This window comes from Mizugakiibacter sp., from assembly GCF_039680435.1.
GTDB lineage: Bacteria > Pseudomonadota > Gammaproteobacteria > Xanthomonadales > Rhodanobacteraceae > Mizugakiibacter.
In genome coordinates this window covers 1-56010 of record NZ_JBDKSX010000025.1, presented here as the reverse complement: position 1 = coordinate 56010, position 56010 = coordinate 1, and the positions used below count along the sequence as shown (strand labels likewise).

Here is a 56010-nt window from a genome sequence, read left to right as displayed (position 1 = left end):
GGACGTGCTGGTCGTGCCGACCGACGAGGAGGCGGTGATCGCGCAGGCCGCGCGGGCGTGGGGCTCCGGCTGAGGGACAGGACGCGGCCTTCAGCGCCAGCCGCGCTCGTGCAGATAGCGCGCGCAGTCGGCCAGGCTTTGCAGCCGCGGGTAGTCGCGCTCGGGGATGTCGATGCCGGTCGCCTTGGCGAGCCCGGCCACGAAGTGCATGAAGTCCATGGAGTCGAAGTCGAACTGGTCGCGGAACGGCGCATCGGGGGCGATGCGCTCGCCAGCCAGGTCGGGCGCGACCGCGAGCAGCGCGGTCCTCGCCACTTCGATGGCGTCGCGCGCGCTCACAGCGCCTCCGGCGTTTTCAGCAGCGCCTCGACGCGGGCGAGGAACTTCGCCGCGCTGCGCCCGTCGCTGACGCGGTGATCGCCGCCGACGGTGATCGTCATGGTGGGCCGGACCACCAGCCCGCCGTCGCTCACCCACGGACGCGGCACAATCTGGCCGCAGCCGACGATGGCGACCTGCGGCGGGTAGATCACCGGCAGGATGGCGTCGGCGGTGTGCTCGCCGAGGTTGGACACGGTGACGGTCGGGTCGGCCAGCTCCGAGCTGCGCAGGCGCCCGCCGCGCACGCGCAGCACCAGGTCGTCGAGCTTCGCCATCAGCGTGTCGAGATCGAGGCGGTCGACGTCGTGGATCGCGGGCGCGATCAGGCCGCCGCCGCGCATGGCGATGGCGACGCCCATGTGCACCGCGGCGGACGGCGTGAAGACGTCCGCCTCGTAGTGGCCGTTGAGTTCCGGCGCCGACGCCATCGCGCGCGCCACCGCCTTGAGCAGCGGCACCAGGTACAGCAGTCGCCCAGGCGGCGCGCGCGTCGCGTTGGTGCGCTCCAGCCACGCGAGCAGCGGCGCGAGGTCGAGCGTCGAGCTGACGAAGTAGTGCGGTATCTCGCGGTGCGAGCGCGCCATCGCAGCGGCGATCGCCCTGCGCATGGCGGCGAGGTCGAGCCCGCGTTCGCCGGCTGCTCGCGCCGCGGGTGCGCCCGCCGGCGCGAGGGCGGCGCGTGCGGCCTCGACCTCGGCCAGGCCGATGGTGCCGTCCGCGCCGGGTTGCAGCGTCGCGACGTCGATGCCGCGCTCCTCGGCGAGACGGCGTGCGAGCGGAGATATCGGTACGCGCCGCTGGCCGGACAGTACGACCGGTTCCGGCTCCGGCTCCGCCGCTGCGCCGGGGCGGGGCGGCGGCGCGGCGGCGATGGCGCGTGCCGGCGCTTCCGCGGTTGCGTGGACGGGTGCTGCCGCGGCGGCCCCGGCCTCGCCGTCAATCAACGCGAGCACCTCGCCGACCGGAACGCGCGCGCCGGTCTCGACGCGGATTTCGCGCAGCACGCCCGGCTGGAACGACTCGATTTCGATGGCACCTTTCTGCGTCTCCACCACGGCGACCGCGTCGCCGCGCGCGATGCGCTCGCCCGGCCGCTTCAGCCACTCGACCAGCGTGCCGGCCTCCATGTCGGCGCCGAGCGCGGGCATGCGGAACTCGATCATCGGCGCACCAGGCCGCGCGCCGCGGCGACGATGCCATCGACCTGCGGCGTGGCGGCCTCCTCGAGATGGCGCGGGTAGGGGATCGGCACCTCGGCGCTGCACACGCGCCGCACCGGCGCGTCGAGGTCGAAGAACGCCTCCTCGGCGATCCGTGCGGCGATTTCGCCGGCGAGGCTGCCGCTGCGCCAGCCTTCGTCGACGATCAGCGCGCGATGCGTCCTGCGCACCGAGGCGAGGATCGTTTCCTCGTCCAGCGGCCGCAGCGTGCGCAGGTCGATCACCTCGCAGCCGATGCGCTCGCCGGCCAGCGCGTCCGCCGCGGCCAGCGCCTTCTTCAGGCTGCCGCCGTAGGTGATCAGGCTGAGGTCGTCGCCGGCGCGGCGCACCGCCGCGCGGTCGATGTCGACGGCCAGCTCGCCTTCGCCTGGTACTTCGCCCTCGTCGTTGTACAGCGTGGCGTGCTCGAAGATCACCACCGGATTCGGTTCCTGCAGCGCCGTCCACAGCATGCCGCGCGCATCGGCGACGGTGGCCGGCGCCACGGCGCGGATCCCCGGCACGTGCGCGTACCAGCATTCCAGGCTGTGCGAATGCTGCGCGGCGAGCTGGCGCCCGGCGCCTGTGGCCATGCGGATCACCACCGGCACGGCGATTTGCCCGCCGGACATGTGCCGCACGGTGGCCGCGTTGTTGACGATCTGGTCCAGCGCCAGCAGGCTGAAGTTGACCGTCATCACCTCGACGATCGGGCGCATGCCGCCGATCGCCGCGCCGATGCCGGCGCCGACGAAGCCGGACTCGCTGAGCGGCGTGTCGCGGATGCGTTCCTCGCCGAATTCCGCCAGCAGCCCGCTGGAGCACGCATAGGAGCCGCCGTAGCGGCCGACGTCCTCGCCCATCAGGAACACGCGCGGATCGCGCAGCAGGGCCTCGCGCAGCGCTTCGCGCACCGCCTCGCGATAGGTGATGCGGCGTGTCGCGCTCATGACGCGGGCGCCCCCGGCGCGGCGGGGCGGGGCGCATAGACGTCGCGCAGCAGGTCCTCGACCGGCTCCAGCGGCGACGCCTCGGCGAAGGCGACCGCGTCCGCGATCGTCTGCGCCACTTCCGTTTCGATGGCGTCGATGTCGGCCCGATGCAGCGTGTTCGTGTCGAGCACCCATTGCGTGAAGCGCACCACCGGGCCGCGCTGCTTCCATGCCTCCACTTCGGCCTTGTCGCGGTACAGGTCGGGATCGAACATCGAGTGCGCGCGGAACCGGTAGGTGTGGTTTTCCAGGAAACGCGGGCCGTCGCCTGCGCGCACCGCTTCCGCGGCGCGGCGGGCAGCGACCTCGACGTCGACCACGTTCATGCCGTCGACCTCTTCGGCGACGATGCCGTAGGCCTCGGCGTGGCGGCGGATGTCCGGCACCGATTCCGAGCGCTCGATCGCGGTGCCCATCGCGTAACGGTTGTTCTCGCAGACGAACAGCACCGGCAGCTTCCACAGCGCCGCCAGGTTCAGCGATTCGTGGAACTCGCCCTCGGCGGCGGCGCCTTCGCCGAAGATGCAGCAGGTCACGCGCGCGAGCCCGCGCAGCTTGTCGGCCAGCGCCAGCCCGACCGCCAGCGGCAGGCCGCCGCCGACAATGGCATTGCCGCCGTAGAAGCGTCTGGACACGTCGAACAGGTGCATCGAGCCGCCGCGGCCGCGGCTGCAGCCGGTGGCCTTGCCGAACATTTCGGCCATCACGGCGGTCGGCGGAATGCCGCGGATCAGCGCGTGGCCGTGCTCGCGGTAGGTGGCGACGATGGCGTCGTCGGGCGTCAGCGCCTGCATCACCCCGACCGCGTTCGCCTCCTCGCCGATGTAGAGGTGCAGGAAGCCGCGGATCTTCTGCGCGCCGTACAGCTCGATGCAGGCTTCCTCGAAGCGCCGCACCAGGATCATCTGCCGCAGCAGCTCGCGCGCGTGTTCGCGCGTCACCCGCACCTTGTGCGGCTCGGGCGCGGTCACGCGCTTTCCTCCAGCGTGGACAGGTCGCCTTCGGGCAGGCCGAGTTCGCGCGCCTTCAGCAGGCGGCGCATGATCTTGCCGGAGCGCGTGCGGGGCAGGGACGGGCGGAAGTCGATCGCGCGCGGCGCCACCGCCGGGCCCAGCCGTTTGCGCGCATGTGCCAGCAGCTCGCTGCGCAGCGCTTCGCTGGGCTCGAATCCGGGATTCAGCGCGACGAACGCCTTGACCGTTTCCAGCGCCACCGCGTCGGGCACGCCGATCACCCCGGCCTCGGCGACTGCCGGGTGCTCCATCAGCACGCTCTCGACCTCGAACGGCCCGATCAGGTGGCCGGCCGACTTGATCACGTCGTCCGCGCGGCCGACGAACCAGTAGTAACCGTCGGCATCGCGGCGGGCTAGGTCGCCGCTGAGATACCAGCCGTCGACGAAGCACTTGGCGTAACGCGCGTCTTCCTTGAGGTAGCCGCGGAACATCGCCGGCCAGCCGGGGCGCAGCGCCAGTTCGCCCTGCGTGTCCGGCGCGTCGACCGGTTCGACGCCGCGCTCGGTGCGACGCACGACCGCGGCCTCGATGCCCGGCAGCGGGCGGCCCATGGAACCGGGCTTGATGTCCATCGCCGCGTAGTTGGCGATCATGATGCCGCCGGTCTCGGTCTGCCACCAGTTGTCGTGGATCGGCAGTCCGAGCGTGCGTTCGCCCCACAGCACCGCTTCCGGATTGAGCGGCTCGCCGACGCTGGCGATGAAGCGCAGCGCGGAGAGGTCGTGGCGCGCGGGCAGGTCGGTGCCTGCCCTCATCAGCATGCGGATCGCGGTCGGCGCGGTGTACCACACGCTCACGCGCTGCTCTTCGAGGATGCGGTACCAGCGTTCGGCGTCGAACTCTTCCTCGTCCACGATCAGCGTGCAGCCGATCGACAGCGGCCCGACGATGCCGTAGGAGGTGCCGGTCACCCAGCCCGGATCGGCGGTGCACCAGAACAGGTCGTCCTCGTGCAGGTCGAGCGCATAGCGCGCGGTGATGCGGTGCGCGACCACCGCCTCGTGCACGTGCATCGCGCCCTTCGGCCGCCCGGTGGTGCCGCTGGTGAAGTGCAGGGTGGCGAGGTCGCCGGCGGCGGTGCGCGCCGTTTCGTACCGGTCAGGTGCCGCGTCGAGCAACGTCTTCCAGTCGAGGCCGCCTTCGCCGCCGTCGACCAGGATCACCGTGCGCAGGTACGGCAGTTGATCGCGGATCGGCGCCACCTTGCGTCGGTACAGTTGCGCGGTCGTCACCAGTACGGCCGGTTCGGCGATCGCCATGCGCGCGCGGATCGGCTCCGGACCGAACACCGAGAACAGCGGGCACAGCACCGCGCCGCGCTTCCAGGTACCCAACGCGGCCACGTACAGTTCGGGGACGCGGCCGAGCAGGGTGAACACGCGTTCGCCGCGGCCGACGCCGAGCGTTTCCAGCGCATGCGCAAAACGGCTGCCGAGCGTGGCGAGCTCCGCATAGCGGATGTCGCGCACCCGCCAGTCGCGCGCGATCAGGCGCAACGCGACGCGATCGCCGCGACCTTCCGCGACGTGCCGGTCGACCGCCTCGTGGGCGATGTTGATGCCGCCGCCGGGCAGGCCGGCCAGCTCCGCGCGCGCCGCATCCCAGCGGAACGCATGGCAGGCCTCGGCGTAATTCGCCAGGTTCGGCGCGCCTTCATCGCCCACGGGGCGTTTGTGGATGATCGACCTTCCCATCGCGACGCCCGCCAGCCTTGCACGCGCCCAGCCTCGCCGATGGCCCGGCGGGCGTGTTGACGCCGATCAACGGCCGGCAGCGGTCGCGCGCAGGCGTGCATGCCGCCCAGAGCATGCAAAAATACGCATCTCCCCAACCAACGGTGATTGCCCCATGGCGGTACCGCACGACGCCTATCGTCGCTTCCAGGAAGAACTTGCCGTTCTCGATCGCACGGCGGCAGCGGCGACCGGCGAGGATCGACTCACCAGGGCCAAGGCCGACTTCCTCGCGCTCCGTAAGCGCTACGGCCTGTCTGTCGCCGACGTGGTCGGGTTCTTCCCGGAGAACGAAGGCATCGAATACCTCCAGCAACTGATCGCCGAGGCATCGGCTCAGCCGGCAAAGAAGCGCCGGAAATCGCAGTCGTGAGCGCACGGCCCGACACCCTGGGCCTCGCGGTCGTAGCGCTCCCGGAAGGCGCGGGCCTGCGCCACCAGCAGGCCCCACCAGCCGACCTCGCCGACGCGGAAGGCGAAGCCCTCCGGCGACCAGATCGCGTCGCGGTCGATGCGCCAGCCGTCCCATGCCGGCGCCAGCGCGCCCAGGTCGCCGAGGCGCTGGAGCCGCAGCAGGCGCACCACGGCCCACGGCACGCGCTGACGTCCCCGGTCCCAGCGGCGCACCGTATCCGGGCTGACGCCGAGGAACGCCGCCGCCGTGCGCCGGCTCAGCAGGCAGGACAGCCGCAGTTCGCGGAAGCCTTCCGCGCTGACCAGCCACGCACGCCGGCGCCGACGCTTCCGGGAGGGGGTGGGCATTCCGCCGCCTGTGGGCGCAGCAACAGCCGACGCCTCAGGCGCTTGGCCATCCTTCGTTTCGCATAATGCATATTATGTCAAATATAATACGGCGCCTGCGGTGAGCGCAGTAGTCAAGCTTCAGAAGTTCGTGACCAAACGCAGATGTTCGCGCCACCTATTGATTTCTTTGGACTTCTTGTCCGAGCGATCGGCTATGCATGTCCCCCTGCATCCGGCGGGTTGCCGCGTGGGAACCAGTCCTGGAGAAAAACCTCCTGATCCCGCGTCTCAATGGCCCCAGGTCGCACGAGACGAACCTGCTGAATGGCCTCGTCCGCACTCGACGCACTCCCCGTGTCCAAAAGGAACAGGCATGCAACCGTGCCGGCCCGGCCGAGACCGCCTTTGCAGTGAACGACGATGCGTTGGCCCCTCTGCAGGCGTTCCATCCATTGGGGAGCCAGCATGGACCAACGGCTGAGGAACCTGTCGTCGGGCGCGTGCCCATCGGTGATGGGGAGACCGTGCCATGCCAGGCCGTGGGCCTGGGCTCGTTCTGGCAAATCCAGAATGCCGAGCTCCTCGAATTCGTGCGGCTCGAGGAGCGTGATGAGGTCGTTCGCTCCCCATTGGCGGATGGCCTCGAGATCAGCGCACATATCCGCGTGCCGCCGATCCGAAGAAGTCACCCGGCTGATCCGCTTCCGTTGGCTGCGAGCGGTGAGCTCCTGTCCAACCCGTACCCCCGATAACACCGACTAATCGCCCTACCCTTATCCATCACACGGATCGGGGGTTGCTCTACAGCTCAGGGAACTACCGGTGATTGATGGCCGCACATGGGCTTCGGCCAAGCATGAGCGGGCACGGCGACTGCTACGACAACGCCTGTGCGGAGAGCTTCTTCTCGACCTTGAAGAACGAGCTCACCCACGGCCAGGTCTTCGCCACACGCGAAGCGGCCGGGATGGCCATCCTCAGCTACATCGAGGGCTTCTACAACCGCAAGCGGCTGCATCAAACACTCGCCTACCGAACGCCGGCCAGCGTCGATGACGAGGCCATGAGTGCTTAACTAATGTGTCCGAGAAAGCCGGGCCACCTCAGGCGTATGATCTCAGATTGGAGTGAGGTATGGGACCCAGAAGGAACAGGGGGGGTTCAGATGGCGAAACGTTCGACGGGGGGCGGCCTGTGGCTGGTCGTCGGGGTACTGGTGCTAGTCGCCATGGTGCCCAAGGAGGTCTGGATTGGGCTTGGAGTGATCGGCGGGATTGCCCTTGTCGCTTACTTGGCTATCAGGCATGTGGGCCAGAAGGCGAGTGCTCACAAGGCTTCCCCAAGTGGCGACGCCCACCGGCCCGAACCCACCCTAGCCGAGCTGATCGCTGCGGACCAGTCTCAACGCTCTGCCCACAGGCCTGCGCAGCAACTCAAGGGTATCCCCTCGCCTCAATCGGCGCGCCAGGCTCCGTCGCGGCCGGCGATGCCCAGCCATGCGCCGTCGTCGATTCCCATGAGGACTGCCCCTGGTCGGACGGACTTTCCCGCCGAGGCAGACAAGTTCTATTCCCCGTCAGCCGCGTCCGAAAGTCTCGTCGCCTCGCACGCCATTCCGAAGGCGCCTGGCGGCTTCGGCGATGGGCGCTGGGTACCCCCTGGAGAAAGCATCGAAGTCGCCGGCGTGAGCTTGCCGGGCGGCATGTTTTATGTCGGCGGGAGGCTGAAGGCACTCACTGGTGGCACCGACCCATGCCTGATCAGTGGCCAATACCCCGTGGCGCGTGTGGGCAACTACCGCGCACGTCAGATGGGGTATTGGCCCAGCTATGCCGAAGCTTCCCCAGAGGAACGACGCGCATATCTGAACTGGTTGTCGGAAGGCCGCTCGAACCCCGACTGCGACATCGGATACGTGTTCTTGTTCTTCTACGGACTCGAACGTCGAGTCATCGTGGACTCGCGCGACGACCCCGCCGCGCGAAATGACTGGCCAGCCATAGTCGTCGAGCTCCGGCGACTACTTGCGATCTATGGCGAGAAATCCGGATCGTTCAACCGCTACGCCGGCGAACTTCTGAGTTGCATCGAGCTGGACGGAAAGTCTAGTCAGCTTTACAAGCAGCCCGTCCCGGATTTCCCGAGAACTTATGAGCTGCCACCGTATCTTCGACTGGCTCTCGGCCAGACCGCCGTCGACCGCGCCCCGCTTCCCGCGCATCTCGCGTTGGCGTGGATCCGTTCGAGCCCGCAATGCTACCTGCGCACCGCCGCCTCTCGTTGCCCCAACGAGTTCGAGCGCCTGTTCGCTCAGCGCTATCACGAAATCCTCGGGCCTGGACTGGTGCTTCCGCAAAACCGCACCAAGCTCAAGTTCGTCTACCAAGCCGCCTCGGCGGGGCTCCGCGGCGCGAATATCACGATGACCTTCGGGGATGTTCCGGATGTCACGGCCTTGACCGCCCCCATCAGGAAACTGATGGAGGTTGCGAATCAGTGCACGGACGAGCTTGGTTCTTATAGTCGCCTCGTCGGAAAGGATCCTGCGGCGGCCGGAGTGTTGGAGGGGCTTTTGCTGTTGCCCGCCACCCTCTGGCCCGCAGCCACCCAAGCAAAGTTGCGAGCATTGACCGCACAGATGCGCGACGGCCGACTGTCGTTGCCGCTGAAGGAACTTCTTGCGGCGCTGGGAGGTGCTAACCAAACGGTCAATCGCGATCGTGCACGGAGCCTGGCACGGGCGCTTGAAGGCGTGGAGATTGGGATGGAGCCGCATGTCCTTGCGGGTGCAAAGGCGCCAGGCGAGCAGGACACGGTCGTGTTGTTCGCTCAACAACTCGTGGATTCGGACGTGGGATCGCGTGCCGAGTATCAAACGGCTGCATTGACGCTGCAGTTGGCCTCGGCCGTAGCCCAAGCCGACGGAGTCTTCCATGATCGAGAGGTCGCACATCTGCGGGCGGAGATCGAAGGATGGACGCACCTTACCCTCGCGGAGCGCCGCAGACTGCACGCACATCTCCAATGGTTGACCGCATCGCCCATGAACCTGGCGGCACTGAAGAAGAAGTTGGAGCTCTTGCCCAACGCGGCGCGCGAGACGCTCGCTGCCTTTATGGCGACGCTGGCCCAGGCCGACGGCTTCGTTTCGCCCGATGAAGTGAAGTTCCTGGAAAAGGTCTATAGAGCTCTCGGCGTAGAGCCGAAGAGCGTCTTCAGCGCAATCCACGCCGCTGCTTCCGGTGGCACGCCTGTGTCCACTTCTCAGGCCGAGAGGCAGGGCTTCCGCCTGGATGCCGAACGTATCGCGGCATTGCAGGAAGACACGGTACGAGTCTCGGCGCTGCTGTCGGAGATCTTTGCCGAGGAGGCCGACAGCACGCCCGCGCCTGCGGTAGCCGCTCCGGAACCGGAACTTGAAGACGGAGCCAATGCGCTGTTGGGCTTGGACGAGGACCATGCCGCTCTGCTGCGCTTGCTGCTGTCGCGGCCCGAGTGGACGCGTGCCGAACTCGTGGACGCTGCCGCTGACTTGGACCTGATGCTCGACGGCGCGATGGAACAGATCAACGAGGCAGCTTTCGACGCGTTCGACGAGCCACTGTTCGAAGGCGAGGATCCGGTTTCAGTGAACACCAAACTGCTTGAGAAGATCGAAGCATGAATGCTCCCATTCGCCCCAAGGATCGCGACGCCGTTCTCCAATCTCTGCGCGCCGGCGTCGTGCCCCGCGCGGGCCAACACCTGATCCAGGTCGGCCGAGGGCGGGAGATCGAAGCGTTAGTCGCGGACATCGACCGCGTTGCTGACGGTGGCTCATCGTTCCGCTTCGTCATCGGCGAGTATGGTGCAGGCAAGACCTTTTTTCTCAACCTGATTCGCGCTATCGGTATGGAGCGCAAGCTCGTCGTGGCCAACGCCGACCTCAATCCCGATCGACGCCTGCACGCGTCTGGCGGGCAGGCACGGTCGCTGTACGCCGAGCTCATGCGCAACTTGGCCACGCGAACTAAATCAGAGGGTGGCGCCTTGTCCGGCGTGGTCGAGAAGTTCATCGCCACGGCCAAGTCCGAAGCGAAAGCACAGAACCTGTCCACCGATCAGGTCATTCGGTCGAAGCTGGAACAGTTGACCGAACTCGTTAACGGTTACGACTTTGCCGATGTCATCGCGACCTACTGCCGTGGTGTCGAGGAAGGAAACGAACAGCGGAAGTCAGACGCCGTCCGGTGGTTGCGAGGCGAGTTCGCAACTCGAACCGACGCACGCGCGGCACTGGGCGTACGCACGATCGTCGATGATGCATCGATCTACGATCAGCTGAAACTCATGGCCAGGTTCGTGCGCTTGGCCGGTTACGCGGGACTGTTCGTGTGTCTGGATGAGATGGTCAACCTTTACAAGCTTTCCAACTCGCAAGCACGCAGCTCTAACTACGAACAGATCCTGCGCATGCTGAACGACTCCCTGCAGGGAACAGCCATGGGTCTCGGGTTCGTACTTGGCGGCACGCCGGAGTTCCTGATGGATACGCGTCGCGGGATTTACAGCTATTCGGCACTCCAAAGTCGGCTTGCCCAGAACGCTTTCGCGACCAACGAGCTTGTCGACTTCTCGGGCCCTGTGCTGCGCCTTTCAAGCTTGACGGTGGAAGACTTCTACCTGCTTCTGGGGAAGATCCGCCACGTATACGCTGCCGGTGACCCCACCCGGTACCTGCTTCCCGATCCGGCGATCGCAAGCTTCATGGAGCATTGCGCCAATCGTATCGGCGACAGCTTCTTCCGTACGCCGCGTACCACGATCACTTCCTTCATCAACCTCTTGGCCATCCTGGAACAGAACCCCGGCACCGACTGGAAAAGCCTGATCGGCGAGCTCCGGGTGGAAGCTGATGAGGGCGGTAAGAGTGATCTGGCCGTGGATCCGGAAGACGAGTTGGCTTCCTTCAGACTCTGATGGCAGCTTCCCAGGCCTTCCTACAACTAGATCCACGGATCCAGCACTACCTGTGGGCCGAGGGGTGGGGTGAACTGCGCGATGTGCAGGAACAGGCCATTCCACTGATCCTGCCAGGCAACCAAGATGTGATCGTCGCTGCCAGCACGGCCTCGGGGAAAACCGAGGCCGCTTTCCTTCCCGCCTTGACCCATCTGCTCAAGCAGCCAGACGAGGGATTGATTGTTTACATCAGCCCGCTGAAAGCGCTAATCAACGATCAGTTTGGACGCTTGGATCGCCTCTGCGAGAACCTGGACGTGCCTGTCTGGCCATGGCACGGAGATATCACGTCAACTGCCAAGCGGAAATTCGTGCAGAAGCCGACAGGCGTGCTCTTGATCACGCCGGAGTCCTTGGAGGCCACGTTGTGCAACCGCGGCGGCAGCATTGCCGCCCTGTTCAAGCAGGTGACCTTCTTCATCATCGATGAACTTCACGCGTTCATCGGCACCGAACGCGGGAAGCAACTGCAGGCGCTGATGCACCGCATCGAAGTCGCACTGGGGCACATGGTGCCTCGCATCGGTCTTTCCGCCACGCTGGGCGACATGGGCTTGGCGGCCCAGTTCCTTCGGCCCGACCGTCCCGTGGCGATGGTCAATGCATCATCGACTGGGGGCCAGTTGCTAATCCTGGTCAAAGGCTTTGAAGAGCCCATGGCCGCGGACGGAACGGGCAACAAGAACGATCCGGAGACGGAGCGCGCACCACTTGCGATCGCCCAGCACATGTTCAAAGCCTTGCGCGGCTCCAACAACCTCGTCTTCCCGAACAGCCGCCGGGAGGTTGAGCGCTATACCCATCTTTTGAACGGGCTTTGTGAGCAGGCACGAGTCCCCAACGAGTTCTGGCCACATCACGGCAATCTGTCAAAGGAGATCCGCTACGAGACGGAGGCGGCGCTAAAACAGCGTGAGCGTGCGGCAACCGCCATTTGCACCAGCACGTTGGAGCTGGGCATCGATATCGGTGCGGTCAAGAGCGTGGCGCAGATCGGCACGCCGCCGTCCGTTGCAAGCCTTCGGCAACGACTCGGTCGTTCCGGTCGACGCGACGGCGAACCTGCCATCCTGCGCGGCTACGTCATCGAGGACGCCTTGGACGAGAAGAGCGATTTGGAAACTCGGCTTCGATTGGACACGGTGCAGACGTCAGCCGTCATCTCGCTCTTGCTGGAGAACTGGTTCGAACCGCCTGCTGTCCACGGGACGCACTACTCCACGCTTGTGCAGCAACTCCTGTCTTCCATCGCCCAGTATGGCGGCCTCCAGGCAACTCAGGCGTTCCGTCTTCTCTGCGGCCCAGCCGGTCCGTTCCAGCGAGTGTCCAAGGACGCCTTTGCCGAACTGCTGCACACCCTGGGACAGAAGGAGATCCTGACGCAGGATCACTCAGGTTTGCTGCTCCATGGCCCTATTGGCGACAAGATCGTCAATCATTATTCCTTCTACGCCGCATTCTCCAGCGACGAGGAGTTCCGCATCGTTTCCGGTGGCAAGGCACTGGGAACGCTACCAGTATCCCAAATGATGACGCCCGGCCAGCGAATACTCTTTGGAGGACGTACCTGGCTCATTGAAGCCATCGACGAAGAGCACAAGACGATCCATGTCGCGCCCGCCAAGGGCGGCGCTCCCCCGCTATTCAATGGTGGCGGCGGACGCGTGCATACCAACGTTCGGCAGCGAATGCGCAACATATTTGTCGCACAGGACGCACTACCCTTCTTGGACTCCACGGCACAACGCTTCCTGCGAGAAGGCCGTGAGGCATTCGCCACGTTGGCGTTGGCTGATCGTTTGCTGCTGGATCAGGGAAGCCAAGCAATCCTGTTGACTTGGCTGGGCGACGCAGCTAACGAGGCCATCGCCTGCCTACTGATGTCGCGCGGTGTGCAGGCATTCACAGGCCGGTTGGGCGTCGAGATCCATCGTGCTGGCCGTAGCCTCGAAGAGATCGAGAACTTGCTGGCGGACATCGGTTCGGAGCCCGCCGCACCTGTGGACGAGCTGCTCGCAAAGGCAAGTAATCTCGTCCGCCAAAAATGGGACGGACTCCTTTCACCGCACCTGTTGCGGCAGAGCTATGCCAGCTCCAACCTGGATCTTGATGAAGCACTGGACTGGATTCGCTCGACGCTTGAGTCGCGGCCGCATCAAGTCAGTAGCGCCCCCTGAACTCAATTGAAAGGGGCCTTCCCTACCCCCGATAACCGGCCCTTATCGCCCTGCCCCAGCGTCTGCTCTCAGCCGAAAATTGCCTTCGTGGAGGCGTTGGTAAGCGGCAAGGACCTTTCCTCTGGTGCCTTCACTGTTTTTCCGCAGTCATAGACTCCTTGGTGCCATCCAGGAAGCGGTAGCCCACGCCTGACTCGGTCTTGATCCATCGTGGCGCAGCGGAATCATCGTTGAGCTTCAGGCGTAGCTTTCCAATCACGATCCGGAGGTAGTGCGTGTCTTCCACGTGCGTCCCTCCCCAAATTTCACGAAGTAGCTGTTGCTGGGTCACAACCCGACCAATGTGACGTAGCAACATGGCAAGGACTGCATACTCCTTACGCGTCAGCGAGATCGACTTTCCATCCAAACTAACTTCCCGCCGCGCCAGGTCTATGGTCAGATGACCATCGTCGTAGCGAGGCTGATCTTCTCCGGCGACCGAGGCACGGTTACGCAAGAGCGCTCGCAACCGCGCCGTCAGTTCCTGGATGCCGAACGGCTTGGTCATGTAGTCGTTGGCTCCGCTATCGAGTGCGCGCACCTTCTCACTCTCCTCCTGGCGCACGGACAACATCAAGATCGGCGCCTTGCTCCATTGGCGCAGCTCGCTGAGAACCTCATGGCCCTCTCGGTCGGGCAGACCGATATCGAGTATGACCACATCCGGCGGGCGCATTTGCGCTAGAGCGAGACCCTCGGCCGCCGTGCCGGCCTGCATGACCTGATAGCCCTCGGCGCGCAGACCGATATCGAGGAAACGGCGAATCTGCACTTCGTCATCGATGATCAGTACACGGGGCGCATTCATGGGGCCGTATCCGGAGGCGCCGGGAGGGGCAATGTGACGCGGATGGTGGTGCCGGTTCGTGGACCGGGCAAGGCCTCCACACTGCCGCCGTGAGCACCGATCATTCCCCGGCAGATCGCAAGCCCCAGGCCGGTACTCGGCGGTGCGCGGTCGCCGCGTGCTACCGAATAGAACATGTCGAAGACGCGGGTCCGCTCCTCGTCGGGAATGCCAGGTCCTTGGTCGGTCACATCGATCACCAAGCGGTCCTCGGCCGTGTGTGCATAAACGCGTACGGGCGCTGCAGGAGGCGAAAAGCGGGCCGCGTTTTCCAGGATGTTGAAGAGTGCCTGTTCGACCAAAGCCGGGTGAACGAACAGCAGTACGGTGTCTTGCGGTACGGACACCTCGACGCGCTGTTCGGGTGACAACTTGCGCAGGCGTGCGACCGCGGCCGCAATGATTTCTGCCGCATCCACCCAATCGCGATTTAGCTTCAGCGTGCCGTGGCCCAGGCGGGTCATATCCAGCAGGTTCTGAATGTATCGATCCAGCCGCTGGCCTTCGCCGAGGATCGCCTCGAGCAGTTCCCGCCTTTCGTCACGCGCGAGCTTGTCCTCGTAGTTGGCCAGCGTACCGGCAGCGCCGATCATCGAGGCAAGGGGCGAGCGCAGGTCGTGCGACACCGAGGAAAGCAGCGCGCTTCGTAGCCGCTCGGTTTCACCGATCACGCGCGCGCTTTGCAGTTCGTCGGCCAGGCGCGCGCGCTCGAGCGCGAAGCCGATGTCCTGCGCCATGGCGAATGCCAGGCCTCGGCGATCCGGATCAGGCTCGACAGCTTCCGCCCCAAACCGCACGGCAGCGACGCCGACGCGGTTGTCCTCGCTGCCCAATGGAAGCGTCCAGCAGCTTGCCGCGTTGATGGTATCCGTGAAGCGACCTGCCGGTTCGGCATGTTGCTCACTCCACTCGGCCGCACCGAGGTCCTGCTGCGACAACGTCATGCCTGAGGGCATGGAAGCTGCGACCCGGAGCTGCATGTCCGCGTCACGCGCAAGAATGGCCACCTGCGAACCAAGCGCCTGTGCCATCGCCTCAGCGCCAACCTGCCGTACCGCCTGCGCATCAGTGCTCGCCGCGAGCTTCTGGCCAAGGGCCAGCATGGCTCGCGAGCGTACCTGAGCGGCACGCAGGGATTGCACCTGGCTTGCCAGTCGTGTGGCAAGTCGGCTGCAGACCAACGCCGCCACCAGGAATAGGGTCACCGCGAGCAGATCGTCCGCGTTGGCGATCATCAGCGTGTAGCGCGGAGGTGCAAAGAAGAAGTTGTAGCCCAGAAAGCACAGCGCGGCCGTGTAAATGGCCACCAGCATGCGTGCGCGGACGGCCACTACGAGCACGGCTGTCAGGAAGATCAATGAAAGATTGGCCGCCGAAAGAAAGCGGTCGCCGATGAAGGCAAGCGCGAAGGCCACCAGCGTAGCCACCGTCGCGAAGAGGTACTCGCGCGGGGCACCGGGCGCATGGGCCAGCCGGCGCCGGGCGCGAGCCCGCTCCACCGGTGTCGCGATGATCGTCAATTCCAGATGTGCGCCGCGTCGCAGCAGCTGTTGCGTCAAGGAGCGTCCCAGCATACGTGCGAGAAGGCGCTCTCGTGTCCTTCCGAGGATGATCTGGCCGACTCCCTCATGCTCGGCGTGCGCAAGCAGCTCGTCGACCACGGAATGACCGCGCAGGATTACCGTCTCACCGCCGAGACGCCGCGCCATCCGCATCGCGGCCTCGATGCGCTCGCGTCGCACGGCGTCCGTCGGATCTCCCGTATCCACGTAAACGACGCTCCAGGGCGCCCCCCTCCGCTCGGCGATGCGACGCGCCACGCGCACCAGGTACTCGCTCTGCGCATGCCCGTCGATCGCGGCCAGAACGCGCCGGCGTACCGGCATGGCGCCACCGCGCGCCAGCATGTGTTCGCGCAGGTCGCTTTCCACATGGCTGGCGACCATGTCCACGGCCAGCTCGCGCAGCGCGGCGAGGTTGGTCGGCGAGAAGAACGCATCCAGCGCCGCGGCCGCGGTTTCGGGTACGTAGACCTTGCCCTGCTTGAGTCGGGCGATCAGCTCGCGCGGCGGCAGGTCCACCAGCATGATGTCGCGCGCGCGATCGAGGAGGCTGTCCGGTACCGTCTCGCGTACGGTCACGCCGGTGATGCGCCGCACCTGGTCGTTGAGGCTTTCCAGGTGCTGCACGTTGAGCGTCGTGTAGACCTCGATGCCTGCGTCCAGAAGCTCGGCCACATCCTGCCAGCGCCGCTCATGGCGACCGCCGGGAAGATTGGTGTGCGCTAGTTCGTCGATCAGCAGTATGTCGGGCTTGCGCTCCAGCGCCGCGTCCAGATCGAATTCGGAAAAGTCCCGGTCGCGGTAACGCACGGCCCGCCGCGTCAGCACCTCCATGCCCTCCAGCAGCGCCGCGGTCTCCGCGCGGCCGTGCGTTTCGGCGATGCCGATCACGACGTCCACGCCCTGGCGCTTTAGCTCGCGAGCCGCCGAAAGCATGGCGTAGGTCTTGCCTACGCCGGGCGCGGCGCCGAGAAACACCTTGAGTCGGCGCTGCTGCTCTTCCTGCACGGTGTTGAGCAGGGCGTCAGCGCGCGCCTGGCGGGTGTCGTTCATGCCGCTACGTTAGCGCTTCTGCAGGGCGTCGAGCGCAAGATTGAGTTCCAGCACGTTGACCCTGGGCTCGCCCAGCACGCCCAGTTGGCGCCCCGAGGTGTGTGTCGCCACCAGCGCCTTTACCGTCGCTTGAGGCAGACCGCGCACCCGTGCCACACGAGCGACCTGGTACTGCGCCGCCGCGGGGCTGATGTGCGGGTCCAGACCGCTCCCTGAAGCGGTCACCAGGTCGACCGGCACAGGCGCGGTATTGCCGGGGTCGGCGGCACGAAGCGCCTCGATGCGTTGCTTGACCGCCGCAGTGAGCGCGGGGTTGGTCGGCCCTTGGTTGGAGCCCCCGGAGGCCGCCCCGTTGTAGGGCATCGGCGAGGTTGCCGACGGCCGGCCCCAGAAGTACCGGGGGTCGGTGAAGGATTGGCCGATCAGGCGGGAGCCCACCGCTTTGTCGTGCTCCATCACGAGGCTGCCATTGGCCTGCGCGGGAAATAGCCCCTGCGCCACACCCGTCACGAGCAGTGGATAGACCACACCGGTCACGATGGTCAGCAAGAGGAGCATCACCAGGGATTGTCGAAGCAGCTTGGCCATGAGAGGTCTCCGATCAGAACGCGCCCTGCAGCATCACGAACGCCCGGGTGCCACCGACGTTGCGCACGTCACTGGCGTTCGTGAAGCTGACAGTGTGGTCGTAGAAGCGCTCGTTGTTGGCGTAAGTGAGGCCAAGGCTCGCCGACCAGTGGCCGGCGAACTGATACTTCAGGGTGGCCCCGACGTCGGCGTAATCCGGATTGCGCGCGCCCTCGCCATTGGGGCTGACTAAGACGGTTGCGTAATCGGTGTGGCCGGCATGCAGCGCCAGGCTCCAGGCGTCATCGAGCGGGAAGCTTGCATCGAGCTGCAGGTAGCGGGTGCCCTTGGAATCGCGCCGGTAACCCTGCTCTACATCGGCACCGAAGTAGTCGGTGAGCGCGTAGTTGTATTTCAGCGTGAACTGCTTCCAGATGAGCGCGACGTTGGCCTCGCCGGTATTCAGCGAACGCGAGGGGAGTCCCGCCTCGTCCAGGTTGGCGCCAGGGTAAACGTAGCTGTAGAGGCCGGCTCGCCAGGACCAATCGTGGCCGAGCGCGGTGCCGTAGCTGGCGTAGAGGTCCAGCTCCACGGAGCCGCCCGGATAGCTGTTGCCGCTGATCGAAGACGCCCAGATACCCGCGGCGAGGCCGTTGGCGAGCGCGAGGTCGGCGCCGCCCTGGATGGCCGGCTGGCCCCAGGTCTGGGTCAAGCCTCGAAACATGTAGTCGGACGTCAGCGCGGCATTGCCGGTCACGGTGGCGGACGGCGCGTCGTCGGCGTGAACTGGCGCGACGAGAGCCAGCGCGACGGCCGCGCCCGGCAGGACGATCGAAAGGATCTTCATAGAGGATCTCCAGCGAGACTCTGGCTCGCGGATGAGAGATGAGGGCGATCTCAGATGCCGGCGTAGCCGCCGAGCACGTAGTCGTCGGCGGCGGATTCCTGCGCAGCAGGTGCGACAGGCCCCGCCTTACGCGTGTCTTGCCGGCGGACAGGCAGTGCGATCACGACTTCGCGAGTCGAGTCGTTCGCCGAAAATCGCAGTTCCAGATCGGGATGTTCTGCGTCGGGCAAGGAGACAGAAAGCTTGGGAACTTGCATGGTCATGACTTCAGATCAGGCCAGGCCGAGCAACACCAGCAGCATGTCGATCAGCTTGATGCCGAGGAACGGCACGACGACGCCACCCAGGCCGTAGACCAGCAGGTTGCGCCGCAGCAGCGCGCCGGCACCCAAGGCACGGTAGGCAACGCCCTTCAGGGCGAGCGGAATGAGGACCACGATGATCAGTGCGTTGAAGATCACCGCTGACAGGATCGCGCTGCGCGCCGTGGCCAGGTGCATCACGTTGAGCGCGTTCAACGCCGGATAGGTGCCGGCGAATGCGGCCGGGATGATCGCGAAGTACTTGGCGATGTCGTTGGCGATCGAGAACGTCGTCAGTGCGCCGCGGGTGATCAGCATCTGCTTGCCGATCTCCACAACCTCGATCAGCTTGGTCGGGTTGGAATCCAGGTCGACCATGTTGCCGGCTTCCTTGGCCGCCTGCGTGCCGCTGTTCATCGCCACTGCCACGTCCGCCTGAGCCAGCGCCGGCGCGTCATTGGTGCCGTCGCCGCACATCGCGACCAGGCGGTTCTCGGCCTGGATGTCGCGGATCAGCTTGAGCTTGGTCTCCGGCGTGGCCTCTGCGAGGAAATCGTCCACGCCGGCCTCGGCAGCGATCGCCGCGGCAGTGAGTGGGTTGTCGCCGGTGATCATGATGGTCTTGATGCCCATCGCGCGCATCTCGGCGAAACGCTCCTTGATGCCGCCCTTGATCACGTCCTTCAGTTCGATGACACCCAGCGGCGTGTGGCCATCGACCACCATCAGCGGAGTCGCGCCGCGCCGGGCGATGTCTTCGGCGGTGTGCTTCAAGGCCGCAGGAAGATGCCCGCCACAGGCATCCAGGTAACGCTCGATGGCATCCACCGCACCCTTGCGGATGCGCTTATCGCCCAGGTCCACGCCGCTCATGCGGGTCTGCGCCGAGAACGGGAGGAACTGGGCGTGCAGTTGCTCCAGGTCGTGCTCGCGCAGGCCGAAGCGTTCCTTGGCCAACACCACGATGCTGCGGCCTTCCGGTGTCTCGTCCGCCAGCGAGGCGAGCTGCGCGGCTTCGGCGAGCGCGCGCTCGTCCACGCCGGGCGCCGGATGGAACGCATCCGCCTGGCGGTTGCCGAGCGTGATGGTGCCGGTCTTATCGAGCAGCAGCACATCCACGTCACCCGCGGCTTCGACTGCCCGGCCGGACGTCGCGATCACGTTGGCACGGATCATCCGGTCCATGCCGGCGATGCCTATCGCCGACAGCAGCGCGCCGATGGTGGTGGGAATCAGGCAGACCAGCAGGGCGGTCAGCACGGTGAGCGTGATCGGCTGGCCGCTGCCCGTCGCCTGCACGCTGTAGATCGAGTACGGCAGCAGCGTGGCGCAGGCCAGCAGGAAGATCAGCGTGAACTTCGCCAGCATGATCGTCAGCGCGATTTCGTTGGGGGTCTTGCGCCTCGCAGCGCCTTCCACCATGGCGATCATGCGGTCCAGGAAGCTTTCGCCCGGATTGCGGGTGATGCGCACGACCAGCCAGTCGGAGAGCACGCGCGTGCCGCCGGTCACCGCGCTGCGGTCGCCCCCCGACTCTCGGATGACCGGGGCGGACTCCCCCGTGATCGCGCTCTCGTCCACGCTGGCCGCGCCCTCGATGACCTCGCCATCGCCCGGGATGATGTCTCCCGCGTCGACCAGCACGTGCTGACCGGTACGAAGTTCGCTGGACGGGACGTAGGTGATGAATGCATCGCGCTCGGGTGCCGCCAGTTTCTTGGCCACCACATCCTTTCTCGTACTGCGTAGCGCCGCCGCCTGTGCCTTGCCCCGCCCTTCGGCGATGGCCTCGGCGAAGTTGGCGAACAGCAGCGTGAACCAGAGCCACAGGGTCACGGCGAAGATGAAGCCAGTGGGCGCCTCGCCGTGGCCGGCGAGCGCCTGGATCCAGAGCAGCGTGGTGAGCACGCTGCACACGTACACCACGAACATCACCGGATTGCGGAACTGCCGGCGTGGGGCCATCTTGCGGAACGCGTCCGATGCCGCCGCGAGCAGCAGGGGGCGGTCGAAACCGCGCGCGGCATGGGAATGGGTCGTCATGGAAGCGGTATCCCGGTAGTTCATTGCAGCGACATCAGGTACTCGGCGATCGGACCGAGCGCCAGCGCGGGAAGGAAGGTGAGCGCGCCGACCACGATCACCACGCAAGCGAGCAGCGTCACGAACAGCGGCGTATGGGTGGGCAACGTGCCGGCCGAGGCCGGGACATGGCGCTTGGCGGCCAGCGAGCCGGCCATTGCCAGCATCGCGATGGCCAGCGGGAAGCGCGCCAGGAACATGCATACGCCGAGCAGCACGTTCCAGAACGGCGTGTTGGCCGATAGACCGCCGAAGGCGCTGCCGTTGTTGTTGGAGGCCGAGCTCAATGCGTAGAGCACCTCGCTGAAGCCATGCGCACCGGGGTTGGCAATGCCTGCCACGCCGGCCGGGGCCATCACCGCGATCGCGGTCCCCACGACCACCAGCACGCACGGAAGCAGCACAGCCAGGCTGGCCATCTTCATTTCATAGGCTTCGATCTTCTTGCCGAGGTACTCGGGCGTGCGCCCGACCATCAGCCCGGCGATGAATACCGCGACCACGGCGAAGGCGAGCATGCCGTACAGGCCGGACCCGACCCCGCCGAAGATCACCTCGCCCAGTTGCATCAGCCACATCGGCACCAAGCCGCCCAATGGCGTCAGCGAGTCATGCATCGCGTTCACCGCGCCACAGGATGCGGCCGTGGTTACCGCAGCGAACAGGCCGGAGGAAGCGATGCCGAAGCGCGTCTCCTTGCCCTCCATGTTGCCGCCGGCCTGCAATGCGGAAGCATGGGCATCCACCGCCAAATCGCGCAGCGCCGGGTTCCCCGCCTGCTCCGCGGCAATGACGCCGATCGCGAGAGGCGCGAAGATCACCAGCATGGTGGCGAGGATCGCCCAACCTTGCCGCCGATCGCCCACCATGCGGCCGAACGTCACGCACAGTCCGCCGGGAATCAGGAAGATCGCCAGCATCTCGATGAAGTTGGAGAGCGGCGTCGGGTTCTCGTAGGGATGTGCGGAGTTGGCGTTGAAGAAGCCGCCGCCGTTGGTGCCGAGGTGCTTGATGGCGATCTGCGAAGCGGCCGGCCCCATCGGCAGCGTCTGGGTAGTCACCGGGACGTCACGGGCAAGGTCCTTGCCGGTGGCGTCCTTCTCAACGTTGCCGGCGGCATCCTTGACCGTCTCCGCGTAACTGGTGGTCTGCGCTACGGGCACGTCCACATAGGCTTGGAAGTTCTGCACCACGCCCTGGGACACCAGCAACAACGCCACCATCAGGGACAAGGGCACCAGCACGTAGAGCGTCGCGCGAACCAGATCGACCCAGAAATTGCCCAGGCCGTTGGAGCTGCGCCGCACGAAGCCACGCACCACCGCCACCAGTACCGCAATGCCGGTGGCTGCCGAAAGGAAGTTCTGCACCGCCAGGCCCAGCATTTGCGTCAGGTAGCTCATGGTCGACTCGCCGCCATAGCCCTGCCAATTGGTATTGGTGGCGAAACTGATAGCCGTGTTCATTGCCGAGTCGGGCGGCACCGCGCCGAAGTGCTGCGGGTTCAGCGGCAGCCATTGCTGTACCCGCTGAAGCACGTAGACAGCCAGTAGCCCGAGCACGTTGAACACCAGCATGCTCAGCGCGTAGCGCTTCCAGCTCATGTCCTGGGCTGGATCGGCGCCGCACAGACGGTAGATGCCCCGCTCCACCCACGAACCCATCCGGGTGACGCGGTTGGGCTCGTCGGCGAAAACAAGCGCCATGTAGGCACCTAGCGGCCTCACCAACAAAAGAAGCACAGCCAGGAACAAACCAACCTGGAGGTAGTCGCTCGCAGTCATTCGAACCACTCCGGTTTCAGGAGGGCTACACATAGGTAGCCGACCAGCGCCACCGCAATGGCGGTGGCCAGGGCGTACGTCAGGTTCATCAGGAAGGTCCTGTGGTCGGGACGGCGCTCAGCGGGGAGCCAGCCGGTCGCAGAGCCGCAGAAAGCCCGCGGTCGTCACGACAAGGGCGAGCGCGATTAGAAGGTAGGCAATGTCCATGCGCGGTCCTCCGCATCTGGAGGAGCGCACTCTAGGAACTTGCGTATAAAAAAGGCACAAAAATCGGCCTGCTGACGCGTATCTATGCCGTAAAATTTCTCCGGCTCAGATTTCCACTTGGGTGCCGACGCCCCCCCGCTTTGAGTAGCGGCGACGTCCCCCCCCCCCCCGCTGGGCTGGCCTCCCCTCGCGCGCGCCGCAGATCGAAATACGCTCAATATCGATCACGCTACCGATCGCACCAGTGCGTCGACAAGCGCGGGTGTCAGCCAGGTCGTGAAGGCGTTTCCTTGGAGCCTGAGCGCACCCGATGATCTCAGGACGCGTGGCAGTCGGCGGGATCGGGCGGATACGGTTCGATCACCGTGACCCCGCCCTCTTTGTGGATCCAGTACAACTTGCCGGCGACGCATCGGATTTCGCCTTTGTGGTGGCGTTCGATCAGGTCGCGGAAGTAGGAGCCGCGTCGATCCGCCGCGGGCCCGATGTGCAGCGGCGGTTCGGCGACACCGGGCACGGGTTCGGGCTGGGTTGCGGGATGCGTGGCCAGCGGTCGGTACGGAACGGCCGAACCCGCGGCGGCCGGCTTCGGCGCCGGATCGCCGGCCGCCTGGCCCTGCTGCACGTAGGCAACCACTGCGAAACTGCAGCCGAGGCCGAACAGCAGGCCCACGGCCAACTCGCTGGCCCGCAACATGGAGACCCCCTGAACTGTGATTTGTATCACATTTTTACAGTTCAGCGGGAAAGGGCTTTGCCGTGCCTCGGGTGGCCGCCTCAGCGTCGCTGGCGAAAGAAGTCCCGCAGCAGTGCCGCCGCCGTCTCGGCCAGCAGCCCGCCCTGGACTTCTATCCGGTGGTTGTGGCGCTGCGAGATCAGGGTGTCGAAGACGCTGCCGGCGGCGCCGGTCTTGGGGTCGTTCGCGGCGTAGACCACGCGCCCGACGCGGGCATGGATCAGCGCCATGGCGCACATGGCGCAGGGTTCCAGGGTGACGTACAGCGTGGCGCCCGGAAAGCGGTAGTTGCCGAGCTTCTGGCCGGCCGCGCGCAGCGCGTTGACCTCGGCGTGCGCGGTGGGATCGCTGAGCGCGATGTTGCGGTTCCAGCCTTCGCCCACCGCTTCTCCGTCGAGCACGAGCACCGCGCCGACCGGCACCTCGTTGTCGCGATCACGCGCCTGGGTCGCCAGCGCCAGCGCATGCCGCATCCAGCGTTCGTCTTCGGCGCTGAACGTGGCGCGGTCCGAATCTGGCGTCATATCGTTACGCATCAGATAGTTGGCGGACAAGCTGGAAGAAGTGAGCAACGACTTGCGATGTGTCGATGGATGGCAAGCCGTTGATTTTCCTCATTCCCACTCGATGGTCGCGGGCGGCTTGCCGCTGATGTCATACACGACACGAGAAATGCCGCGCAACTCGTTGATAATGCGGCGAGAAACGTGTTCGAGGAACGCATATGGCAGATGCGCCCAATGCGCGGTCATGAAATCGACCGTCTCGACCGCGCGCAGCGCGATCACCCACTCGTAGGCGCGGCCGTCGCCGACCACGCCCACCGACTTCACGGGCAGGAACACCGCGAAGGCCTGGCTGACCTGGTCGTAGAGCCCCTGCTTGCCCAGCTCCTCGATGAAGATCGCGTCCGCGCGCTGCAGCAGCTCGACGTACTCGCGACGCACCTCGCCCAGCACGCGCACGCCGAGGCCGGGCCCCGGGAACGGGTGGCGGTAGACCATCTCGCGCGGCAGGCCGAGTTCGACGCCGATGCGCCGCACCTCGTCCTTGAACAGCTCGCGCAGCGGCTCGACCAGCTTGAGCTTCATGCGCTCCGGCAGGCCGCCGACATTGTGGTGGCTCTTGATGACGTGCGCCTTGCCGGTCCTGGAGGCGGCCGACTCGATGACGTCCGGGTAGATCGTGCCCTGTGCCAGCCACTTCACGCCCTCGAGCTTGTGCGCCTCCTCGTCGAACACCTCGATGAACAGGCGTCCGATCACCTTGCGCTTGGCTTCGGGGTCGTCGACGCCGCGCAGCGCCGCGTAGAAGCGCTCGGCGGCGTTCACGCGAATCACGTGCACGCCCATGTGCTCGGCCATCGTGGCCATCACCTGGTCGCCTTCCCGGTAGCGCAGCAGCCCGGTATCGACGAACACGCACACCAGTTGGTCGTCGATCGCCTTTTCCAGCAGGGCCGCGACCACCGACGAATCGACGCCGCCGGACAGGCCGAGCAGCACCTTGTCCTTGCCCACCTGCGCGCGCACGCGCTGCACGGCGTCCTCGATGATGTGCGCCGCGGTCCACAGCGTCGCGCAGCCGCACAGGTCGACCACGAAGCGGCGCAGCAGCTCGGTGCCGCGCTTGGTGTGAGTCACTTCCGGGTGGAACTGCACGCCGTAATAGCGGCGGGTTTCGTCGGCCATGCCGGCGATCGGCAGGCTCTCGGTGGTGGCGGTGACGTGGAAGCCCGGCGGCACGGCGGTGACGCGGTCGCCGTGCGACATCCATACGTCGAGACGGGGCGGCTGCGTGGCCGGGTCGAACAGGCCCTCGAACAGCCGGCACGGCGCGGCGAGTCGCACTTCGGCATAACCGAACTCGCGGCTGTGGTTGCCCTCCACCTTGCCGCCGAGCTGCTCGGCCATCGCCTGCATGCCGTAGCAAATGCCCAGCACCGGCACGCCGAGATCGAACACGGCCTGTGGTGCGCGCGGCGAATCGGGTTCGGTCACGGACTCGGGACCGCCCGAAAGGATGATGCCCTTGGGCGCGAAGCGGGCGATCGCGGCCGGATCGTGGTCCCAGGCCCAGACCTCGCAATAGACGCCGATCTCGCGCACGCGGCGTGCGATCAGCTGCGTGTACTGCGCGCCGAAATCGAGGATCAGGATTTTGTCGCTGTGGATGTCGTGCATGCGCTCGGGGCTCATGGTGGCTTCGGGGCCCGGCCCGGCTGGCCAGGCCCGCGCCCCGAGTGATGTCGTTTCAATCCAGCCGGTAGTTCGGCGCTTCCTTGGTGATTTGCACGTCGTGCACGTGCGCCTCGCGCACGCCGGCGCTGGTCACGCGCACGAACTGCGGCTTGCTGCGCATGTCCTCGACGGTCGCGCAGCCGCAGTAGCCCATCGACGCGCGCAGGCCGCCGATCAGCTGGTGGACGATCGAACGCAGCGGCCCGCGATACGGCACGCGCCCCTCGATGCCTTCCGGCACCAGCTTGTCGGCGTCGGCCTCGTCCTGGAAATAGCGGTCCTTGGAGCCGAGCTGCATCGCGCCCAGCGAGCCCATGCCGCGGTAGCTCTTGTAGGAACGCCCCTGGTACAGCTCGACCTCGCCCGGCCCTTCCTCGGTACCGGCGAACATCGAGCCCAGCATCACCGACGACGCGCCGGCGGCGAGCGCCTTGGCGATGTCGCCCGAGTAGCGGACGCCGCCGTCGGCGATCAGCGGCACCTCGTCCTTGAGCGCGGTGGCCACCATGTCGATCGCGGTGATCTGCGGCACGCCGACGCCGGCGACGATGCGCGTGGTGCAGATCGAGCCGGGACCGACGCCGACCTTGACCGCGTCCGCGCCCGCCGCGACCAGCGCCCTGGCGGCCTCGCCGGTGACGATGTTGCCGGCGATCACCTGCACCCTGTCGCCGTAATGCTTCTTGACCCAGGCGACGCGGTCGAGCACGCCCTGCGAATGGCCGTGCGCGGTATCGACCACGAGCACGTCGACGCCAGCATCGACCAGAGCGGCGATGCGCGCCTCGGTATCGCCGCCGACGCCCACCGCCGCACCGACGCGCAGGCGTTCGTGGTCGTCCTTGGCGGAATTCGGATTGTCGCGCGCCTTCTGGATGTCCTTCACGGTGATCAGGCCGCGCAACTGGAACGCGTCGTTGACCACCAGCACCTTCTCGATGCGGTTGCGGTGCAGCAGCTCGAGCACTTCGTCGTGCCCCGCCCCTTCCTTCACCGTGATCAGCTTCTCCTTGCGGGTCATGATGTTCCTGACGGGATCGCTGGGCTTGCGCTCGAAGCGCAGGTCGCGGCTGGTGACGATGCCGACCAGTTGGTCGCCCTCGACCACCGGCACGCCGGAGATGTTGTTGGCGCGGGTGATCTGCATCACTTCGCGAATCGAGGTCTGCGGCCCGACCGTGATCGGATTGCGGATCACGCCCGCCTCGAACTTCTTGACCAGGCGCACTTCCGCGGCCTGCTGCTCGATCGGCATGTTCTTGTGGATGATGCCGATGCCGCCGCACTGCGCCATGGTGATGGCGAGGCGCGCTTCGGTGACGGTGTCCATCGCCGCGGACACGATCGGGATGTTCAGGCGGATGTTGCGCGTCAGGCGCGTCGAGGTGTCGACGTCGCGCGGCAGGACGTTCGAGTAGGCGGGGACGAGGTAGACGTCGTCGTAGGTGAGGGCCTCGGCGAGGATGCGCATGAGCGTTACCGGGCAAGTAAATTGGTCAATTATACGGCCTCCCTGCCCCACGCGGCCAGTCTGCGGCCGCGCGCGCAGGTCAGCCGCGCTCGACGGCCTCGGCCGCCTCCAGCGTGTTTTCCATCAGCGTGGCGACGGTCATCGGACCGACGCCGCCGGGCACCGGCGTGATCCACGATGCGCGCTCGGCGGCGGCGTCGAACTCCACGTCGCCGACCAGGCGGCCGTCGTCGAGGCGGTTGATGCCGACATCGATCACCACCGCGCCGGGCTTGATCCACTCGCCCTTGACCAGCCCCGGCTTGCCGACGGCGACGATCACGATGTCGCCCTGGCGCACGTACTGATCCAGCCCGCGCGTGAACTTGTGGCAGCAGGTGGTGGTGCAGCCGGCGATCAGCAGCTCCAGCGCCAGCGGACGGCCGACGTGGTTGGACACGCCCACCACGACCGCATGCTGGCCGCGTACCGGGCGATCGGTGTGGCCGAGCAGGGTCATCACGCCCTTCGGCGTGCACGGACGCAGGCCGAGCTGGCGCAGCGCCAGGCGGCCGACGTTCTCGGCGTGGAAACCGTCGACGTCCTTGCGCGGGTCGATGCGGTCGATCAGCGCGTTCTCGTCGATGTGACCGGGCAGCGGCGACTGCACCAGGATGCCGTGCACGGCGGGGTCGGCGTTGAGGCGGTCGATCAGCGCGTAGAGTTCGTCCTGCGATGTCGAGGACGGCAGGTCGTAGGCGAACGAGCGGAAGCCGACCTGCTTGCAGGCCTTGCGCTTGTTCTTCACGTAGACCGCGGAAGCCGCGTCGTTGCCGACCAGCACCACGGCGAGGCCAGGCGCGGCGCCGCCCGCGCCGACGCGATCGGCGACGCGCCGCTGCACGCGTGCGAGCACTTCTTGGGCGACCCGTTTGCCGTCGAGGATGCGTGCGCTCATGGCGGGGACATGCGGAAGGCGCGCATTATCCTCGTTCATGCCGCGCCGCACAAACGGCCGTCGCCGACACCAGGAGGCATTCCATGAGCGACTCGACCACCGAATTCGAGGCCGCCGCGTTCCGGCGCCTGCTCGAGCACCTGCGCAAGCGCAGCGACGTGCAGAACATCGAGCTGATGACGCTGGCCGGCTTCTGCCGCAACTGCCTGGCCGACTGGTATCGCGAGGCGGCTATCGAGCGCGGCGTGCAGATCGGGAAGGACGCGGCGCGCGAGCGCGTCTACGGCATGCCCTACGCGGCATGGCGGTCGCAGTTCCAGAAGGAGGCGACGCCGCAGCAGATCGCCGCGTTCGAGGCGGCGCAAAAGCGTCACGCCTGATCGCGCCGGTCAGCCGGCCGCGGCGCAGCGCTGCGCGATGTCCTCGTAGCCGGCGAACGCCGCGTGCGTGCCGCAGCCGGGGCAGTCGGCGTCGCGCGGCAGCCGCAGCTCGCGGAAGCGCGCGCCCAGCGCGTCGAACGCGAGCAGCCGGCCGACCAGCGGCGCGCCGACGCCGAGGATCAGCTTCAGCGCCTCGCTGGCCTGCAGCAGGCCGACGATGCCGGGCAGCACGCCAAGCACGCCGGCCTCGCTGCAGTTGGGCGCTTCCGCCGCCGCCGGCGGCTCGGGGAACAAGCAGCGGTAGCACGGCGAGTCGGCGCGGCGCGGGTCGAACACGCTGACCTGACCTTCGAAGCGCTGCACCGCGCCATACACCATCGGCAGGCCGAGCCGCACGCTGGCGGCGGCCAGCAGGTAGCGCGTCGGGAAGTTGTCGGCGCCGTCGATCACCAGGTCGTGGCCGCGCAGCAGCGTCTCGACGTTGGCGGCGCGCAGGCGTTCCTCGCGGGTCTCGACGCGCACGCGCGGGTTGAGCGCCTGCAACGCCATGCGCGCCGATTCCGTCTTCGCCATGCCGACGCGCGCGTCGGCGTGGATCACCTGGCGGTGCAGGTTGGAGCGTTCGACGCGGTCGTCGTCGACCAGGGTCAGCGTGCCGACGCCGGCCGCGGCGAGATACAGCGCCGCCGGCGCGCCCAGCCCGCCGGCGCCGATCAGCGCCACGCGCGCGGCGGCGAGGCGCGCCTGGCCCGCCTCGCCGACTTCCGGCAGGCGCAGTTGGCGCGCGTAGCGCTCGACGCTGTCGGTGTCGAGCGCGCCGCTGTCGATGGGCAGCCCTTCCGCCTTCCAGCGCTCGAAGCCGCCGCTGACCGAACGCACGTCGCGGTAGCCCATGCCGCGCAGCGCCGCAGCGGCGAGCAGCGAACGCTGGCCGCTGCCGCACAGCGTGAGGATCGTGCAGCCGCGGTCCGGCGCGACCTGTTCGATGCGCAGTTCCAGGAAGCCGCGCGACAGCCCGACCGCGCCGTGCGGCACGCCGGCCGCGCGCTCGGCGTCCTCGCGCACGTCGATCAGCAGGGCGCTGCAGTCCCGGCAGGCAGCGAACGCTTCGACCGGGGCGATCTCGACGATCTCGGCGCGGGCCGCGGCCAGCAGCGCATCGCGGGTCGGGGGCGTGTTCATGTCAGTCCGTCCATCCGGGCAGCGGCAGCACTTCGACGACGCTGCCGGCCGCCAGCTCACGCGCCTGCTCCGGTATCAGCGCCAGCGCGTCGGCTGCGGCCAGCCCGCGCAGCATCGCCGAGCCCTGTCGCGCGTGCGGCCGCGCCCACAGCGCGCCGTCGGCGTCGCTCGCCAGCGTGCAGCGCAGGCCTTCGGCACGCGCGTGCGACTTGTGCACGGCCTCGGCCAGGCGCGCATGCAGGCGCGGCGGCGCGGCGCGGCGTCCGCACAGCGCATCCAGCGTCGGCCGCACCAGCGCCAGGAAGGTCGCGGCGCAGGACACCGGATTGCCGGGCAGCGCGAAGATCGGCGTGCCGCCGATCTCGCCGAACAGCACCGGCATGCCGGGCTTGATGCGCACCTTCCAGAAATGGATGCGGCCGAGTTCGCGCACAAGCCCCGGCAGGTGGTCGGCTTCGCCGGCCGAGACGCCGCCGCTGGTGACGATCAGGTCGACGTCGCGCGCAGCCGCGCGCAGGCGCTCGCGCAGCGTGTCGCGTTCGTCGCGCAGGTGCGCGCTGTGCACGATGCCGGCGCCGGCTTCGCGCAACAGCGCCGCCAGCATCGGCCGGTTGGAATCGCGGATCTGGCCGAAGCCGAGCGCGGCGCCGGGCGGCGCCAGCTCGTCGCCGGTCGAGAACAGGGCGACGCGGGCGGCGCGGCGCACGGCGACTTCGGCGACGCCGAACGCGGCCAGCACGGCGACCTGCGCGGCGCGCAACGGCGTTCCCGCCGCGAGCGCGGCGTCGCCCGCGGCGAAATCCTCGCCCGCGGGGCGCACGTTGGCGCCGGCGCGCTGGCCGGCGGGAATCCGGACCTCGTCGCCGTCGACGCGCACGTTTTCCTTGATCACCACCGTGTCCGCGCCCGGCGGCAGCGGCGCGCCGGTGGTGATGCGCACGCAGCAGCCGGCTTCCACCGTGGGCACCACGACCGCGCCGGCGAACACCTCGCCGGCCAGCCGGAACGTGCGCTCGCCGTCGGTCGGCAGCTCGGCCCCGTGCAGGGCGAAGCCGTCCATCGCCGAATTGGCGAACGGCGGCTGCGCGTGCGGCGCATGCAGGTCCTCCGCCAGCACGCGGCCGTACGACGCATCGAGCGCGATGCGCTCGACCGGCAGCGTCCGCGCCGCGGCCACGCCGCGGGCCAGCGCGCGCGCCTCGTCCAGTCCGATGTGCTGCGGGAATTCATTCATGGGCGTCTTCGCGTCCGAGATGATCGAGGTCGGCCGGCGTGTTGACGTTGGCGAACGCGGCCGCGCGGTCGCTGAAATCTACCGCGATCGCGGCCAGCTCGTCGTGCCAGCGCCGCGGCGAAGCGTGCGTCGCCAGCGCGGCGCGCGCCTGCGCGCCGAGGCCGGGGCGGTACAGCGCGAACAGCGGCTGCGCGGCGATGCCGTCGTGCGCGTAGGCGCACGGCGCGGCGCCGGTCGCCAGCGCGGCCCGCAGGCGCGCGGCCAGGTCGGGCGGCGGCGAGGGACAGTCGACCGGCACGGTCAGCACGAACGCGTCGCCGGCCGCGTGCAACGCCGTTGCGATCCCGGCCAGCGGTCCGGCGTGGCCGGGCACCTCGTCGGCGATCGCCGGGGCGTAGGCGGCGTAGGCGTCGGCATGGCGGTTGGCCACGATCAGCAGCGCGTCGGCCTGGGGACGCAACGCCTCGACGGTCCACGCGACCAGCGGACGTCCATGCAGCGGCAGCAAGCCCTTGTCGGCGCCGCCCATGCGCCGCCCCGCGCCGCCGGCCAGCACGACGGCGAGCAGACGCGGCGGTGCGGCGTCGGACATGGCCCTACTTCTTGCCGCGGACGTGGCGCACCAGCCGCCTGCGCTTGCGGACCTGGCGCTCGGTCAGCGGATTCTTGCGTCCGGCGAACGGGTTCTCGCCCTCGCGGAACTCGATGCGGATCGGCGTGCCTTCCAGCCGATAGCGCTTGCGGAAGAAGTTCTCGAGGTAGCGGCGGTAGCCGTCGGCGATGTGCGCGGTGCGCGTGCCGTGGATCACGATGGTCGGCGGGTTGTGGCCGCCGGGGTGCGCGTAGCGCAGCTTCGGCGCATGCCCGCGCACCAGCGGCGGCTGGTAGCTTTCGTAGGCCTGCTCCAGCGTGCGGGTCAGCTCGGAGGAGGTCAACTCGCGGGTCGCCGAGGCGTGCGCGCGGTCGATGGCGCGCATCAGCTCCTTCAGACCGGAACCGTGCTTGGCCGAGATGAATACCTGCCGGGCCCAGCCGACGAAGTCCAGCTTGCGCTCCAGCGCGGACCGGCACTGCTCGCGCTCGTAGGCCGGCAGGCCGTCCCACTTGTTGATCGCGATCACCAGCGCCCTGCCCTCGTCCAGCACGTGGCCGGTGAGGGTGAGGTCCTGCTCCGATACCGGCTCGCGCGCGTCCAGCATCAGCACCACCACCTGGGCGGCCGCCATCGATTGCAGCGTCTTGATCACGCTGAACTTCTCGACGGCTTCTTCGACGCGCGCGCGGCGGCGCACGCCGGCGGTGTCGATCAGGGTGTAGCGGCGGCCGTCGCGCTCCAGCCGGACGCGGATCGGATCGCGGGTGGTGCCGGCGACTTCCGAGACGATCACGCGCTCCTCGCCGAGCAGGCGATTGACCAGGGTGGACTTGCCGACGGTGGGGCGGCCGACGATGGCCACGCGCACGCCGCCTTCGGCGTCATCGGCGTCCGCCGCGGGCTCCGCGTCCGCGGGCAGCAGCGGCTGCAGCGCGCCGAGCAGCGCGTCGATGCCGCGCCCGTGCGCGGCGGCCAGCGGCAACGTCGCGGCAACGCCGAGCGAGGCGAATTCGGCCAGCGCGGCGTGCTCGTCGAGGCCGTCGGTCTTGTTGACCGCCAGCACGGCCGGCTTGCCGCTGCGGCGCAGCTCGTCGAGGATGGCGCGGTCCTGCGGCAGCAGGCCGTCGCGCGCATCGAGCACCAGCACCGCGACGCTGGCCTCGGCGATCGCCAGGCGCACCTGCTGCGCGGTCAGCGCGTCGAGGCCCTGTTCCGTGCCGGTCAGGCCGCCGGTATCGACCACCACGAACGGCCGCGCCGCGCTGCGGCAGACGCCGTAGTGGCGGTCGCGCGTCACCCCGGGCAGGTCGGCCACCAGGGCGTCGCGCGAACGCGTCAGCGCGTTGAACAGCGTCGACTTGCCGACATTGGGGCGACCGACCAGGGCGACGACGGGCAGCATGGCCGGGGCATCCGCCCGCTCACTGGCCAACGATGCGGTACGCGGCGAGATGGCCGTTCACGTCCTCGACGTAGACGGTGTCGCCCACCACCAGCGGACGCGCGCGGATGGCGTCGCGCGACAGCCGTTCGCGCGCGGCGATCTTGCCGTCGGCGAGATCGAGCCAGTGCACGTAACCCTGCAGGTCGCCGACGACCACGTGCGCCTGCTGCACCGCGGGCCCGGTCAGCCAGCGGTGCAGCAGCGCGTCCTGCTTCCACAGGTCGCTGCCGGTGTTGCGGTCGAACGCCCACACGTTGCTCTGGTCGTCCACCGCCACCACCGAGGTGCCGGCGACGTCCGGGCCGGTGTAGCTGGAGAACGCGCGGTTCCACAGCGGGCGGCCGGTCGGCGCCTGCAGGTCGACCAGCTGGCCGTGGTAGGCGGCGGCGAACAGCTCGGAGCCGTCCAGCGCGAGCATGCCGTCGGCATCGTTGAGGCGCTCGATCTCGGTGCGGCCCTCGCTGCCGGCCACGGGCTGCTGCCACTGCGGGACGCCGGTCTCGACGCTGAGGCCGACCACCTTGCCGTCGTCGGAGCCGAAGAACACGCCGCCGCCGGCCACGATCAGGTCGCCGTTGCCGCGCAGGCTGAGCGGCGGCACCTGGCCGCGGTCGTAGACCCACTTGCGTTCGCCGCTGGCGGCGTCCAGCGCGGTCACCTGGCCGTCGTTGGTGCGCACGACCACCAGGCCGCCGGCGATCGCCGGCGCGGCGATCACTTCGGAAGTCAGTTGAGCGTCCCAGCGCGGCTTGCCGTCGCTGGCGCCGAACGCGTAGACGTGGCCGTCCAGGGTACCGATCGCCAGCAGGTCGCCGGACACCGCCGGGCCGCCGGAATAGCTCGTGTCCGGCCTACCCTTGCGCCCGAACAGGTGCCAGCCGGCGCGGTGCTTCCACAGCGTCTTGCCCGACTTCGCGTCGAGCGCGACCAGCACGCCGTCGACGCTGGCGGCGTAGATCGTGCCGCCGGTATAGGCCGGGCGCATGCGCACGCCGGACTTGGCGGCGCCATCGCCGACGCTGGCCTTCCACAGCCGATCGATCTTGATCGTCGGCGTGATGTCGGTGAGCTCGCGCGGCGGCTGGATATTTTCGCGCTTGGCCCGCTTGATCGTGCTGCAACCGCCGCCGGCGACCAGGGCGGCCAGTGCGAGAATCAGGATGCCACGCTTCATCACTTGCTGCCTCCGGCGGGCGTCGTATCGTCGAGTTTGACCTGCAGCAGGCCGCGCTGCGGCGCCTCCGCCGGCAGCGCCGCGAGCGCGGCCGCAAAGGCGGCATGTGCATCGGCGCCGCGTCCAAGCTTGACCAGCGCATCGCCGCGCAGTTCCTGCGCCAGTGCGAGGTAGCCGCCGGGCGGCAGCTTGTCCAGCCGCGCCAGCGCGGCATCGGCCTTGTCCTGGGCCAGGTCCAGCTTGGCCAGGCGCAGCGTGAACAGCGACTTCAGCGCGGCGTTGCCGGCATGCGCCTCGGCCCAGTCCAGCGCCGTGCGCGCCTGGTCGAGCTGGCCCTTGTCGACCAGGCGCAGCGCGCGCTCGCCGGCGGCGAACGCGGCATAGGGCGTGTTGGCGTAGTCCTTCATCAGCTGGTCGGTGAGTGCATCGGCCTGTTCGGCCTGCTGGGCGTCGGCCGCCTTCTGCAGCGCGTCGTAGCGGGCCGCCGCTTCCGCGCGATGCTGGGCGCGATGCGAGCGCCACTGCTGCCAGCCGAAGATCAGCAGCAACCCCAGGACGATGCCGACCACGATGGACAGCCCGTTCTCGCGCAGCCACTTGCGCAGCTGTTCGCTCTGTTCGTAATCGTCGTAAGCCTCGAATGCCATGTCTCACCTGTGGGACCGAGCGTGATCCGCGCCGGGCGGCGCGTCGTCGGTCGGAATGCGTGTGGTCGCGCGAAGAGCGACGGCCCGGCAGGGACTGCCGGGCCGCCGCCAAGGATAACCCAAGGAAGCTCCGAACAAACACCGGACGCGCACCGCAGCAGGCGCGGCGCGCGAGTGGCGCGGGGAAGCGCGGGCTCAGGCGTCCGCGGGCGTCGTCGTGCCGTCGGCCTTGAACAGGTGGAAATGCGCGACGTTGGCGCGCTGGAACGGCGCCAGGTCGAGCGGCCTGCCGTCGGCCTCGATGTGCGCCGCGCCGGCGTTGCCGATACGCACTTCCAGCGACGCATCGCTGTGGTACTCGCGGTCGCTGCCGGCGGGAAGCAGGTCGTATTCGAGGCGATTGCCGCCGGCGTCGGTCACCTCGACCCAGCTCGCGGCATCCAGGCGGATACGCAGCGAATGCGCCGCTGCGACCGGCACCGGGGCGGCGGACGGCGGCGTCTCCATCGCGGAGAAAGGCGCCATCGAGGCCATCAGCGGCTTGTTGTCCGCGCCGGCCGACGCCGCCGCGGGCGCGGCTGGCTTCACGCTGGCGACGCTGCGCTGCGCGGCCGCGGTACGGGAACCGGCGACGTTCCGCGTGGGCGTGCTGGTCGTCGGCACGTCGAGCGGCGCGAACTGGGTGAGCCTGGTGTCCAGCCCACCGCGCAGCCCCAGCCAGACCAGCGGCACGGCGATCATCGCGGTCAGCACCGCATAGGTAGCGCCGACCGCGTAGCGCTCGACCAGGTAGCGGCCGCGCGGCAGGGTGCCGGTCGCGATCAGCGCCGGCGCCTCGGGCGCGATCTGCGCCAGCGCCTCATCGACGACGGCCTGCGGAACCTCCAGCAGGCGCGCGTAGCTGCCGAGATAGCTGGCCAGATAGATCTTGGAATCGATGCCCGAGTAGTCCTCGGCCTCGATCTTGCGCAGCACGCGCAGCGGCAGTTTCAGCGAACTTGCGCAGGATTCCAGGCTCAGCCCGCGCGCCGCACGCGCGGCCGCCAGGCGCGCGCCGATGCCCTCGCGGCCGCCGGTTTCTTCGTACTCTGGCAAACGCATACCGTCACCCTCTCCCCCGAGAGATTGCAGATTCTGCGACGACGCCACGTCATCGCCGCCGGCTGTCGCCACGGCGAGTCGGTGCGCCGAGTCTTCGGAATCTAGTTCCACCGATTGTTTCTTATTGTGACTCATCTCATGTTGGCGTGATCGAGGCTGCGCGCCTGTTCCGAGTCCGGGAACTGGCCGCGCAAGCGCTTCGCATAATCCTGGGCCCCCGCCGCGTTGCCCAGCCCGGCTTCGATGTCGTGCCCCAGCAGCAGACCGTCCGGCGTCGGCTGGCCCAAGCCGTCGAAGCGCTGGATGAAGGCGCGCGCGTGGAAAAAGTCCTGCTTGCCGTAGAGCACGCGGGCAAGCTGGTAGAGCGCCTCGCGGTTCTGGGGATTGAGCTCGACCGCGCGGCGGAAATCCGCCTCGGCGGCATCGGCGCGACTCAGTTTGAGCTGGCAGGTGCCGGCGTTGGCGTAGGCGGTGTCCGGCGAGGCGTAGAACGGATCGGCGATCGCCCGCTCGAAGTACTTGATCGACTCCTCGGCCTTGCCCTCGCGGCACAGGAAGGCGCCAAGGTTGTTGTTGGGGATGCCCTTCTTGGGCTCCAGGTCGACCGCCTTGCGGTAGTGCTCCTCGGCCTGGCCGTTCTGGCCGATGCGCTCGTAGACCACCGCGATCACCGTATGTGCCGGAGCGTAGTTCGGGTCGAACTGCAGCGCCTTGGTCAGCTTGTCCAACGCGGTCTTGAGATCGCCCTGTTCGAGGTACGACTGGCCCAGTTGGGTGTGGATCTGCGCGGCGTTCTGGCGGTTGTCGGCCGCCTTGGATCCGGACGGGCCGCCGCCCATGCTCGAGCAGGCGGCCAGCAGCGCCGCCAGCAGCGCGGCGGCGAGGCACTTCTCAAGCCGCATGGACTGCGCCCTCCTCGATGCGTTTGCGGAACTCGGCCTGGCGGCGGGTGCGGTCCAGCACCTGCCCCTTGAGCTGGCCGCAGGCGGCGTCGATGTCGTCGCCGCGGGTGCGACGCACGGTCGCCAGCACGCCGCTGTCGAGCAGGATCTTCTGGAACGCCGCGATCGCCTCCGGCGGCGAGCGCTCGAAGCGGGTGCCGGTGAACGGGTTGAACGGGATCAGGTTGACCTTGCTGGGCAGGCGCCGCATCAGCTTGACCAGTTGGCGCGCGTGCTCGGGCTGGTCGTTGACGCCCTTCATCAGCGTGTACTCGAAGGTGATCGAGGCACGCGGACGCTTGGCCACGTAGCGCATGCAGGCGGCCAGCAGCTCGTCGATCGGATAGCGCTTGTTGAGCGGCACCAGTTGCGTGCGCAGCTCGTCGTTGGGCGCGTGCAGCGACACCGCCAGCGAGACGTCGGCCGCTTCCGACAGCTTGTCGATCATCGGCGCCAGCCCGGCGGTGGACAGCGTCACGCGCTTGTTGGCGAGGCCGAAGCCGAGGTCGTCGCGCATCACGCTCATTGCGGTGATGACGTTGTCGAAGTTCAGCAGCGGCTCGCCCATGCCCATCATCACCACGTTGGTGATGCGGCGCTGCTGGTGCGGCACGTTGCCGAGGTGCTTCGCCGCCACCCACACCTGGCCGATGATCTCGGCGGCGGAGAGGTTGCGGTTGAAGCCCTGCGCGCCGGTCGAGCAGAACGTGCAGTTCAGCCCGCAGCCGACCTGCGAGGACACGCACAGCGTGCCGCGGGTCGGCTCGGGGATGTAGACGGTCTCGATGGCGTTGCCGCCGTCCATGCCGAGCAGCCACTTGTGCGTGCCGTCGGTGGAAGCCTTCTCGAACAGGGTCCGCGGCGGGCCGATGCGGCAGGCCTCGGCGAGCTTGCCGCGCAGGGGCTTGCCGAGGTCGGTCATCTGCTCGAAGTCGTCGACCCGGCGGTGATAGATCCACTTCATCACCTGGTCGGCGCGATACGGCTTCTCGCCGAGCTGCGCGAAGAACTCGCGCAGCCCGCGGCGATCGAAATCGAGCAGATTGGTCTGGCCCGCCGTGCTCACGTCATTCCCCTCAGCCGCGCGGGCAGAGCTCCGTGGTCGCGAAGAAGTACGCGATCTCGGCGCTGGCCGTGTCCGCGCCGTCGGAACCGTGCACCGCGTTGGCGTCGATACTCTGAGCGAAATCGGCGCGGATGGTTCCCGGCGCGGCCTTCTTCGGATCGGTCGCGCCCATCAGGTCGCGGTTCTTGAGGATCGCGCCCTCGCCTTCCAGCACCTGGATCATCACCGGGCCGGAGATCATGAACTCGACGAGCGGCTTGAAGAACGGGCGTTCGCGGTGCACCGCGTAGAAGCCTTCGGCCTCGCGGCGCGACAGGTGTTTCATCTTCGCAGCGACGACTTTCAGGCCGGCCTTCTCGAAGCGCGCGTAGATCTCGCCGATCACGTTCTTGGCGACGGCGTCGGGTTTGATGATGGAAAGCGTGCGCTCCAGCGCCATGCGTTCTGCTCCGGATGATGGTGTGGGATTTGCGCCGGCGTACCGGCAAGGGTAGAAGCAAAATCTCGCAGGGATGCGGATTTAGCTCACATTATCTTGACAAATTCTAGCTCAGGCGCAAGGCCGGGGGCCAGCCCCCGCGGCGCCGGCTGCGGGTTTGACCGGGCCGGTGCCCGTTCGTATGATTCAAACGAACGTTTGATATCGGTGCCCGACCGCATGCTCGCCCCGCATTTTTCCACCAAGGAACGCATCCTCGGCGCCGCCGAGGACCTGTTCGCCCGCCACGGCTTCGCCGGCGCCTCGCTGCGCCAGGTCACCGCCGCCGCCAACGTCAACCTGGCGGCGGTCAACTACCACTTCGGCTCCAAGGAGAACCTGATCGAGGAGGTGTTCCGGCGCCGCCTCGACGAGCTGAATGCGCGGCGCCTCGCCGCGCTGGCCGAGGTCAATGCCGGCGGCGACGCCGACCTCGAGCAGGTGCTGGCCGCCTTCATCCGCCCGGCGCTGGAGCTGTCGCTGGACAAGACCGGCGGCTCGGCCTTCGTGCGCGTGCTGGCGCGCGCCTACGCCGAGCACAACGAGCGCCTGCGGCGGTTCCTGTCGGACAACTACGGCCACGTGCTCAAGGAGTTCGCCGGCGCGTTCGCGCGCCTGCTGCCGCACCTCGGCAAGGAAGAGCTGTACTGGCGCCTCGACATCGTCTCCGGCGCGCTGACCTACGCGATGGCCGACTTCGGCGTGATCAAGCGCAAGAGCGGCGTGTCCGAGCAGACCCACCGCGAGCGCGCCGCCGAGCACCTGATCCGCTTCGCTGCCGCAGGCCTGCGCGCGGCCTGATCCCCGGCCCGCCGCACGCCGCGGCGGGCCGCCCATGTTCCCTCCGTTCCACGGGAGTACCGATGGACCTCCAACCTCTCCGCATCCGCAAGGCCGCCGTGCTCGGCGCGGGCGTGATGGGGGCGCAGATCGCCGCGCACCTCGTCAACGCCGACGTCGACACCGTGCTGTTCGATCTCGCCGCCAAGGACGGGCCGAAGAACGGCATCGCGCTGAAGGCGATCGCCAACCTCGCCAAGCTCTCGCCGGCGCCGCTGGCCGAGAAGTCGCGCGGCGGCGCGATCGTGCCGGCCAACTACGACGAGCATCTCGACCTGCTGAAGGACTGCGACCTGGTGATCGAGGCGATCGCCGAGCGCATGGACTGGAAGCTCGACCTCTACCGCAAGGTCGCGCCGCACCTGCTGGCGCACGCGGTGGTTGCCAGCAACACCTCCGGCCTGTCGATCAACAAGCTGGCCGAAGTGGTGCCGGAGTCGATCCGCCACCGCTTCTGCGGGGTGCACTTCTTCAATCCGCCGCGCTACATGCACCTGGTCGAGCTGATCCCCAACAAGCTCACCGACCGTGCGGTGCTGGACGGCCTGGAAGCCTTCCTCACCACCGCGCTGGGCAAGGGCGTGGTCTACGCCAAGGACACGCCGAACTTCATCGGCAACCGCATCGGCGTGTTCTCGATCCTGGCGACGATGCACCACACCGGGCAGTTCGGACTGGGCTTCGACGCGGTGGACGCACTGACCGGCCCGGCGATCGGCCGCCCGAAGAGCGCGACCTACCGCACCGCGGACGTGGTCGGCCTCGACACCATGGCGCACGTCATCAAGACCATGGCCGACACGCTGCCGGACGACCCGTGGCACGCCTACTTCAAGTCGCCCGCGTGGCTGCAGGCGCTGATCGACCAGGGCGCGCTCGGCCAGAAGAGCGGCGCCGGCTTCTACCGCAAGGCCGGCAAGGACATCGTCGTGCTGGACCTCGCCAAGCGCGACTACCGGCCGTCCGAGCAGAAACCATCCGACGAGGTCGCCGCGATCCTGGCGATCAAGGATCCCGCCGAGAAGTTCGCCAAACTGCGCGCGTCGAACGACAAGCAGGCGCAGTTCCTGTGGGCGATGTTCCGCGACCTGTTCCACTACACCGCCTACCACCTCGCCGACATCGCCGACACCGCGCGCGACGTCGATTTCGCGATCCGCTGGGGCTACGGCTGGAAGCTCGGCCCGTTCGAGACCTGGCAGGCCGCCGGCTGGCAGCAGGTGGCGAAGTGGATTGCCGAAGACATCGTCGCCGGCAAGGCGATGAGCGCGGCGCCCCTGCCCGCCTGGGTCACCGACGGCCGCCAGGGCGTGCACGGCAAGGATGGCTCGTATGCGCCGCGCAGCGGCAAGAACGAGGCGCGCTCGCAGCATCCGGTGTACCGGCGCCAACTGTTCCCCGATCCGTTGCTGGGCGAGAAGTTCGATACCGGCGCGACGATCTGGGAAAACGCCGGCATCCGTCTGTGGCATCTCGGCGACGACGTCGCCATCGCCTCGTTCAAGACCAAGATGAACACGGTCAACGACGCGGTGCTCGACGGCCTGCAGCGTGCGGTCGAGGAAACCGAGCGCGGCTTCAAGGCGATGGTGCTGTGGCAGACCGGCGAACCGTTCTCCGCCGGCGCGGACCTCAAGGGCGCGATGGGCCTGCTGCAGGCCGGCAAGCTGTCCGAGTTCGAGGCGATGATCGCCAATTTCCAAACCACCAGCATGAAGCTGAAGTACGCGCTGGTGCCGGTGGTGGCCGCGATCCGCGGCATGGCGTTGGGCGGCGGCTGCGAGTTCCAGATGCACAGCGCGCGCACGGTCGCCGCGCTGGAGAGCTACATCGGCCTGGTCGAGGCCGGCGTCGGCCTGCTGCCCGCGGGCGGCGGTCTGAAGGAGATCGCGCTGCGCTGCTCGCGGGCGGCGCTGGACAACGATCCGTTCCCGCAGATCAAGCGCTGGTTCGAGACGGTGGCAATGGCCAAGGTCTCCGGCTCGGCGCTGGAGGCCAAGCAGATGGGCCTGCTGCGCGACAGCGACGTGGTCGTCTTCAACAGCCACGAACTGCTGTACGTGGCGAAGCAGGTCGCCGCGGCGATGGCGGAATCAGGTTATCGCCCGCCCCTGCCTGCGCGCGACATCGTCGTCGCCGGCGACGTCGGCACCGCCAGCCTGAAGATGATGCTGGTCAACATGCTGGAAGGCCGCTTCATCTCGCCGCACGACTACGAGGTCGCTTCGCGCATCGCCGACACGCTGTGCGGCGGCCAGATCGAGCGCGGCTCGCAGGTCGACGAGGCCTGGCTGCTCGATCTCGAGCGCAAGCATTTCGTGCAGCTGGCGCAGATGCCGAAGACGCAGGAGCGCATCGTGCACACCCTGACCACCGGCAAGCCGCTGCGCAACTGAGCGCCGACGGAGAGCGAATCATGAGCAAGCAGATCCAGGACGCCTACATCATCTCCGCCGTGCGCACGCCGGTCGGCAAGGCCCCGCGCGGCGTGTTCCGCAACACCCGCCCCGACGACATGCTGGCGCACGTGCTGCGCGCCGCGCTGGAGCAAGCGCCGGGCATCGACCCGCAGCGCATCGGCGACGTCATTATCGGCTGCGCCATGCCGGAGGCCGAGCAAGGCATGAACGTGGCGCGCATCGGCGCGCTGCTGGCGGGCCTGCCCGACAGCGTGCCGGGCATGACCGTCAACCGCTTCTGCTCGTCCGGCGTGCAGGCGGTGGCGCTGGCCGCCGACCGCATCCGCCTGGGCGAAGCCGACCTGGTGCTGGCCGGCGGCACCGAGTCGATGAGCATGGTGCCGATGATGGGCCACAAGGTGGCGATGAACCCCGCCGTGTTCCGGGACGAGAACATCGGCATTGCCTACGGCATGGGCATCACCGCGGAGAAGGTCGCTGAGCACTGGAAGGTCACGCGCGAGGAGCAGGACGCGTTCGCCCTGCAGAGCCACCAGCGCGCGATCGCGGCGATCGAGCGCGGCGACTTCCGCGACGAGATCGCGCCGTTCAAGCTGGACGACCGCTATCCCGACCTCGCCAACCGCAGCGCGCGCGAGGACCAGCGCCTGATCGACACCGACGAAGGCCCGCGCAAGGACACCAGCGCCGAAGTGCTGGCCAGGCTGAAACCGGTGTTCCGCATGGGCGGCAGCGTCACCGCCGGCAACTCCTCGCAGATGTCCGACGGCGCCGGCGCCGTGCTGCTGGCCAGCGAGGCCGCGATCAAGGAATACGGCCTCACCCCGCTGGCGCGCTTCGTCGGCTTCGCCGTCGCCGGCGTGCCGCCGGAGATCATGGGCATCGGCCCGAAGGAAGCGATTCCGCGCGCGCTCAAGGTCACCGGCATCCGCCAGCAGGATCTCGACTGGATCGAGCTGAACGAGGCGTTCGCCGCGCAGTCGCTGGCGGTGATCAGGGACCTCGGCCTCGACCCCGCCAAGGTCAACCCGCTGGGCGGCGCGATTGCCCTCGGTCACCCGCTCGGCGCCACCGGCGCGATCCGCACCGCCACCCTCGTGCACGGCCTGCGCCGCCGCAAGCAGAAGTACGGCATGGTGACCATGTGCATCGGCACCGGCATGGGCGCGGCGGGGATCTTCGAAGCGCTGTAACCGTATGCGGCCGCAGGTCAGGTCTGGGTCTGCGGCCGCGGGCCGGATGCGCGCGCCGCCTGCCGGGGTCGCGGCCACGGGCACAGCATCGGCACCTCGCGCTGGTAGCGGCGGTAGTCCTCGCCGTGCATCGCGACGAGGTCGCGTTCCTCGAGGAACTTCACTGCGACCAGGATGTAGCCGGTGGCCGCCGCCGCGAACAGCAGGTGGCCCGCGGTCATGCGCGGCGTCGCCCAGAACGCGACGACGAAGCCGAGCATCAGCGGGTGGCGGACCAGCCGGTAGTAGAGATGCCGCTTGAACGCGAGCGGCGTGTAGGCCCGCCCGCGTGCGCGCAGCCATACCTGGCGCAGCCCGAACAGGTCGAAGTGGTCGATCAGGAAGGTGCCGGTCAGCACCAGCAGCCAGCCGGCCGCGGACAGCGCGTACAGCAGGTCGACGCTCCAGGGCACCTGCACCTCCCAGACCAGGGCTGGCAGCGGCCGCCACTGCCAGTACAGCAGGATCAGCGCCGCGCTGGATACCAGCACGTAGGTGCTGCGCTCCATCGGCTCGGGCAGCCACCCGGTCAGCCAGCGCTTGAAGCCGCGCCGCGCCATCCCGCTGTGCTGCACCGCAAACACGCCGAGCAGGATGAGGTCGATCGCCAGCGCCGCCGCGGTCGGCGCCGCGCGCCCGCGATCCACGGTGTACGGCGCGAGGAAATCGCCGACGAACGCGATCGCGTACAGAAAGGTCAGGAAGAACACGATGTAGCAAACCGTGCCGTATAGCAGATACAGGACGCCTCGCATGGTCGCCTCCTTTCCCGTCGGCTTGCCCGGGTCCGAGGGCAGCTTCGGCGCTGTGCCGGCACCCGGCAATGACTGCTACGCTACGGTTTATGCCCGTTCGTCCAAAGGAGAGCGGCATGCCTTTCGACCTGCTTTCCGCCGCGCTCGAGCTGGTCCGCCTGACCGGAGCGCTGATGTTCCGGGTGGACTTGCGCGAACCTTTCGGGATCGCCTCCGATCCGGCGCAGGACCGCTTCGCCGCGCTGCTGCCGACCGGAACCAGCCAGGTCGTCGCCTTCCACATCGTGCTGGACGGCGCATGCTGGATGCGCCATGCGCCGACGGAGTGGTTCCGCGCGGCCGCCGGCGACGCGGTGGTGATGCCGCTCGGTGGGGCGCACGATGTCGCCGATCGACCGCAGCGCCCACGGGCGTCGCTGGCCGCCGCGCTGCAGGGCAGGTCCGTGCCGGACCTGCGCAGGGTCGTTTTCGGCGACGGGCCAAACGTCAGCGCCAGCCTGCTGTGCGGCTTCCTCGGCTGCGACCGCCGCGCCTTCGAGCCGCTGTTCAACGCCCTGCCCGCATGCTTCCGGGTACGGCTGGACGATTGCTTCGATACGCTGGTGCGCTTCGCGGTCGGCGAGACGCAGGACGACGGCCCCGGCACGGCAAGCCTGCGGTTGCGCCTGGCCGAGCTGCTGTTCATGCAGGCGCTGCGGCGATGGATGCAGGAACTTCCCGGCGACGCGACCGGCTGGCTTGCCGGCCTGCGCGATCCGCAGGTGGGGCGCGCGCTGCGCGCGCTGCACGAGGCCCCGTGCAAGCGCTGGACGGTGGAGGAACTCGCCGACGCGGCGGCCAGTTCGCGTTCCAGCCTCGCCGTGCGCTTCCGCGAGTTGATCGGCGAGCCGCCGATGCACTACCTGACGCACCTGCGCATGCAGCTTGCCGCGCGCCAGCTCTGCCAGCGTGCGTGCAGCGTGGCCAGCCTCGCGGACGAGGTCGGCTACGATTCCGCCGCCGCCTTCCAGCGCGCTTTCAAGCGCTGCTTCGGCGTACCGCCGGCGGCCTGGCGCAGGAGTGCAGTCGCGCGCGCGGCGGCCATCGATCCGCGGGTATCTTCCTGAACCGGGGACGGATGGAAGGTTTCAAGAGGCTGCCGCGGCCGCGCATTACCGTTGCGCGCCTGCGCTGACCGCCCTTCCCTGCCGCAGGGACCGCGATTCCCCGCTTCGGAACAAGGCGCCCTAGGCCAACCGCGTCCCGTTCGGCACCGCGCGTTCGGGCGTGGCGATCACCACGCCCTGTCCGGTCGGGAAACCGGTGAGCAGGAATTCGGAGCGGAACGGGCCGACTTGCTTGGGCGGGAAGTTGATCACGCCGACGACCTGGCGGCCGAGCAGTTCGTCGGGGCGGTATAGCGTCGTGACCTGCGCGCTGGTCTTCTTCTCGCCGTGGGGGCCGAAGTCGGCCCAGATCCTGTAGGCGGGCTTGCGCGCTTCGGGGAAGGGTTCGACGCGGGTGATGGTGCCGACCGCGATCAGCACCTTCTCGAAATCGGCCCAGGCGATGGTGTCCATGCGCTCTCCGTCGATGTGGCGAACCGGCACCCTGCCGCCGGCGGCTTGCGTGCGCCCTAGCCGGCCGTCCCGCTGCGTCAGCCTTCGAGGACTTCGTGCATCACGTCGCGGAATTCGGCCCACCAGTAGCTGGCCTGCGCGGCGAGGAAGCCGGCGGGCCGGAAGCTTTCGGTCAGTCCGAAGGCGCTGAACGCGCGCCATGCCGGATCGTCCTCGGCGATGGCCGCGGCCAGCAGCTCGCCGGCGGCGGCGGTCGGCGCGACGCCGTGCCCGCCGAACGCCTGCGCCCACCACAGGCCGTCGCCGGCGCTGCCGAGCTGCGGCATCTTGTGGCGCGCATAGCTCATCAGGCCCGACCACGCGTAGTCGATCTTCACGCCTTCGAGCTGTGGGAACACCTTCAGCAGGTCGCGCGTCAGCAGCCGGCGCACCTTGTCCGGCGAGCGGTCGAGGATGGAGATGCGTCCGCCCCACAGCAGGCGCGTGTCCTTGAGCGGGCGGTAGTAGTCGAAGGCGAAGCGCGTGTCGTAGACCGCGGCCGGCGTGGTCAGGCATTCGCGCAGGCGCTCGCCAAGCGGCTCGGTGGCCATCACGTAGGTGGCGATCGGCAGCACGGCGCGGTCGACCTTGCGCCGCAGGCCGGCCAGGTAGCCGCCGCAGGCGAGCACCACCTGCTCGGCCCGCACTTCGCCTTCGGCGGTGGCGACGCGCCAGCCGGCGCCGTCGCGGGTCAGCGCGCGCGCGCCGCTGCTCTCGTGGATGCGCACGCCCTGCCCCGCGGCCGCCTGCGCCAGGCCGATCGCGTAGTTCAGCGGGTGCATGTGCAGCGCATTGCGCTCCAGCAGGCCGTCGCCGTAGCGCTGGCTGCGCACCAGTTCGCGCAGGTAGTTCTTCGGCAGCCACTCCCATTCGACGCCGAACTCTTCGGCGAGGAAGCGGCGACGCGCGCTCAGCACCTCGGGATCGCGGAACCAGTTGGCCCAGATCACGCCGTGGTCGACGACGTCGCAGGCGATCGCGTATCTGGCGATGCGCTGGCGGATCAGCTCGACGGCGCGCACGCTGCGTGCGAACAGGTCGCGCGCGGCGATGCGCCCGAGTTTCGCCAGCAGCGCCTCCTCGCCCAGCGAGTAGCCGGCGAAGGCGAAGCCGCCGTTGCGCCCGGAGGCGCCGTGGCCGATGCGTTCGCGTTCCAGCAGCACCACGTCGCGCACGCCGCGCTCGGCGAGTCCAAGTGCGGTGTTCAGCCCGGCGTAACCGCCGCCGACGATGACGATGCGCGCGTCGTGCCGCCCCTGCAGCGGCGCGAACGGTGCGTATGGCGTGGCCGTCGCGCGGTAGTAGCTCGCGGTTGCTTCCGACATGCTCGTGGCCTGCTCCCGGAATCCCCAAGCCGCACAGCATACCGCGCGCGGCGGGCGCGCACCCGGGTTGGAAGTCAGACCTTGTCCAGCGCCTGCGCGAGATCGGCGATCAGCACGTCGGCTTCCTCGAGACCGATCGACAGGCGCACCAGGTTGGCCGGCACGTGGCCCGGCTTCGGCGTCGTCCGCGTCGCTGCGGGCAGGAACGCCGCGGTCGGACACGCCAGCGATTCGTAGCCGCCCCAGGACACGCTCAGCAGGAAGCGCCGCAGCGCATCGCAGAAGCGCTCGACACCGCAGACGTCGTCGCAGCGGATCGCGACCGACAGCAGCCCGCTGGCGCCGCGCATCTGCCGCAGCGCCAGCGCGTGCTGCGGATGCGAAGGCGAATGCGGATACCAGACGCGCTCGATCTTCGGATGGGCTTCGAGGAACGCGACCACCCGCGCCGCCGTCGCCGCGCAGCGCTGCATGCGCAGCGGCAGCGTGCGCAGGCCGCGCAGCAGCAGCCAGGCGTCGTGCGGCGACGGGATCGCGCCCAGCGTCATGAACGGGCCGCGGAACGCTTCGCGCAGCAGCGCCTGCGGGCCGCACAGCGCGCCGGCCATCACGTCGCCGTGGCCATTGAGGTACTTGGTCGCCGAATGCGCCACCAGGTCGATGCCGAACGCCAGCGGCGACTGGTTCAGCGGGCTGGCGTAGCTGTTGTCGCACAGTGTGCGCACGCCGCGCGCGCGGGCCAGCGCGGCGACCGCGGCCAGGTCCTGCAGCTCGTAGGTCAGCGAGTTCGGGCTTTCCAGCACGATCAGGCGCGTGCGCGGCGTCAGCGCCGCCTCGATGTGCGCCGGTTCGGTGGCGTCGACGAAACTGGCGGTCACGCCGAAGCGCGGCAGCAGCTCGGCGAGCAGGTGGCGGGTCCAGCTGTAAGGCTTCTGCACGCAGGCGACGTGGTCGCCCGCGGACACGGCGGCGATCACGCCGGCGGCGATCGCCGCGGCGCCGGAGGCGAACACCAGGCAGTCCTCGGCGCCTTCCAGCGCGGCCAGCTTGCGGCGCAGGATCTCGACGGTCGGGTTGTTGCCGCGCGTGTAGAAGTGATGGCCGAATTCGTCGCGCGCCTGCTCGCGCATCGCCGCGACGGTCGGGAAGCTGAAGATCGCCGACTGCATCAGCGGCGGCGCGACCGCACCGAAGTAACGGTCGCGCTCTTCGCCGAGGTGGTTGAGGATCCAGTCCAGGTCCATGACGGCGACCGCGCGATGCGGGACGTGCGCGCTCAGTGCGCGGCGACGTACTCGCGCGCCGCCGCGGCCAACTGCGGATCCTGCAGCGCGAAATGCAGGGTCGCGCGCACCAGGCCGAGCTTGTTGCCGCAGTCGAAGCGCTCGCCCTCGAAGCGGTAGGCCAGCACGTCCTGCTGGGTCAGCAGGCCCTCGATGGCGTCGGTCAACTGGATCTCGCCACCGGCGCCGGCGCGGGTCTGCTCGAGCAGTTCGAAGATGCGCCCCGGCAGCACGTAGCGGCCGACCACGGCGAGATTGGACGGCGCCTCCGCGGGCTTCGGTTTCTCGACCATGTGGGTGATGCGCGCGGCGCGTCCGCCCTCGGCCTCGGTCGCGACGATGCCGTACTTGTGGGTGTCCTCGCGCGGCACTTCCTCGACCGCGATCACCGCGGCGTCCCTGCCGGCGGCGAGATCGGCCATCTGCTTCAGCGCGCCCGGGCCGCGGTTCCAGATCAGGTCGTCGGGCAGGATCACGCCGAACGGCTCGTCGCCGACCACCGCCTTCGCGCACAGCACGGCATGGCCGAGGCCGAGCGCTTCCGGCTGGGTCACGAACACCGCGCGCACGTGTCGCGGCAGGGTGCCCTGCACCAGCGCCAGCAGTTCGTCCTTGCCCTTCTCGGCCAGCTTGGCCTCGAGCTCGTAGGCCTTGTCGAAATAGTCCGCGATGGCGTGCTTGTAGCGGTTGGTGACGAACACCAGGGTGTCCGCGCCCGCCTCCACCGCCTCGTCCACCGCATACTGGATCAGCGGCCGGTCCAGCACCGGCAGCATTTCCTTCGCCACCACCTTGGTGGCCGGCAGGAACCGCGTGCCGAGTCCGGCAACCGGGAACACCACCTTGCGCAAACGCTTGCTCATCCTGCTTCCTCTGCGTCGTGGCGCCGGAACGGCACCACGTTGTCGCCGTCGTGGGTTTCGCGCCAGCTATAGGCCGGCAACAGGCTGGTGACGCACTGCTTGAGCGCGTCCTCGTCGAACGCCGCCACCGCCTGCGTCGCGCGCGCGAGCTGGGCCTCGAGCAGTTCCCAGGCCATCGTGCGCGGCTGCGCCAGGAAGATCTTGGCGTGGGTGGTGGCGCTGTAGTTTTCGAGCGGGTGGAACAGTTCCTCGAACAGCTTCTCGCCGGGACGCAGTCCGGTGAACACGATGGACACGTCGCGTCCGGGCACCTTGCCGGCGAGGCGGATCATCTGCTCGGCGAGATCGTGGATCTTCACCGGTTCGCCCATGTCCAGCGCGAAGATCTCGCCGCCCTTGCCCAGCGTCGCGGCCTGCAGGATCAACTGGCAGGCCTCGGGGATGGTCATGAAGTAGCGCGAGATCTCGGGATGGGTGACGGTCACCGGCCCGCCGCGGCGGATCTGCTCGCGGAACAGCGGCACCACCGAGCCGGCCGAATCGAGTACGTTGCCGAAACGCACGGTGATGAAGCGCGTGCGCGAGCGCGCCGCCAGGTTCTGGCACCAGATCTCGGCGATGCGCTTGCAGGCTCCCATCACGCTGGTCGGGTTGACCGCCTTGTCGGTGGAGATCAGCACGAAGCTCTCGGCGCCGTGGCGGTCGGCGGCGTCGGCCACGCAGCGCGTACCGAGCACGTTGTTGCGGAACGCCTCGCGCAACTGCGCCTGCAGTAGCGGCACGTGCTTGTAGGCGGCGGCGTGGAACACCGCCTGCGGCCGCGCGGCGGCGAACGCGCGCTCCACCGCGGCGGTGTCGCCGGCATCGGCCAGGATCGGATGGAGCACCAGCTCCGGATACGCCGTGCGCAGCTCCAGTTCGATGCGATAGAGGTTGTACTCGGAGACGTCGAGCACGGTCAGCGACGCGGCGCCGAGGCGCGCCACCTGCCGGCACAGCTCGGAACCGATCGAGCCGCCGCCGCCGGTGACCATCACCCGGCGCCCGCCGACCTGCCGGCGGATCGCGGTCCAGTCGAGGGTGACGGCTTCGCGGCCGAGCAGATCCTCGATCGCGACTTCCTTCAGCTCGTTGAACTGGGCGCGCCCGGCAATCACGTCGTCGAGGCGCGGCACGGTGCGGAACGGCAGCCCGGTGGCTTCGCACTGCCGCACGATGCGCCGCATTTGCACGGTGCTGGCCGACGGCATCGCGATCAGCAGCATCTCCGCCGCGACCTCGCGCGCCAGTTTGGCGAGGTTCCTCATTTCTCCCAGCACCGGAATGCCGTGCACCTTCGCGCCGCTCAACTGCGCGCTGTCGTCGACGAAGCCGACCGGCTCGTAGCGGGTGTCGCGACGCAGGTCGCGCGCCAGCGTTTCGCCCGCCCGGCCCGCGCCGAGGATCAGCACACGCTTGGCCGGCGTCGCCTGGAACAGGTCGACCCGGCTGTCCTTCCAGTAGCGGTAGGCCAGCCGCGGTGCGCCCAGCAGCACGCACAGCGCGACCGGGTAGATCAGCAGCACCGAACGCGGCACGCCGGCGAGGCGGCTGTACAGGAACAGCGCCAGCCCGATGCCGAGCGCGCCCGCCACGCTGGCGCGCACGATGTTCCAGAGGTCCGGCAGGCTGGCGAACCGCCACAGGCCCTTGTACAGGCCGGTCCACGTGAAGATGCTGCCCTGCACCACCAGCACGATCGCCAGCTCCGGCGACACCCACCTCATCGGCAACGGATTGGGCAACAGCGCATAGCGCGCCGCGTTGGCGAGCGTCCACGCCAACGCCACCATCAGCAGGTCGTGCAACACGACGGCGCTGCGCGGATGGATCGCGCGAATCAGTTTACGCAAGGCCATGCTGCTCCCTCCGCCGCACGCGACCGATGCACGCGCGCTTGCCGATCATCCATGCCAGACCGCTGAGGCCATAGAAACCGATGCAGACCGCCGCCGCGCCGCGCGGAAAGGCCGCGGCGGCGGCGGCGGCCGGCGCGACCGCCAGCAGGTTCCACGCCGCGTAGCGCCGGTCCGCCTGCGCGTGCGTGCGGCCGCTGCGCACCAGCCACTGGTACAGGTGCTCGCGGTGCGCAGTGTACCAAGCCCGTCCGCGCGCGATGCGGTCGAGCAGGGTCAGCGTCGCATCCACGGCGAACGCCGAGACCAGGATCAGTCCCGCCCACAGCAGGTCCGGGTAACGCGCCGCCGTCATGCCGATCAGCGCCGCCAGCCACAGGCCCAGCGCGCCGCTGCCGACGTCGCCCATGAAGATGCGCGCCGGCGGGCGGTTGAACAGCAGGAAGCCGAGGCTGGCGGCGGTCGTGACCAGGCCCGCGCCGGTCAAGGCGGGGTCGGCACGGCAGTAGGCCAACACCGCGACGCCGGCGCCGACGAACGCGGCCTGCAGGCCCAGCAGGCCGTCGATGCCGTCCATGAAATTGTGCAGGTTGATCGACCAGGCCGCGAACGGCAGCGCCGCCAGCAGCCACAGCCAGCGCGCGCCTGGCGCGGCGTCCGGCGCCTGCGGCACGTTCCACAGCACGGCCGCGGCCGCCATCAGCGCGGCGAAAGCGTGCACGGCCAAGCGCGGCAGTACGGCCAGCGGACGATGGTCGTCCCGCCAACCGATCGCGGCGACCATCAGCACGGCGGCGGCCAGCGCGGCCACGCTCGCGGGCGGCACGCTGCCCGGCAGGCACCGCAACGCGGGCAGCGCGCCCAGCAGCAGGCCGACGACCAGGCCGAGCCCGCCGCCGCGCGGCGTCGGCTGCGCGTGCGAACGGCGCCGCCCCGGATGGTCGAGCATGCCGCGCCGGTGCGCATAGGCGATCGAAGCCCGCACCAGCAGCGCGGACACGCCGAAGGCGGCGGTGCACGCCAGCAGGATCGCCGCGGCTTGCTGCACGGGCGCCACCGCGCTACTCGTTGGCGACGCCATGGATCGGCCGCACCGTGCCCCAGCTCTTGCAGCTCGGACATTGCCAGTGGTGCGCCTTGGCGCCGAAACCGCACTTGCTGCAGCGGTACATCGCCTGCCCTTCCAGCAGCTTGCGGGTCAGGTCGCGCAGGATCAGGAAATTTTCGCGCGCCTCGCCGGTGGCCTTGTCGAGGGTGGCGTCGATCAGCGCCATCAGGCCGCGCACCGACGGACGCTGGCGCAACTGGTGGGTCAGGAAGTCGACCGCCACGCGCTCGCCTTCGCGGCCGGCGTACAGGCGGGCCAGCGCCAGCACCGGCGAGATGCCCTGGTAGTGTTCGAGGATTTCGGTGAGGAAATTCTCGGCGCGCGCCATGTGCTGCGCGCGCGCATAGCAGTCCAGCAGCGGCGGCAGGATCTCGGGCACGAATTCCACGTCGCAGCGCGCGGCGCGCTCGAACGCTTCGATCGCGCCGTCGTGGTCGCCCTCGCCGGCGAGCAGTTGGCCGTTGATCATGTGCGCGCGCACGCAGTCGGCCTGGCTGGCAAACGCCTGGTCGAGATAGGCGTGCGCCTCCGCGCGCGCGCCGTGCGTGCGCGACTGCTCGGCCAGCTCGCAATAGAACTGCGCGATCACGGCGGCCTGCGATTCGCCGGACATCTGCTCGAGGCGACGCGCGTGGTCGATCGCCTTGTGCCAGTCGCGCTCGTGCTGGTAGATGCCGATCAGGTGCTTCAGCGCCGATGGCGCGTGCGCGTTCATCGCGACCAGGTCCGAGAACAGCGTCTCGGCGCGGTCGAGCAGGCCGGCACGCATGTAGTCCTCGCCCAGTTCCAACAGTGCGACGGTCTTCTCGCGGTCACTGAGGTTGGGGCGCGCGATCAGGTGCTGGTGGACGCGGATCGCGCGCTCGACCTCGCCGCGGCGGCGGAACAGGTTGCCCAGCGCGAGGTGCGTCTCGACGGTATCGCGGTTGAATTCGGCCAGTTGCAGGAATACTTCGATGGCCTTGTCCTGCTGCTCGTTGAGCAGGTAGTTGAGGCCGCGGAAGTAGCTGGACGAGAGCTCGCTGGCGCGCGCGCCGGAGCTGCGCGCCAGGCTGCGCCGCCCGATCAGCCAGCCCGACCACGCCGCCACCGGCAGCAGCAGGCACAGCAGCACATAGGCGAGCGTCATGCGCGAGCGTCGGGCGCGCCGGCGGCCTCGGCCGGCGTGCGCGCGAGATCGCGCACCCGGCGCCGATGCCGCACGGTCAGCCCCGCCCAGGCCAGCACGCCGCCGAGCAGCCAGCCGAGCAGCAGCGCGGCCAGCAGCGCGGCGCCCTTCGGCAGGTCGGCGCGGCCGATCAGGAAGTCATAGCCGACGCTGTCCGCGTTGACGGCACCGAACGCTGCGCCGAGCACGGCGAACAGCAGGAATACGAGGACGATGGCGAGGCGCATTGATGATCCCTCAATGCCTCGACTTTACCCGATCGTGCGCGGCACGCACAGGCGCGCGGCGCGCGGCGTCGGGGAGAATTCAGGCAACCGGTTCGGCCGCCAGATGGTTGACCCGTTCGCGCATTTCCTTGCCCGGCTTGAAGTGCGGCACGTACTTGCCGGGGAGCGCGACGGTGGCGCCGGTTTTCGGGTTGCGGCCCATGCGCGGCGGCCGGAAATGCAGCGAAAAGCTGCCGAAGCCACGCACCTCGATGCGCTCGCCGGACGACAGTGCGTGGCTCATCTGCTCGAGCAGGCTCTTCACCGCCAGCTCGACGTCGCCGAACGCAAGGTGGGTCTGGCGCTTGGCCAGCGCCTCGATCAGCTCGGACTTGGTCATGGCTCCCGTGATCCCGTCGGGGTCTGCAAGCTCAAACGGCGCGGGCGGCGAAGACCGCCGCCCCGCCTTTCACGCTCAGTCCGTCTTGTTCATCTGTTCCTTCAGCAGGGCACCGAGCTTGGTGGTGCCGCCCGAAGCGCTCTGGTATTCCTCGAGCACCTGCTGCAGTTCTTCCTCGTCCTTGGCGCGGATCGACAGCTGGAGCATGCGGCCCTTGCGGTCCATGCCCACGAACTTGGCCTCGACGGTGTCGCCGACCTTGAGGTGCTGGGTGGCGTCCTCGATGCGCTGCTTGGCGATGTCGTTGGCGCGCAGGTAGCCCTCGATGCCCTCGCCGAGGTCGATCACCGCACCGCGCGGATCGACTTCCTTGACGGTGCCGGTGAGCACGGTGCCGCGCGGATGGCCGGCCATGAACTGGCCGAACGGATCCTGCTCGAGCTGCTTGATGCCGAGGCTGATGCGCTCGCGCTCGGGATCGACCGCCAGCACTACGGCCTCGACCTCGTCGCCCTTCTTGAAGTTGCGGACCAGGTCCTCGCCGGTGGTCTGCCAGGAGATGTCGCTGAGGTGCACCAGGCCGTCGATGCCGCCGTCCAGGCCGACGAAGATGCCGAAGTCGGTGATCGACTTGATGCTGCCGGAGACGCGGTCGCCCTTCTTGTGCATGGCGGCGAACGCTTCCCACGGGTTGGAGCGGGTCTGCTTGATGCCGAGCGAGATGCGGCGGCGCTCCTCGTCGACGTCGAGCACCATCACCTCGACCTCGTCGCCGACCTGCACGACCTTGGCCGGGTTGACGTTCTTGTTGGTCCAGTCCATCTCGGAGACGTGCACCAGGCCTTCCACGCCCGGCTCGATCTCGACGAAGCAGCCGTAGTCGGTGACGTTGCTGACCTTGCCGAACATGCGGGTATTGACCGGGTAGCGGCGGGCGATGTTGACCCACGGGTCGTCGCCGAGCTGCTTCAGGCCCAGCGAGACGCGATTGCGCTCGCGGTCGAACTTCAGCACGCGCACGTCCAGCTCGTCGCCGACGTTGACGACTTCGGACGGATGGCGCACGCGCTTCCACGCCATGTCGGTGATGTGCAGCAGGCCGTCGATGCCGCCGAGGTCCACGAACGCGCCGTAATCGGTGAGGTTCTTGACCACGCCCTTGATGACCGCGCCTTCCTTGAGGCGCTCGAGCAGCTTCTCGCGCTCCTCGGAGAACTCGCTCTCGACCACCGCGCGGCGGCTGACCACCACGTTGTTGCGCTTGCGGTCGAGCTTGATGATCTTGAACTCGAGGTCCTTGCCCTCGAGGTAAACCGGATCGCGCACCGGGCGCACGTCGACCAGCGAACCGGGCAGGAAGGCGCGCACGTCCTTGATGTCGACGGTGAAGCCGCCCTTGACCTTGCCGGAGATCTTGCCGCTGACGGTCTCGCTCTTCTCGAACGCTTCCTCGAGCACGTCCCACACCATCGCGCGCTTGGCCTTCTCGCGCGACAGCTTGGTTTCGCCGAAACCGTCCTCGAGCGCGTCGAGGGCGACCTTGACCTCGTCGCCGACCTGCACCTCGAGCTCGCCGCCTTCGTCGCGGAACTGCTCGATCGGAACGATGCCTTCGCTCTTCAGGCCGGCGTTGATGACGACGACGTCGGAGCGGATCTCGACGACGATGCCGGAGACGATGGAGCCGGGCCTGAGCTTGGCGATCGACTGGCTCTGTTCAAACAGTTCAGCGAAACTTTCGGTCATGTGAGTTCCAGAATGAGAAAAGGCCGTGTCCGCGCGCGCGCATGCCGCGTCGACGCCCGAACCAGCCGGCCCACCGGTTGTGGGTGCGAGATCCGCACCGGTTGCCACGTCACCCGCGCCCTTCGGCACGGGACCCAGGCGCCCGCTCCCTACGCGGGAACGACCAGCGCCAGAACCTTTGCGACGACCGCCTCGATCGGCATGCCGGTGGTATCCACCCGCACGGCGTCCGCGGCCGGCTTCAGCGGGGCCACCGGACGCGACGCGTCGCGCGCGTCCCGGGCCTCGATCTCTCGTAAAAGGGTGCCAAGTGTAACGTCGAGACCCTTTTCCTTCAACTGCTTATAGCGCCTTTTCGCCCGTTCCTCGGCGCTGGCGGTCAAAAACACCTTGTGGGCCGCGTCCGGGAAGATCACCGTGCCCATGTCACGGCCGTCGGCGACCAGCCCGGGCGCCTTGCGGAAGGCGCGCTGCTTGTCCAGCAGGGCCTGGCGCACGCTGGGAATGGCGGCGATAGCCGAAGCCGCCGCGCCACAGGTTTCGGTGCGCAGTTCGTCGGTGGCGTCCAGCCCGTTGACGATCACCCGGGTCTCGCCGCCGTCCGGCGCGGTGCGGAAGCCGATCCGGGTGGTCTCCGCGCAGCGGGTCACCGCCTCGGCATCCGAAAGGTCCAGCCCTTCCATGCCCGCCGCATAGCCGACCGCCCGATACAGCGCCCCCGAATCCAGCATGTGCCAGCCAAGATGCTCGGCCACCCGCCGGCTGATCGTGCCCTTGCCGGAGCCGGAGGGGCCGTCGATGGTCAGTACGGGAACGGGGACGGAGGGCTTGGGCATGGGGGTGTCGGGCGCAGGGATCGCGGGATTCTAACGGGTCGCGGCGGCGGGGATTCGCAATCCCCGACCCAAAGGCTGCGCGGCATGTTGTCTGCGCGGCCGGGCGACACGTGCGCAATTGCTCCGGACTGGCCCACCACGCCCGAGCCTCGGGGGCCGCCAGGAGGGCGGCC

The 56010-nt window shown here is 68.4% G+C and carries 53 protein-coding genes (1 of these 53 only partly in view); 11 read left to right on the top strand and 42 right to left on the bottom strand.

Features of this window, described 5'->3' with window-relative positions; translation table 11 throughout:
• A protein-coding gene (locus ABFC67_RS02600) for an acetate/propionate family kinase (RefSeq protein WP_346736478.1) crosses the window boundary here: on the top strand, nt 1-73 show its end. 1106 nt of this gene lie to the left of the window's left edge; 73 of the gene's 1179 nt are visible here — the last part of the coding sequence; its start codon lies off the left edge, out of view; its stop codon occupies nt 71-73.
• A 17-nt stretch (nt 74-90) separates the two neighbouring features.
• Here the strand turns inward: ABFC67_RS02600 and ABFC67_RS02595 are convergent, their stop codons facing one another.
• The 5 genes from ABFC67_RS02595 to acsA are packed head-to-tail and all read right to left on the bottom strand — an operon-like array spanning nt 91 to nt 5252.
• A complete protein-coding gene (locus tag ABFC67_RS02595; RefSeq protein WP_346736477.1) occupies nt 91-339 on the bottom strand; it encodes an acyl carrier protein in 249 nt (82 codons plus the stop codon).
• Nucleotides 336-1544, bottom strand: a complete 1209-nt coding sequence (locus tag ABFC67_RS02590; protein ID WP_346736476.1) for a dihydrolipoamide acetyltransferase family protein — start codon at nt 1542-1544, stop codon at nt 336-338. Before ABFC67_RS02590 ends, ABFC67_RS02595 begins: the two co-directional genes overlap by 4 nt.
• Entirely contained in the window at nt 1541-2530 is a 990-nt protein-coding gene (locus tag ABFC67_RS02585; RefSeq protein WP_346736475.1) for an alpha-ketoacid dehydrogenase subunit beta, read from the bottom strand. The genes ABFC67_RS02590 and ABFC67_RS02585 overlap by 4 nt, the downstream gene beginning before the upstream one ends.
• Nucleotides 2527-3543 carry a pyruvate dehydrogenase (acetyl-transferring) E1 component subunit alpha gene (gene pdhA / locus ABFC67_RS02580; RefSeq protein WP_346736474.1) on the bottom strand — a complete coding sequence of 339 codons (1017 nt, stop codon included), beginning with the start codon at nt 3541-3543 and terminating at the stop codon, nt 2527-2529. Before pdhA ends, ABFC67_RS02585 begins: the two co-directional genes overlap by 4 nt.
• A complete protein-coding gene (gene acsA, locus ABFC67_RS02575; RefSeq protein WP_346736473.1) occupies nt 3540-5252 on the bottom strand; it encodes an acetate--CoA ligase in 1713 nt (570 codons plus the stop codon). The genes pdhA and acsA overlap by 4 nt, the downstream gene beginning before the upstream one ends.
• Before the next feature lie 184 nt (nt 5253-5436).
• Between acsA and ABFC67_RS02570 the strand changes: the two genes are divergently transcribed.
• Nucleotides 5437-5694: a 2-hydroxyacyl-CoA dehydratase gene (locus ABFC67_RS02570; RefSeq protein WP_346736472.1), complete on the top strand. Its 258-nt coding sequence runs from the start codon at nt 5437-5439 to the stop codon at nt 5692-5694.
• On the opposite strand, the gene ABFC67_RS02565 is transcribed toward ABFC67_RS02570, so the two are convergent.
• Both ABFC67_RS02565 and ABFC67_RS02560 read right to left on the bottom strand, forming a co-directional pair.
• The gene (locus ABFC67_RS02565; RefSeq protein WP_346736471.1) at nt 5658-6083 is read right to left on the bottom strand and encodes a VC1465 family Xer recombination activation factor; all 426 of its coding nucleotides are present in this window, start codon (nt 6081-6083) and stop codon (nt 5658-5660) included. The two genes, ABFC67_RS02570 and ABFC67_RS02565, sit on opposite strands and share 37 nt — an antisense overlap.
• A gap of 194 nt (nt 6084-6277) precedes the next feature.
• Nucleotides 6278-6754: a cyclin-dependent kinase inhibitor 3 family protein gene (locus ABFC67_RS02560; protein WP_346736470.1), complete on the bottom strand. Its 477-nt coding sequence runs from the start codon at nt 6752-6754 to the stop codon at nt 6278-6280.
• 140 nt (nt 6755-6894) lie between these two features.
• On the opposite strand from ABFC67_RS02560, the gene ABFC67_RS02555 reads away from it, so the two are divergent.
• The 4 genes from ABFC67_RS02555 (at nt 6895) to ABFC67_RS02540 (ending at nt 13243) form a co-directional block, all read left to right on the top strand.
• Entirely contained in the window at nt 6895-7140 is a 246-nt protein-coding gene (locus tag ABFC67_RS02555; protein ID WP_346736469.1) for an integrase core domain-containing protein, read from the top strand.
• A 90-nt stretch (nt 7141-7230) separates the two neighbouring features.
• Nucleotides 7231-9729, top strand: a complete 2499-nt coding sequence (locus tag ABFC67_RS02550; protein WP_346736468.1) for a TerB N-terminal domain-containing protein — start codon at nt 7231-7233, stop codon at nt 9727-9729.
• Nucleotides 9726-11024 carry an ATP-binding protein gene (locus ABFC67_RS02545; protein ID WP_346736467.1) on the top strand — a complete coding sequence of 433 codons (1299 nt, stop codon included), beginning with the start codon at nt 9726-9728 and terminating at the stop codon, nt 11022-11024. The genes ABFC67_RS02550 and ABFC67_RS02545 overlap by 4 nt, the downstream gene beginning before the upstream one ends.
• Nucleotides 11024-13243 carry a DEAD/DEAH box helicase gene (locus ABFC67_RS02540; protein ID WP_346736466.1) on the top strand — a complete coding sequence of 740 codons (2220 nt, stop codon included), beginning with the start codon at nt 11024-11026 and terminating at the stop codon, nt 13241-13243. Before ABFC67_RS02545 ends, ABFC67_RS02540 begins: the two co-directional genes overlap by 1 nt.
• A 130-nt stretch (nt 13244-13373) precedes the next feature.
• On the opposite strand, the gene ABFC67_RS02535 is transcribed toward ABFC67_RS02540, so the two are convergent.
• The 13 genes from ABFC67_RS02535 to folD all read right to left on the bottom strand — a co-directional run bounded on the left by ABFC67_RS02535 (nt 13374) and on the right by folD (nt 27920).
• Entirely contained in the window at nt 13374-14093 is a 720-nt protein-coding gene (locus ABFC67_RS02535) for a response regulator transcription factor (protein ID WP_346736465.1), read from the bottom strand.
• Entirely contained in the window at nt 14090-16747 is a 2658-nt protein-coding gene (locus ABFC67_RS02530) for a sensor histidine kinase KdpD (RefSeq protein ID WP_346736464.1), read from the bottom strand. The genes ABFC67_RS02535 and ABFC67_RS02530 overlap by 4 nt, the downstream gene beginning before the upstream one ends.
• 9 nt (nt 16748-16756) lie before the next feature.
• Nucleotides 16757-17335 (bottom strand): potassium-transporting ATPase subunit KdpC, encoded by a 579-nt coding sequence (gene kdpC, locus ABFC67_RS02525; protein WP_346736463.1) that lies wholly within the window; start codon nt 17333-17335, stop codon nt 16757-16759.
• 13 nt (nt 17336-17348) lie between these two features.
• Nucleotides 17349-18161: a TorF family putative porin gene (locus tag ABFC67_RS02520; protein ID WP_346736462.1), complete on the bottom strand. Its 813-nt coding sequence runs from the start codon at nt 18159-18161 to the stop codon at nt 17349-17351.
• Nucleotides 18162-18211: 50 nt separating this feature from the next.
• Complete coding sequence (locus ABFC67_RS02515) at nt 18212-18424, bottom strand: hypothetical protein (protein WP_346736461.1); 213 nt, start codon at nt 18422-18424, stop codon at nt 18212-18214.
• 9 nt (nt 18425-18433) lie between these two features.
• Complete coding sequence (gene kdpB / locus ABFC67_RS02510) at nt 18434-20506, bottom strand: potassium-transporting ATPase subunit KdpB (RefSeq protein WP_346736460.1); 2073 nt, start codon at nt 20504-20506, stop codon at nt 18434-18436.
• Between the two features lie 20 nt (nt 20507-20526).
• Nucleotides 20527-22329, bottom strand: a complete 1803-nt coding sequence (gene kdpA, locus ABFC67_RS02505; RefSeq protein WP_346736459.1) for a potassium-transporting ATPase subunit KdpA — start codon at nt 22327-22329, stop codon at nt 20527-20529.
• Complete coding sequence (gene kdpF / locus ABFC67_RS02500; protein ID WP_346736458.1) at nt 22326-22418, bottom strand: K(+)-transporting ATPase subunit F; 93 nt, start codon at nt 22416-22418, stop codon at nt 22326-22328. Before kdpF ends, kdpA begins: the two co-directional genes overlap by 4 nt.
• 434 nt (nt 22419-22852) lie before the next feature.
• On the bottom strand, nt 22853-23209 hold the full coding sequence (locus ABFC67_RS02495) for a hypothetical protein (RefSeq protein WP_346736457.1): 357 nt from the start codon (nt 23207-23209) through the stop codon (nt 22853-22855).
• Between the two features lie 104 nt (nt 23210-23313).
• Nucleotides 23314-23796, bottom strand: coding sequence for a tRNA adenosine(34) deaminase TadA (tadA, locus tag ABFC67_RS02490; RefSeq protein ID WP_346736456.1), 483 nt, complete (start codon nt 23794-23796; stop codon nt 23314-23316).
• Nucleotides 23797-23886: 90 nt separating this feature from the next.
• Nucleotides 23887-25455, bottom strand: coding sequence for a glutamine-hydrolyzing GMP synthase (gene guaA / locus ABFC67_RS02485; protein ID WP_346736492.1), 1569 nt, complete (start codon nt 25453-25455; stop codon nt 23887-23889).
• A gap of 70 nt (nt 25456-25525) precedes the next feature.
• Entirely contained in the window at nt 25526-26983 is a 1458-nt protein-coding gene (gene guaB, locus ABFC67_RS02480; RefSeq protein WP_346736455.1) for an IMP dehydrogenase, read from the bottom strand.
• A 79-nt stretch (nt 26984-27062) separates the two neighbouring features.
• A complete protein-coding gene (gene folD / locus ABFC67_RS02475) occupies nt 27063-27920 on the bottom strand; it encodes a bifunctional methylenetetrahydrofolate dehydrogenase/methenyltetrahydrofolate cyclohydrolase FolD (protein WP_346736454.1) in 858 nt (285 codons plus the stop codon).
• 83 nt (nt 27921-28003) lie between these two features.
• Here folD and ABFC67_RS02470 point away from each other — a divergent pair, with 83 nt between their 5' ends.
• Nucleotides 28004-28300: a DUF1244 domain-containing protein gene (locus ABFC67_RS02470; protein ID WP_346736453.1), complete on the top strand. Its 297-nt coding sequence runs from the start codon at nt 28004-28006 to the stop codon at nt 28298-28300.
• Between the two features lie 9 nt (nt 28301-28309).
• Here ABFC67_RS02470 and moeB read toward each other — a convergent pair whose 3' ends face one another.
• The 10 genes from moeB to ndk form a co-directional block, all read right to left on the bottom strand.
• A complete protein-coding gene (moeB, locus tag ABFC67_RS02465; RefSeq protein ID WP_346736452.1) occupies nt 28310-29482 on the bottom strand; it encodes a molybdopterin-synthase adenylyltransferase MoeB in 1173 nt (390 codons plus the stop codon).
• A 1-nt stretch (nt 29483) separates the two neighbouring features.
• Nucleotides 29484-30716: a gephyrin-like molybdotransferase Glp gene (gene glp / locus ABFC67_RS02460; RefSeq protein WP_346736451.1), complete on the bottom strand. Its 1233-nt coding sequence runs from the start codon at nt 30714-30716 to the stop codon at nt 29484-29486.
• Entirely contained in the window at nt 30709-31308 is a 600-nt protein-coding gene (gene mobA, locus ABFC67_RS02455) for a molybdenum cofactor guanylyltransferase MobA (RefSeq protein WP_346736450.1), read from the bottom strand. The genes glp and mobA overlap by 8 nt, the downstream gene beginning before the upstream one ends.
• Nucleotides 31309-31312: 4 nt before the next feature.
• Nucleotides 31313-32713, bottom strand: a complete 1401-nt coding sequence (gene der, locus ABFC67_RS02450) for a ribosome biogenesis GTPase Der (RefSeq protein ID WP_346736449.1) — start codon at nt 32711-32713, stop codon at nt 31313-31315.
• Nucleotides 32714-32732: 19 nt separating this feature from the next.
• Nucleotides 32733-33929, bottom strand: a complete 1197-nt coding sequence (gene bamB, locus ABFC67_RS02445) for an outer membrane protein assembly factor BamB (RefSeq protein ID WP_346736448.1) — start codon at nt 33927-33929, stop codon at nt 32733-32735.
• Complete coding sequence (locus ABFC67_RS02440) at nt 33929-34576, bottom strand: tetratricopeptide repeat protein (RefSeq protein WP_346736447.1); 648 nt, start codon at nt 34574-34576, stop codon at nt 33929-33931. The genes bamB and ABFC67_RS02440 overlap by 1 nt, the downstream gene beginning before the upstream one ends.
• Nucleotides 34577-34771: 195 nt before the next feature.
• A complete protein-coding gene (locus ABFC67_RS02435; protein WP_346736446.1) occupies nt 34772-35677 on the bottom strand; it encodes a RodZ domain-containing protein in 906 nt (301 codons plus the stop codon).
• A gap of 131 nt (nt 35678-35808) precedes the next feature.
• The gene (gene pilW / locus ABFC67_RS02430; protein ID WP_346736445.1) at nt 35809-36579 is read right to left on the bottom strand and encodes a type IV pilus biogenesis/stability protein PilW; all 771 of its coding nucleotides are present in this window, start codon (nt 36577-36579) and stop codon (nt 35809-35811) included.
• Entirely contained in the window at nt 36569-37684 is a 1116-nt protein-coding gene (gene rlmN / locus ABFC67_RS02425) for a 23S rRNA (adenine(2503)-C(2))-methyltransferase RlmN (protein ID WP_346736444.1), read from the bottom strand. The genes pilW and rlmN overlap by 11 nt, the downstream gene beginning before the upstream one ends.
• A gap of 10 nt (nt 37685-37694) precedes the next feature.
• The gene (ndk, locus tag ABFC67_RS02420; RefSeq protein ID WP_346736443.1) at nt 37695-38123 is read right to left on the bottom strand and encodes a nucleoside-diphosphate kinase; all 429 of its coding nucleotides are present in this window, start codon (nt 38121-38123) and stop codon (nt 37695-37697) included.
• A gap of 219 nt (nt 38124-38342) precedes the next feature.
• Here ndk and ABFC67_RS02415 point away from each other — a divergent pair, with 219 nt between their 5' ends.
• The 3 genes from ABFC67_RS02415 to ABFC67_RS02405 all read left to right on the top strand — a co-directional run bounded on the left by ABFC67_RS02415 (nt 38343) and on the right by ABFC67_RS02405 (nt 42615).
• Nucleotides 38343-38963 carry a TetR family transcriptional regulator gene (locus ABFC67_RS02415; RefSeq protein ID WP_346736491.1) on the top strand — a complete coding sequence of 207 codons (621 nt, stop codon included), beginning with the start codon at nt 38343-38345 and terminating at the stop codon, nt 38961-38963.
• Between the two features lie 62 nt (nt 38964-39025).
• Nucleotides 39026-41398, top strand: a complete 2373-nt coding sequence (locus tag ABFC67_RS02410) for a 3-hydroxyacyl-CoA dehydrogenase/enoyl-CoA hydratase family protein (RefSeq protein ID WP_346736442.1) — start codon at nt 39026-39028, stop codon at nt 41396-41398.
• A gap of 20 nt (nt 41399-41418) precedes the next feature.
• A complete protein-coding gene (locus ABFC67_RS02405) occupies nt 41419-42615 on the top strand; it encodes an acetyl-CoA C-acyltransferase (protein ID WP_346736441.1) in 1197 nt (398 codons plus the stop codon).
• A gap of 17 nt (nt 42616-42632) precedes the next feature.
• Here ABFC67_RS02405 and mddA read toward each other — a convergent pair whose 3' ends face one another.
• On the bottom strand, nt 42633-43409 hold the full coding sequence (gene mddA, locus ABFC67_RS02400; protein WP_346736440.1) for a methanethiol S-methyltransferase: 777 nt from the start codon (nt 43407-43409) through the stop codon (nt 42633-42635).
• Between the two features lie 116 nt (nt 43410-43525).
• Between mddA and ABFC67_RS02395 the strand changes: the two genes are divergently transcribed.
• The gene (locus tag ABFC67_RS02395) at nt 43526-44515 is read left to right on the top strand and encodes an AraC family transcriptional regulator (RefSeq protein ID WP_346736439.1); all 990 of its coding nucleotides are present in this window, start codon (nt 43526-43528) and stop codon (nt 44513-44515) included.
• 120 nt (nt 44516-44635) lie between these two features.
• Here ABFC67_RS02395 and ABFC67_RS02390 read toward each other — a convergent pair whose 3' ends face one another.
• The 11 genes from ABFC67_RS02390 to cmk all read right to left on the bottom strand — a co-directional run bounded on the left by ABFC67_RS02390 (nt 44636) and on the right by cmk (nt 55837).
• On the bottom strand, nt 44636-44968 hold the full coding sequence (locus tag ABFC67_RS02390) for a tRNA-binding protein (RefSeq protein ID WP_346736438.1): 333 nt from the start codon (nt 44966-44968) through the stop codon (nt 44636-44638).
• A gap of 77 nt (nt 44969-45045) precedes the next feature.
• On the bottom strand, nt 45046-46332 hold the full coding sequence (locus ABFC67_RS02385; RefSeq protein ID WP_346736437.1) for an FAD-binding oxidoreductase: 1287 nt from the start codon (nt 46330-46332) through the stop codon (nt 45046-45048).
• 74 nt (nt 46333-46406) lie between these two features.
• Nucleotides 46407-47576, bottom strand: coding sequence for an aminotransferase class I/II-fold pyridoxal phosphate-dependent enzyme (locus ABFC67_RS02380; protein WP_346736436.1), 1170 nt, complete (start codon nt 47574-47576; stop codon nt 46407-46409).
• Nucleotides 47577-47608: 32 nt separating this feature from the next.
• Nucleotides 47609-48478: a UTP--glucose-1-phosphate uridylyltransferase GalU gene (gene galU, locus ABFC67_RS02375; RefSeq protein WP_346736435.1), complete on the bottom strand. Its 870-nt coding sequence runs from the start codon at nt 48476-48478 to the stop codon at nt 47609-47611.
• On the bottom strand, nt 48475-50376 hold the full coding sequence (locus ABFC67_RS02370; RefSeq protein ID WP_346736434.1) for a nucleoside-diphosphate sugar epimerase/dehydratase: 1902 nt from the start codon (nt 50374-50376) through the stop codon (nt 48475-48477). Before ABFC67_RS02370 ends, galU begins: the two co-directional genes overlap by 4 nt.
• Nucleotides 50363-51421, bottom strand: coding sequence for a glycosyl transferase family 4 (locus ABFC67_RS02365; protein ID WP_346736433.1), 1059 nt, complete (start codon nt 51419-51421; stop codon nt 50363-50365). Before ABFC67_RS02365 ends, ABFC67_RS02370 begins: the two co-directional genes overlap by 14 nt.
• A gap of 13 nt (nt 51422-51434) precedes the next feature.
• Complete coding sequence (gene lapB / locus ABFC67_RS02360; protein ID WP_346736432.1) at nt 51435-52610, bottom strand: lipopolysaccharide assembly protein LapB; 1176 nt, start codon at nt 52608-52610, stop codon at nt 51435-51437.
• On the bottom strand, nt 52607-52876 hold the full coding sequence (locus tag ABFC67_RS02355; RefSeq protein ID WP_346736431.1) for a DUF1049 domain-containing protein: 270 nt from the start codon (nt 52874-52876) through the stop codon (nt 52607-52609). Before ABFC67_RS02355 ends, lapB begins: the two co-directional genes overlap by 4 nt.
• Before the next feature lie 79 nt (nt 52877-52955).
• Nucleotides 52956-53255, bottom strand: a complete 300-nt coding sequence (locus tag ABFC67_RS02350) for an integration host factor subunit beta (protein WP_346736430.1) — start codon at nt 53253-53255, stop codon at nt 52956-52958.
• 75 nt (nt 53256-53330) lie between these two features.
• Nucleotides 53331-55001: a 30S ribosomal protein S1 gene (gene rpsA, locus ABFC67_RS02345; RefSeq protein WP_346736429.1), complete on the bottom strand. Its 1671-nt coding sequence runs from the start codon at nt 54999-55001 to the stop codon at nt 53331-53333.
• 149 nt (nt 55002-55150) lie between these two features.
• Nucleotides 55151-55837 (bottom strand): (d)CMP kinase, encoded by a 687-nt coding sequence (cmk, locus tag ABFC67_RS02340; RefSeq protein WP_346736428.1) that lies wholly within the window; start codon nt 55835-55837, stop codon nt 55151-55153.
• Nucleotides 55838-56010 lie beyond the last annotated feature (173 nt).

Coding starts and splice junctions, on each gene's coding strand:
- ABFC67_RS02550 (WP_346736468.1), top strand. CDS start 7,231: ATGGCGAAACGTTCGACGGGGGGCGGCCTGTGGCTGGTCGTCGGGGTA.
- ABFC67_RS02380 (WP_346736436.1), bottom strand. CDS start 47,576: ATGGACCTGGACTGGATCCTCAACCACCTCGGCGAAGAGCGCGACCGT.
- ABFC67_RS02440 (WP_346736447.1), bottom strand. CDS start 34,576: ATGGCATTCGAGGCTTACGACGATTACGAACAGAGCGAACAGCTGCGC.
- ndk (WP_346736443.1), bottom strand. CDS start 38,123: ATGGCGCTGGAGCGCACGCTTTCCATCATCAAACCCGACGCCGTCGCC.
- ABFC67_RS02585 (WP_346736475.1), bottom strand. CDS start 2,530: ATGAGCGCGACACGCCGCATCACCTATCGCGAGGCGGTGCGCGAAGCG.
- ABFC67_RS02555 (WP_346736469.1), top strand. CDS start 6,895: ATGGCCGCACATGGGCTTCGGCCAAGCATGAGCGGGCACGGCGACTGC.
- mddA (WP_346736440.1), bottom strand. CDS start 43,409: ATGCGAGGCGTCCTGTATCTGCTATACGGCACGGTTTGCTACATCGTG.
- galU (WP_346736435.1), bottom strand. CDS start 48,478: ATGAGCAAGCGTTTGCGCAAGGTGGTGTTCCCGGTTGCCGGACTCGGC.
- rpsA (WP_346736429.1), bottom strand. CDS start 55,001: ATGACCGAAAGTTTCGCTGAACTGTTTGAACAGAGCCAGTCGATCGCC.
- glp (WP_346736451.1), bottom strand. CDS start 30,716: ATGAATGAATTCCCGCAGCACATCGGACTGGACGAGGCGCGCGCGCTG.
- moeB (WP_346736452.1), bottom strand. CDS start 29,482: ATGAACACGCCCCCGACCCGCGATGCGCTGCTGGCCGCGGCCCGCGCC.
- ABFC67_RS02565 (WP_346736471.1), bottom strand. CDS start 6,083: ATGCCCACCCCCTCCCGGAAGCGTCGGCGCCGGCGTGCGTGGCTGGTC.
- ABFC67_RS02520 (WP_346736462.1), bottom strand. CDS start 18,161: ATGAAGATCCTTTCGATCGTCCTGCCGGGCGCGGCCGTCGCGCTGGCT.
- ABFC67_RS02355 (WP_346736431.1), bottom strand. CDS start 52,876: ATGCGCCTCGCCATCGTCCTCGTATTCCTGCTGTTCGCCGTGCTCGGC.
- der (WP_346736449.1), bottom strand. CDS start 32,713: ATGCTGCCCGTCGTCGCCCTGGTCGGTCGCCCCAATGTCGGCAAGTCG.
- ABFC67_RS02590 (WP_346736476.1), bottom strand. CDS start 1,544: ATGATCGAGTTCCGCATGCCCGCGCTCGGCGCCGACATGGAGGCCGGC.
- ABFC67_RS02370 (WP_346736434.1), bottom strand. CDS start 50,376: ATGGCCTTGCGTAAACTGATTCGCGCGATCCATCCGCGCAGCGCCGTC.
- pilW (WP_346736445.1), bottom strand. CDS start 36,579: ATGCGGCTTGAGAAGTGCCTCGCCGCCGCGCTGCTGGCGGCGCTGCTG.
- ABFC67_RS02470 (WP_346736453.1), top strand. CDS start 28,004: ATGAGCGACTCGACCACCGAATTCGAGGCCGCCGCGTTCCGGCGCCTG.
- tadA (WP_346736456.1), bottom strand. CDS start 23,796: ATGACGCCAGATTCGGACCGCGCCACGTTCAGCGCCGAAGACGAACGC.
- ABFC67_RS02405 (WP_346736441.1), top strand. CDS start 41,419: ATGAGCAAGCAGATCCAGGACGCCTACATCATCTCCGCCGTGCGCACG.
- ABFC67_RS02350 (WP_346736430.1), bottom strand. CDS start 53,255: ATGACCAAGTCCGAGCTGATCGAGGCGCTGGCCAAGCGCCAGACCCAC.
- ABFC67_RS02415 (WP_346736491.1), top strand. CDS start 38,343: ATGCTCGCCCCGCATTTTTCCACCAAGGAACGCATCCTCGGCGCCGCC.
- mobA (WP_346736450.1), bottom strand. CDS start 31,308: ATGTCCGACGCCGCACCGCCGCGTCTGCTCGCCGTCGTGCTGGCCGGC.
- ABFC67_RS02515 (WP_346736461.1), bottom strand. CDS start 18,424: ATGACCATGCAAGTTCCCAAGCTTTCTGTCTCCTTGCCCGACGCAGAA.
- ABFC67_RS02390 (WP_346736438.1), bottom strand. CDS start 44,968: ATGGACACCATCGCCTGGGCCGATTTCGAGAAGGTGCTGATCGCGGTC.
- ABFC67_RS02395 (WP_346736439.1), top strand. CDS start 43,526: ATGCCTTTCGACCTGCTTTCCGCCGCGCTCGAGCTGGTCCGCCTGACC.
- guaA (WP_346736492.1), bottom strand. CDS start 25,455: ATGCACGACATCCACAGCGACAAAATCCTGATCCTCGATTTCGGCGCG.
- kdpC (WP_346736463.1), bottom strand. CDS start 17,335: ATGGCCAAGCTGCTTCGACAATCCCTGGTGATGCTCCTCTTGCTGACC.
- ABFC67_RS02530 (WP_346736464.1), bottom strand. CDS start 16,747: ATGAACGACACCCGCCAGGCGCGCGCTGACGCCCTGCTCAACACCGTG.
- ABFC67_RS02540 (WP_346736466.1), top strand. CDS start 11,024: ATGGCAGCTTCCCAGGCCTTCCTACAACTAGATCCACGGATCCAGCAC.
- ABFC67_RS02545 (WP_346736467.1), top strand. CDS start 9,726: ATGAATGCTCCCATTCGCCCCAAGGATCGCGACGCCGTTCTCCAATCT.
- bamB (WP_346736448.1), bottom strand. CDS start 33,929: ATGAAGCGTGGCATCCTGATTCTCGCACTGGCCGCCCTGGTCGCCGGC.
- kdpF (WP_346736458.1), bottom strand. CDS start 22,418: ATGAACCTGACGTACGCCCTGGCCACCGCCATTGCGGTGGCGCTGGTC.
- lapB (WP_346736432.1), bottom strand. CDS start 52,610: ATGACGCTCGCCTATGTGCTGCTGTGCCTGCTGCTGCCGGTGGCGGCG.
- ABFC67_RS02570 (WP_346736472.1), top strand. CDS start 5,437: ATGGCGGTACCGCACGACGCCTATCGTCGCTTCCAGGAAGAACTTGCC.
- kdpA (WP_346736459.1), bottom strand. CDS start 22,329: ATGACTGCGAGCGACTACCTCCAGGTTGGTTTGTTCCTGGCTGTGCTT.
- ABFC67_RS02435 (WP_346736446.1), bottom strand. CDS start 35,677: ATGCGTTTGCCAGAGTACGAAGAAACCGGCGGCCGCGAGGGCATCGGC.
- ABFC67_RS02385 (WP_346736437.1), bottom strand. CDS start 46,332: ATGTCGGAAGCAACCGCGAGCTACTACCGCGCGACGGCCACGCCATAC.
- ABFC67_RS02535 (WP_346736465.1), bottom strand. CDS start 14,093: ATGAATGCGCCCCGTGTACTGATCATCGATGACGAAGTGCAGATTCGC.
- guaB (WP_346736455.1), bottom strand. CDS start 26,983: ATGCGCATCCTCGCCGAGGCCCTCACCTACGACGACGTCTACCTCGTC.
- kdpB (WP_346736460.1), bottom strand. CDS start 20,506: ATGACGACCCATTCCCATGCCGCGCGCGGTTTCGACCGCCCCCTGCTG.
- ABFC67_RS02410 (WP_346736442.1), top strand. CDS start 39,026: ATGGACCTCCAACCTCTCCGCATCCGCAAGGCCGCCGTGCTCGGCGCG.
- folD (WP_346736454.1), bottom strand. CDS start 27,920: ATGAGCGCACGCATCCTCGACGGCAAACGGGTCGCCCAAGAAGTGCTC.
- cmk (WP_346736428.1), bottom strand. CDS start 55,837: ATGCCCAAGCCCTCCGTCCCCGTTCCCGTACTGACCATCGACGGCCCC.